Source organism: Streptomyces sp. P5F9 (genome assembly GCF_057961495.1).
Genome location: NZ_JBXVPZ010000026.1, coordinates 1 through 46,073, shown reverse-complemented (window position 1 = coordinate 46,073; position 46,073 = coordinate 1). Strand labels below are relative to the sequence as shown.

General features: G+C 71.3%; 43 protein-coding genes, 1 pseudogene and 1 riboswitch. Of the genes and pseudogenes, 30 read left to right on the top strand and 14 right to left on the bottom strand.

Annotated elements, in window-relative coordinates:
- The 10 genes from AC31A1_RS07660 to AC31A1_RS07615 all read left to right on the top strand — a co-directional run.
- A partial coding sequence (locus AC31A1_RS07660) for an ROK family protein (protein WP_489652497.1) occupies positions 1-455 on the top strand: 455 nt, incomplete at its 5' end.
- A gap of 235 nt (positions 456-690) precedes the next feature.
- A riboswitch (FMN riboswitch) is annotated at positions 691-821 on the top strand.
- 149 nt (positions 822-970) lie between these two features.
- Positions 971-1,573: a riboflavin synthase gene (locus AC31A1_RS07655; protein WP_033282331.1), complete on the top strand. Its 603-nt coding sequence runs from the start codon at positions 971-973 to the stop codon at positions 1,571-1,573.
- The gene (locus AC31A1_RS07650) at positions 1,570-2,214 is read left to right on the top strand and encodes a nicotinamide mononucleotide transporter family protein (protein WP_489652496.1); all 645 of its coding nucleotides are present in this window, start codon (positions 1,570-1,572) and stop codon (positions 2,212-2,214) included. Before AC31A1_RS07655 ends, AC31A1_RS07650 begins: the two co-directional genes overlap by 4 nt.
- On the top strand, positions 2,211-3,500 hold the full coding sequence (locus AC31A1_RS07645) for a bifunctional 3,4-dihydroxy-2-butanone-4-phosphate synthase/GTP cyclohydrolase II (RefSeq protein WP_489652495.1): 1,290 nt from the start codon (positions 2,211-2,213) through the stop codon (positions 3,498-3,500). The genes AC31A1_RS07650 and AC31A1_RS07645 overlap by 4 nt, the downstream gene beginning before the upstream one ends.
- 43 nt (positions 3,501-3,543) lie before the next feature.
- Positions 3,544-4,029, top strand: coding sequence for a 6,7-dimethyl-8-ribityllumazine synthase (ribH, locus tag AC31A1_RS07640; protein WP_019059681.1), 486 nt, complete (start codon positions 3,544-3,546; stop codon positions 4,027-4,029).
- A gap of 34 nt (positions 4,030-4,063) precedes the next feature.
- Complete coding sequence (locus AC31A1_RS07635; RefSeq protein ID WP_393763642.1) at positions 4,064-4,336, top strand: phosphoribosyl-ATP diphosphatase; 273 nt, start codon at positions 4,064-4,066, stop codon at positions 4,334-4,336.
- 59 nt (positions 4,337-4,395) lie between these two features.
- Positions 4,396-5,253, top strand: coding sequence for an ATP phosphoribosyltransferase (gene hisG, locus AC31A1_RS07630; RefSeq protein WP_489652494.1), 858 nt, complete (start codon positions 4,396-4,398; stop codon positions 5,251-5,253).
- Positions 5,254-5,279: 26 nt separating this feature from the next.
- A complete protein-coding gene (locus AC31A1_RS07625) occupies positions 5,280-5,723 on the top strand; it encodes a PH domain-containing protein (protein ID WP_489652493.1) in 444 nt (147 codons plus the stop codon).
- 176 nt (positions 5,724-5,899) lie between these two features.
- Positions 5,900-7,234 carry a hemolysin family protein gene (locus tag AC31A1_RS07620; protein ID WP_489652492.1) on the top strand — a complete coding sequence of 445 codons (1,335 nt, stop codon included), beginning with the start codon at positions 5,900-5,902 and terminating at the stop codon, positions 7,232-7,234.
- The gene (locus AC31A1_RS07615) at positions 7,231-8,301 is read left to right on the top strand and encodes a hemolysin family protein (RefSeq protein ID WP_489652491.1); all 1,071 of its coding nucleotides are present in this window, start codon (positions 7,231-7,233) and stop codon (positions 8,299-8,301) included. The genes AC31A1_RS07620 and AC31A1_RS07615 overlap by 4 nt, the downstream gene beginning before the upstream one ends.
- Before the next feature lie 130 nt (positions 8,302-8,431).
- Here the strand turns inward: AC31A1_RS07615 and AC31A1_RS07610 are convergent, their stop codons facing one another.
- Positions 8,432-10,297 (bottom strand): AAA family ATPase, encoded by a 1,866-nt coding sequence (locus AC31A1_RS07610; RefSeq protein WP_489652490.1) that lies wholly within the window; start codon positions 10,295-10,297, stop codon positions 8,432-8,434.
- 433 nt (positions 10,298-10,730) lie between these two features.
- A complete protein-coding gene (locus AC31A1_RS07605; RefSeq protein ID WP_489652489.1) occupies positions 10,731-11,351 on the bottom strand; it encodes a uridine kinase family protein in 621 nt (206 codons plus the stop codon).
- A gap of 236 nt (positions 11,352-11,587) precedes the next feature.
- Here AC31A1_RS07605 and AC31A1_RS07600 point away from each other — a divergent pair, with 236 nt between their 5' ends.
- The 6 genes from AC31A1_RS07600 (at position 11,588) to AC31A1_RS07575 (ending at position 18,471) form a co-directional block, all read left to right on the top strand.
- A complete protein-coding gene (locus AC31A1_RS07600) occupies positions 11,588-12,985 on the top strand; it encodes a C39 family peptidase (protein ID WP_489652488.1) in 1,398 nt (465 codons plus the stop codon).
- Between the two features lie 116 nt (positions 12,986-13,101).
- On the top strand, positions 13,102-13,248 hold the full coding sequence (locus AC31A1_RS07595) for an SCO1431 family membrane protein (protein ID WP_489652487.1): 147 nt from the start codon (positions 13,102-13,104) through the stop codon (positions 13,246-13,248).
- A 65-nt stretch (positions 13,249-13,313) separates the two neighbouring features.
- Positions 13,314-13,973 carry a TetR/AcrR family transcriptional regulator gene (locus AC31A1_RS07590; protein ID WP_489652486.1) on the top strand — a complete coding sequence of 220 codons (660 nt, stop codon included), beginning with the start codon at positions 13,314-13,316 and terminating at the stop codon, positions 13,971-13,973.
- Positions 13,974-14,205: 232 nt separating this feature from the next.
- Positions 14,206-15,387, top strand: a complete 1,182-nt coding sequence (locus AC31A1_RS07585) for an acyl-CoA dehydrogenase family protein (protein WP_489652485.1) — start codon at positions 14,206-14,208, stop codon at positions 15,385-15,387.
- 576 nt (positions 15,388-15,963) lie between these two features.
- Complete coding sequence (locus tag AC31A1_RS07580) at positions 15,964-17,064, top strand: Rv3169 family protein (protein WP_489652484.1); 1,101 nt, start codon at positions 15,964-15,966, stop codon at positions 17,062-17,064.
- A gap of 312 nt (positions 17,065-17,376) precedes the next feature.
- On the top strand, positions 17,377-18,471 hold the full coding sequence (locus AC31A1_RS07575; protein ID WP_489652483.1) for a phosphotransferase family protein: 1,095 nt from the start codon (positions 17,377-17,379) through the stop codon (positions 18,469-18,471).
- A 10-nt stretch (positions 18,472-18,481) separates the two neighbouring features.
- Here the strand turns inward: AC31A1_RS07575 and AC31A1_RS07570 are convergent, their stop codons facing one another.
- Complete coding sequence (locus AC31A1_RS07570) at positions 18,482-18,916, bottom strand: hypothetical protein (protein ID WP_489652482.1); 435 nt, start codon at positions 18,914-18,916, stop codon at positions 18,482-18,484.
- Between the two features lie 269 nt (positions 18,917-19,185).
- Here AC31A1_RS07570 and AC31A1_RS07565 point away from each other — a divergent pair, with 269 nt between their 5' ends.
- From AC31A1_RS07565 to fxsA, 4 genes are all read left to right on the top strand, one after another.
- Positions 19,186-19,626, top strand: coding sequence for an Lrp/AsnC family transcriptional regulator (locus AC31A1_RS07565; protein WP_026150833.1), 441 nt, complete (start codon positions 19,186-19,188; stop codon positions 19,624-19,626).
- Positions 19,627-19,673: 47 nt separating this feature from the next.
- Positions 19,674-21,275 (top strand): amidohydrolase, encoded by a 1,602-nt coding sequence (locus AC31A1_RS07560; protein ID WP_489652481.1) that lies wholly within the window; start codon positions 19,674-19,676, stop codon positions 21,273-21,275.
- Between the two features lie 532 nt (positions 21,276-21,807).
- Positions 21,808-22,620, top strand: coding sequence for a polyprenol monophosphomannose synthase (locus AC31A1_RS07555; protein ID WP_489652480.1), 813 nt, complete (start codon positions 21,808-21,810; stop codon positions 22,618-22,620).
- A 72-nt stretch (positions 22,621-22,692) separates the two neighbouring features.
- Positions 22,693-23,250 carry an FxsA family membrane protein gene (fxsA, locus tag AC31A1_RS07550; protein ID WP_489652479.1) on the top strand — a complete coding sequence of 186 codons (558 nt, stop codon included), beginning with the start codon at positions 22,693-22,695 and terminating at the stop codon, positions 23,248-23,250.
- A 105-nt stretch (positions 23,251-23,355) separates the two neighbouring features.
- Here the strand turns inward: fxsA and AC31A1_RS07545 are convergent, their stop codons facing one another.
- The 4 genes from AC31A1_RS07545 to yczE all read right to left on the bottom strand — a co-directional run bounded on the left by AC31A1_RS07545 (position 23,356) and on the right by yczE (position 26,829).
- Positions 23,356-23,730 carry an RNA polymerase-binding protein RbpA gene (locus tag AC31A1_RS07545; protein WP_003977404.1) on the bottom strand — a complete coding sequence of 125 codons (375 nt, stop codon included), beginning with the start codon at positions 23,728-23,730 and terminating at the stop codon, positions 23,356-23,358.
- Between the two features lie 255 nt (positions 23,731-23,985).
- Positions 23,986-25,335, bottom strand: coding sequence for an MFS transporter (locus AC31A1_RS07540; RefSeq protein ID WP_489652478.1), 1,350 nt, complete (start codon positions 25,333-25,335; stop codon positions 23,986-23,988).
- A gap of 40 nt (positions 25,336-25,375) precedes the next feature.
- Positions 25,376-26,143 (bottom strand): glycerophosphodiester phosphodiesterase family protein, encoded by a 768-nt coding sequence (locus AC31A1_RS07535; RefSeq protein ID WP_489652477.1) that lies wholly within the window; start codon positions 26,141-26,143, stop codon positions 25,376-25,378.
- Positions 26,140-26,829, bottom strand: a complete 690-nt coding sequence (gene yczE / locus AC31A1_RS07530) for a membrane protein YczE (RefSeq protein WP_489652476.1) — start codon at positions 26,827-26,829, stop codon at positions 26,140-26,142. The genes AC31A1_RS07535 and yczE overlap by 4 nt, the downstream gene beginning before the upstream one ends.
- Positions 26,830-26,893: 64 nt before the next feature.
- On the opposite strand from yczE, the gene AC31A1_RS07525 reads away from it, so the two are divergent.
- Positions 26,894-28,393 carry an SCO1417 family PLP biosynthesis transcription factor gene (locus tag AC31A1_RS07525; protein WP_489652475.1) on the top strand — a complete coding sequence of 500 codons (1,500 nt, stop codon included), beginning with the start codon at positions 26,894-26,896 and terminating at the stop codon, positions 28,391-28,393.
- Positions 28,394-28,465: 72 nt separating this feature from the next.
- Here the strand turns inward: AC31A1_RS07525 and AC31A1_RS07520 are convergent, their stop codons facing one another.
- Both AC31A1_RS07520 and AC31A1_RS07515 read right to left on the bottom strand, forming a co-directional pair.
- Positions 28,466-30,058 (bottom strand): hypothetical protein, encoded by a 1,593-nt coding sequence (locus tag AC31A1_RS07520; RefSeq protein ID WP_489652474.1) that lies wholly within the window; start codon positions 30,056-30,058, stop codon positions 28,466-28,468.
- Positions 30,059-30,092: 34 nt separating this feature from the next.
- On the bottom strand, positions 30,093-30,287 hold the full coding sequence (locus AC31A1_RS07515; protein WP_019066471.1) for a hypothetical protein: 195 nt from the start codon (positions 30,285-30,287) through the stop codon (positions 30,093-30,095).
- Positions 30,288-30,543: 256 nt separating this feature from the next.
- Between AC31A1_RS07515 and AC31A1_RS07510 the strand changes: the two genes are divergently transcribed.
- The 5 genes from AC31A1_RS07510 (at position 30,544) to AC31A1_RS07490 (ending at position 35,975) form a co-directional block, all read left to right on the top strand.
- Entirely contained in the window at positions 30,544-30,936 is a 393-nt protein-coding gene (locus AC31A1_RS07510; protein WP_489652473.1) for an ankyrin repeat domain-containing protein, read from the top strand.
- Positions 30,937-31,272: 336 nt separating this feature from the next.
- Positions 31,273-32,691: a HEAT repeat domain-containing protein gene (locus AC31A1_RS07505; protein ID WP_489652472.1), complete on the top strand. Its 1,419-nt coding sequence runs from the start codon at positions 31,273-31,275 to the stop codon at positions 32,689-32,691.
- Positions 32,692-32,830: 139 nt separating this feature from the next.
- Positions 32,831-33,958 (top strand): glycosyltransferase family 4 protein, encoded by a 1,128-nt coding sequence (locus tag AC31A1_RS07500; RefSeq protein ID WP_489652471.1) that lies wholly within the window; start codon positions 32,831-32,833, stop codon positions 33,956-33,958.
- Positions 33,955-35,118, top strand: coding sequence for a glycosyltransferase (locus AC31A1_RS07495; RefSeq protein WP_489652470.1), 1,164 nt, complete (start codon positions 33,955-33,957; stop codon positions 35,116-35,118). The genes AC31A1_RS07500 and AC31A1_RS07495 overlap by 4 nt, the downstream gene beginning before the upstream one ends.
- Positions 35,115-35,975, top strand: coding sequence for an SGNH/GDSL hydrolase family protein (locus tag AC31A1_RS07490; RefSeq protein ID WP_489652469.1), 861 nt, complete (start codon positions 35,115-35,117; stop codon positions 35,973-35,975). The genes AC31A1_RS07495 and AC31A1_RS07490 overlap by 4 nt, the downstream gene beginning before the upstream one ends.
- Positions 35,976-35,988: 13 nt before the next feature.
- On the opposite strand, the gene AC31A1_RS07485 is transcribed toward AC31A1_RS07490, so the two are convergent.
- Genes AC31A1_RS07485 through AC31A1_RS07465 form a run of 5 tightly spaced genes read right to left on the bottom strand, consistent with a single transcriptional unit; the run spans position 35,989 to position 40,371 of the window.
- Positions 35,989-36,858 (bottom strand): 5-oxoprolinase subunit C family protein, encoded by an 870-nt coding sequence (locus tag AC31A1_RS07485; RefSeq protein WP_489652468.1) that lies wholly within the window; start codon positions 36,856-36,858, stop codon positions 35,989-35,991.
- Positions 36,855-37,472, bottom strand: a complete 618-nt coding sequence (locus AC31A1_RS07480) for a 5-oxoprolinase subunit B family protein (protein ID WP_489652467.1) — start codon at positions 37,470-37,472, stop codon at positions 36,855-36,857. Before AC31A1_RS07480 ends, AC31A1_RS07485 begins: the two co-directional genes overlap by 4 nt.
- Complete coding sequence (locus tag AC31A1_RS07475; protein WP_489652466.1) at positions 37,469-38,221, bottom strand: LamB/YcsF family protein; 753 nt, start codon at positions 38,219-38,221, stop codon at positions 37,469-37,471. Before AC31A1_RS07475 ends, AC31A1_RS07480 begins: the two co-directional genes overlap by 4 nt.
- A 12-nt stretch (positions 38,222-38,233) precedes the next feature.
- A complete protein-coding gene (locus AC31A1_RS07470; protein WP_489652465.1) occupies positions 38,234-39,055 on the bottom strand; it encodes a putative hydro-lyase in 822 nt (273 codons plus the stop codon).
- Positions 39,052-40,371, bottom strand: a complete 1,320-nt coding sequence (locus tag AC31A1_RS07465) for an MFS transporter (RefSeq protein ID WP_489652464.1) — start codon at positions 40,369-40,371, stop codon at positions 39,052-39,054. Before AC31A1_RS07465 ends, AC31A1_RS07470 begins: the two co-directional genes overlap by 4 nt.
- A gap of 169 nt (positions 40,372-40,540) precedes the next feature.
- On the opposite strand from AC31A1_RS07465, the gene AC31A1_RS07460 reads away from it, so the two are divergent.
- The 4 genes and pseudogenes from AC31A1_RS07460 to AC31A1_RS07445 form a co-directional block, all read left to right on the top strand.
- Complete coding sequence (locus AC31A1_RS07460) at positions 40,541-41,248, top strand: GntR family transcriptional regulator (protein ID WP_489652463.1); 708 nt, start codon at positions 40,541-40,543, stop codon at positions 41,246-41,248.
- A 100-nt stretch (positions 41,249-41,348) separates the two neighbouring features.
- A complete protein-coding gene (locus AC31A1_RS07455; RefSeq protein WP_489652462.1) occupies positions 41,349-42,875 on the top strand; it encodes a hypothetical protein in 1,527 nt (508 codons plus the stop codon).
- Between the two features lie 136 nt (positions 42,876-43,011).
- On the top strand, positions 43,012-43,890 hold the full coding sequence (locus AC31A1_RS07450; RefSeq protein WP_489652461.1) for a hypothetical protein: 879 nt from the start codon (positions 43,012-43,014) through the stop codon (positions 43,888-43,890).
- Between the two features lie 66 nt (positions 43,891-43,956).
- Positions 43,957-46,073 (top strand): annotated as a pseudogene (locus tag AC31A1_RS07445) (hypothetical protein); the annotation flags it as partial.

Sequence of the window (46,073 nt, the reverse complement as noted above, 5' to 3'; positions counted from 1 at the left end):
GGGTGGTGCGGTGGGCTGTCGCGGAGATGGGCGGCATCGGTGTCGGGGGTGACGCGGGCGTCGATGCCGGGGGTGAGCCCGATGCGGGTGACTCGGGCGTCGGTGTCGACGCCGGGAACGATCCGGACGCGAGCGTCGACGCCGGTCGTCCGGAGCCCACGCGAGACACCCGCCCCCGCGACGCCTCCGCCGCGCACTTCCTGGATGCCCTCGCCGACCGCCTCGCCCTCGGGGTCGCTTCGGTCGTCGCGCTGCTGGACCCCGGGTGTGTGGTCCTCGGCGGCGAGGTCGGGCAGGCCGGCGGTGACGAACTCGCCGTACGGGTCGCCGAGCGGATCGTCCGCATGTCCCCGTTGCCCGCGGAGGTGCGCCCGAGCGTCCTCGGCGGCGCCGCCGTGCTGCGCGGCGCGCTGCTGACGGCTCAGGACGGCGCGCAGGGCGAGTTGTTCGGATAGCCGGCCGGCGCGGGGTCGCATCCGGCCTGAGTGGCCCGGCGGTGGGCAAGGGCCGTCGTCACCACCGCCGGACCGGTCCAGGTAGTCCCCTCCGGAGATCCGAAAAGGACTAGACCAGATGATCCAGCAGGTAGGGGCCGCTTGAGAAGTCCAGCGGCACTGTCTGTGAGCCAGCCCACACCCTTCGCCTGGATGGACCCATGTCGGGCGTGGCACACTTGCCGTGTACCAGAAGCAGCGCACTCCGGGGTCGGTGAAAGTCCGAACCGGCGGTTACAGTCCGCGACCCGTCCGCTTCCAGCGGCCGGTTGACCAGGTGAAATTCCTGGACCGACGGTTAAAGTCCGGATGGGAGGCAGTGCGCGGCGGGCGGGCATTCGTGCGCGCCGCCGTATCGGCTCGTCCTGTGTGGACGGGTTCTGTCCGGCGTCGTTCCCGGTGTTCTCGTCCGTTTCATTCTGTCGTCTTCGACAGGCCCCGGAGTCCGTGCCCTATGAGGCAGGAGGACCCGGGAAGTGTTCACCGGAATCGTCGAAGAGCTGGGTGAGGTCACCGCCGTCGAGAGTCTCGACGACGCCTCCCGCTTTCGTCTGCGCGGCCCCATCGTCACCGAGGGCGCGAAGCACGGCGACTCCATCGCCGTGAACGGCGTCTGTCTCACTGTCGTCGAGCACGAGGGTGACGAGTTCACCGCCGACGTCATGGCCGAGACCCTGAACCGCTCCAGCCTCGGCGTCCTCGCCGTCGGCTCCCGCGTCAACCTCGAACGCCCCATGGCCCTCGGCGCCCGCCTCGGCGGCCACATCGTGCAGGGGCACGTCGACGGCACCGGCGAGGTGATCGAGCGCAAGCCGTCCGAGAACTGGGAAATCGTCAAGATCTCGCTCCCGGCCGACCTCACGCGCTACGTCGTCGAGAAGGGCTCCATCACCGTCGACGGCATCAGCCTCACCGTCGTCGACGCCGGACCCGACTACTTCACCGTCAGCCTCATCCCCACCACCCTCGGCCTGACCACGCTCGGCCTCAAGCAGCCCGGCGACCCGGTCAACCTCGAAGTCGACGTCATCGCCAAGTACGTGGAGCGGCTGATGGGCGCGCGCGAGGTGACCCCGTGAACTGGCTCAACTCCGAGGCCTTCGTCCTGTTCGGCCAGCACATCAAGTGGTCGGACATGATCGGCAACGTCATCGGGCTGATCGGCCTCGCCTTCGGCTGGCGGCGGTCCATCTGGAGCTGGCCCACCCAGTTCGTCTCCGGCGTGATCCTCTTCGCCGCGTTCGCCACCGCCCACCTCTCCGGCAGCGCCGGCAAGCAGGTCGTCGTCATGGTCGTCGCGGTCTACGGCTGGTGGCAGTGGAACCGCGGCGGGGACGGCTCCGCCGACGGTCACATCACCCCCCGCTTCGCCACCTGGCGCGAACGCGCGATCCTGGCCGGCTCCGCCGCCGCAGGGACCGTGGCCGTAGCGGCCCTGTTCAAGGCGTACCCGTCCCTCTCCTGGGACCCGTGGCCCGACGCCTACATCTTCGTCGGCACCGTCGTCGCGATGTACGCCCAGGCCCGCGGCATGGTCGAGTTCTGGTTCGCCTGGCTCCTCGTCGACCTCGTCGGCGTCCCCCTCAACTTCGCCAACGGCTTCGCGTTCTCCGGCTTCGTCTACGTCATCTACGGCGCACTCGTCCTGTGGGGCATGCGCGACTGGTGGCTGCGCTCCCGCAAGACCCCGCAGCCCGTCCTGGAAGGAGCGCCGGCATGACGGCGGCACCGATCCTGTACAGCACCGACGGTTTCGAGGACTTCTCCCTTGACCCGGTCGAGCAGGCCATCGCGGACATCGCGGCCGGCCGCCCCGTCGTGGTCGTCGACGACGAGGACCGCGAGAACGAGGGCGACCTCGTCATCGCCGCCGAGAAGGCCACCCCCGAGATCATCGCGTTCATGATGAGCGAGTGCCGCGGCCTGATCTGCGCCCCCATGGAGGGCGACGAGCTGGACCGGCTCCGGCTCCCGCAGATGGTCGAGGACAACACCGAGTCGATGAAAACCGCGTTCACAGTCTCCGTGGACGCCTCGCCTGTTCACGGTGTGACCACGGGTATCTCGGCCTCCGACCGCGCGACCACGCTTCAGGTCCTCGCGAGCGGCAACGCCGAGCCCGACGACCTGGTCCGCCCCGGCCACATCTTCCCGCTGCGCGCCCGGTCCGGCGGCGTGCTGGTCCGCAACGGCCACACCGAGGCCGCCGTCGACCTCGCCCGCCTCGCGGGCCTGCGCCCGGCCGGCGCCATCGTCGAGATCGCGGGCGAGGACGGCCGTATGCTCCGCCTCCCCGAACTGATCCCCTTCGCCCGCAAGCACGGCCTGACGATCATCTCCATCGAGGACCTGATCACCTACCGGCAGGCCGCCGAACCCACCGTCCGCCGCGAGGCCGAGGTCCAACTCCCCACCCGTCACGGCCAGTTCACGGCCTACGGGTACCGCTCCACCGTCGACGGCGTCGAGCACGTCGCCCTCGTCCACGGCGAGATCGGCGACGGCGAGGACGTCCTCGTCCGCGTCCACTCCGAGTGCCTCACCGGCGACGTCTTCCACTCCCTGCGCTGCGACTGCGGCCCCCAGCTGGAGGCCTCCCTGGAGCGCATCCAGGAGGAGGGCAGGGGAGTGGTCGTCTACCTGCGCGGCCACGAGGGGCGCGGCATCGGCCTGCTCTCCAAGCTCCGGGCGTACGAACTCCAGGAGCGCGGCCGCGACACCCTCGACGCCAATCTCGAACTCGGCCTGCCCGCCGACGCCCGGGACTACGGCGCCGGCGCGCAGATCCTGGAGGACCTCGGCGTCCACAGCCTGCGCCTGATGACCAACAACCCCGACAAGACCGACGCGCTCGTCCGGCACGGCCTCAAGGTCACCGGCCGTGAGCCGATGCCGATACAGGCGGGCGAGCACAACCTCCGCTACCTGCGCACCAAGCGGGACCGGATGGGGCACGACCTGCCCTGGCTGGACACGTCCCCCGTGTCCACCTGCGGCAACCAGTAGTCGAGCAGTCGCACTTCATCGCACTTCTAGGAGACAAGAGAACGTGAGCGGCAAGGGTGCACCGGAACTGTCCGTACGCAACGTCGGAGACCTGCGGGTCGCCGTCATCGCGGCACAGTGGCACGAAAAGGTGATGGACGGTCTGGTGGACGGCGCCCTGCGCGCCCTGCACGACCTGGGGATCGACGAGCCCACCCTGCTCCGGGTCCCCGGCAGCTGGGAACTCCCGGTCGTGGCAAAGGTGTTGGCGGGCCGGGGCTACGACGCGATCGTCGCCCTCGGTGTCGTCATCCGGGGCGGCACCCCGCACTTCGAGTACGTGTGCCAGGGCGTGGTCCAGGGCCTCACCCAGGTCTCGGTCGAGACCGGCGTCCCCGTCGGCATGGGCGTCCTGACCTGCGACACCGAGGAGCAGGCCCTGGACCGGGCGGGCCTGGAGGGCTCGAACGAGGACAAGGGGCACGAGGCGGTGACCGCGGCCGTGGCGACGGCGGCCACGCTCCGCTCAGTATCTGAACCGTGGCGTTAAGCCCACGATTGTTTGCAATAGGGTGGGCGGCATCATGTCCAATAAGACGTTCGAGGAGCTGTTCACCGAGCTCCAGCAGAAGGCCGCCAGCGGCGACCCCGCCACTTCCCGCACCGCAGAGCTGGTCGGCAAGGGCGTCCATGCCATCGGCAAGAAGGTCGTGGAAGAGGCCGCCGAAGTGTGGATGGCCGCCGAGTACGAGGGCAAGGAAGCGGCCGCCGAGGAGATCTCGCAGCTGCTCTACCACGTCCAGGTGATGATGGTCGCCCGCGGGATCTCGCTGGACGACGTCTACGCCCACCTGTAGAACCCCTTTACAAACATTCGAGACAGTTCACCCCTTTTCTCGCGAAGGAAGCCGACCTCATGCTGCGCATCGCCGTCCCCAACAAGGGTTCCCTGTCAGGACCTGCGGCGGACATGCTGCATGAGGCCGGCTACCAGCAGCGCCGGGAGTCCAAGGAGCTGCGGATCGTCGACCCGGTCAACGAGGTCGAGTTCTTCTACCTCCGCCCCCGCGACATCGCGATCTACGTCTCCTCCGGCCGCCTCGACATCGGCATCACCGGCCGCGACCTGCTGATCGACTCCGGCGCGAGCGCCGAGCCGATCCTCCCGCTCGGCTTCGCCCGCTCCACGTTCCGCTTCGCCTCCAAGCCGGGCGCCGCGAACACCCTCGCGGACCTCAAGGGCAAGACGGTCGCCACCTCGTACGAGGGCATCGTCGCCAAGTACCTCGCGGACAACGGCGTCGACGCCTCCGTCGTCCACCTCGACGGAGCCGTCGAGACCGCCATCGAACTCGGCGTCGCCGAGGTCATCGCGGACGTCGTCGAGACCGGAACGTCCTTGCGCAACGCGGGACTTGAGGTCTTCGGCGACCCGATCATGAAGTCCGAGGCCGTCGTCATCCGCCGTACGGGCGCCGAGACCGACGACACCACCGAGCCCAAGGTCCAGCAGTTCCTGCGGCGCCTCCAGGGCGTCCTGGTCGCCCGGACGTACGTGATGATGGACTACGACTGCCGGGTCGAGCAGCTGGAGAAGGCCGTCGCGCTCACCCCCGGCCTGGAGTCCCCGACCGTCTCCCCGCTACACAACGAGGGTTGGGTCGCCGTCCGCGCGATGGTCCCCGCCAAGGAAGCGCAGCGGATCATGGATGACCTGTACGACATCGGCGCCCGGGCCATCCTGACGACGGCCATCCACGCCTGCCGTCTCTGAGGAACACCCCGAGGATCACGCCGATCATGTCCGAACTCCCCGTCCTGCCGGTCACGTTCCGGCCGGGCCGCACCCGTGCCGTGCTGCTCACCGCGGGCATCGCGATCTTCGTCGTCATCACGACCGTCGCGATGCTCCTGGAACAGCTCACCCCTGGGGAGAAGCTCAGCTTCGTCCTCACCGGTGCCCTCCTCTTCGCCGTACTGGCCCTCCTCGCGCGCGTGAAGGTCGTCGCCGACGAGTCCGGTGTCACCGTCGTGAACATCGTCAGCAGGCGCCGGCTGGCATGGGCGGAGATCCTCCAGGTGAATCTGCGCCCCGGCGACCCCTGGGTCTTCCTCAATCTCAGCGACGGCACCAGCCTGCCCGTACTCGGCATCCAGCCCGGTATCGCCAAGCAGCGGGCCATCGCCGACGCGCGCAGTCTGCGGGCGCTCGCCGAGGACCGGTCGCTGAGGGATCTGCCGTAGAGGGCCATGTCTTGATTAATCTGTTGTCGGTGGCGTTTTTCGTTCTCGCCTCCGCCACCGATGTTCCCCCCTGTCTTCAGAGGCCCCCTGCGACCCGAGGAGTGACTCCCTCCAGCGATGGACGGATCGTCCTGTAGTACCTGCGCCGCCCCCTCCCGACATATCGAGGCGGCGGCATGACCATCCCCTTGTTGCTCCTCGGAGCGGCGATGCTGCTGATTCTGGCCAACGGCTTCTTCGTCGCGGCCGAGTTCGGACTCGTCACCGTGGAGCGTCCCGAGGCCGAGAAGGCCGCCGCCGAGGGCGACCGACGGGCCGCCACGGTCGTCGAGTCGCTCAAGGAGCTGTCCTTCCAGCTCTCCGGCACCCAGCTCGGCATCACCATCACCTCCCTGGTCGTCGGCATGCTCGCCGAACCGGCCCTCGCGGAGCTGCTGCACGGCCCGTTCAGCGCGATCGGCATCCCCGAGGGCGCCGTCTCCGGCGTCGCCGTGGTCGTCGGCATGCTGCTGGCCTCCGCCGTGCAGATGGTGATCGGCGAGCTCGTGCCCAAGAACTGGGCGGTGTCGCGACCACTCCAGGTCGCACGCTTCGTCGCCGCACCACAGCATGCTTTCGCCCGCCTGTTCCGCCCGGTGATCGCCGCGCTGAACACCGTCGCCAACAAGCTCGTCCGCGCGCTGGGCGTCGAGCCCACCGAGGAGCTGGCCTCGGCCCGCACCCCCGGCGAACTCGTCTCCCTGGCCCGGCACTCGGCGCAGGCCGGCACGCTGGAGCAGGACACCGCCGATCTCTTCGTACGGACGCTGTCGCTGGGCGAGTTGACCGCGCAGCACGTCATGACCCCGCGCGTGAAGGTCAGCGCGCTGCAGTCGTCGGCGACCGCCGAGGACGTGGTCAACCTGACCCGCGCGACCGGTCTGTCCCGCTTCCCCGTCTACCGCGAGAAGATCGACGAGATCGTCGGCATGGTCCACCTCAAGGACGCGCTGGCCGTTCCCTCGCACGACCGCCTGCGCACCTCCGTCACCAGCATCGCCAAGTCCCCGGTGCTGGTCCCCGAGACCCTGCCCGTGCAACCGTTGCTGGCCCGGCTGCGCAGCGAACAGCCCATCGCCGTGGTCGTCGACGAGTACGGCGGTACGGCGGGTGTGGTCACCCTGGAGGACATCGTCGAGGAACTCGTCGGCGAGGTCCGCGACGAGCACGACGACCAGGACGTCCCCGAACTCGCCGCCGCCCCGCCCGAGGACGGCAAACCGGCCTGGGACGCCGACGGCAGCTGCCGCGTCGACATCCTCCAGCGCATAGGCCTGGACGTCCCCGAGGGCCCGTACGAGACGGTGGCCGGCCTGGTCGCCGACCTCCTCGGCCGCATTCCCGCCCCCGGCGACAAGGCCGAACTCCCAGGCTGGCGGCTGTCGGTCCGCCAGGTAGGCCACTACCGCGCCGAACGCGTCCGCCTGGTCCGCACGTCTCCCGCCGTGAACGTGATGGAGGCGGCCCGATGACCGTCCTCCAACTCCTCTTCGCGGTCCTGCTGGTGCTCGCCAACGGCTTCTTCGTCGGCGCCGAGTTCGCCCTCGTCTCCGTCCGCCGCAGCCAGATCGAACCCCTCAACACCGCCCGGGCCCGACAGGTCCTCTACGGCCTGGAGCGCCTCCCGCAGATGATGGCGGCGGCCCAATTCGGCATCACCGTCTGCTCGTTGACGTTGGGCGCTGTCGCCGAGCCGACGGTCGCACACGTTCTGGAGCCGGTCTTCGAGTGGATGCACCTGCCCGAGGGCATGATCCACCCCCTCGGCTACATCCTCGCGCTCGCCGCGGTCGTCTTCTTCCACCTCGTCATCGGCGAGATGGTCCCGAAGAACCTCGCGATGGCCGCGCCGGAGAAGGCCGCGATGTGGCTCAGCCCCGGCCTGGTCGCCTTCGCCCGCGTCTGCAGGCCGATCACCGTGGCCCTCGGCGCCGTCGCCCAGGGCATCCTGCGCCTCTTCCACGTCGAGCCCAAGGACGAGGTCGAGGCTGTCTTCACCAGCGAACAGCTCAACCGCCTGGTGGAGGACTCGGGGCAGGCCGGCCTCCTCGACCCCGAAGAACAGGAACGCCTGGAAGACGCCCTGGAGTTGGGCTCCCGCCCGGTCACCGACGTACTCCTCCGTCGCGAGGGCCTGGTGACGGTCAGCCCCTCGGTCACCCCGGGCGAGATCGTCGCCCTCACCGCCCGCACCGGCTACTCCCGCTTCCCGATCGCCGCGGAGACCGGCGCCTTCATGGGCTACCTCCACGTCAAGGATGTCCTGGACCTGGAGGAATCCGAGCGGGCGGTCCCCCAGCAGATCTGGCGCCCCATGACAACACTCCGGGCCGAACTCCCCCTGGACGACGCCCTGACGGTCATGCGCCGAGCGGCCACCCACCTGGCCCAGGTGGCAGACGCCTCCGGCAAGGTGCTCGGCCTGGTCGCCCTGGAGGACGTCCTGGAACTCCTGGTGGGCGAGGTGACGGACCCGGCCCACCGAGAGGTCCCGGCACAACCGAGGACGGCGGAACTGAAGGAAACGGTACCTAGCTGACACCGGCTCCCCGCGCTCTTTTCAGGGGCGCGGGGCTGTGTCGATTTGCGGCTCCGCCGCGTGGGCGCGACCAGCCCCCACCGGGCCGCAGCCGCGAACCAACAGATCCACCTGAGCTGTGGCGCACCGCTCACATCCCGGCAGGCCCCGGCCCCCGCCCGGACAACACCTCTCCATACGCCTGCATCAGATCCGGCAACCGCAGAGTCGACAGGTCATCCCGCGACAACATCCCGGGATACACGGACAACCGCAGATCCCGATACGCACAGCTCTTCTCGTACAGCGTCCGCAAGAACCGCCCGTTCCCGAGCTCGTCGATCCACCCCTGGTCGACAACGTGCCCGGCGATCGACCGCAGCTCGTCCAGCGCCTCCTCGTCCCACACGTCACCGTTCTCCGCCGCCAACACCTCACCGATGGACGTGAGTTCAAGCGGCCGGTACGAAGGAAAGTCGACGCGCGTCGTGAAGCGGGACGACAGCCCGGGGTTCGCGGCCAGCAGCCGGTCCATGCCCTCCGGATAGCCCGCCAGGATCACCACGAGGTGGTCGCGATTGTCCTCGGCCCGCTTCAACAGCACCTGCAAGGCCTCGTCACCGTACGCATCGCCCTTGCCGTAACCGGAGTTGGAGAGCGAGTACGCCTCATCGACGAAGAGGACGCCACCGATCGCGGAATCGATCAACTCGTTGGCTTTCACGGCCGTTTGGCCGAGATACTCACCGACCAGATCGGCCCGCTGCGCCTCGACGAGATGGTCCCCGCCCAGCAGCCCGAGGGCGTAGAAGACCCGCCCGAGGATGCGAGCCACGGTGGTCTTGCCGGTACCCGACGGCCCGGAGAAGACGAAGTGCCGTTTCGGCGGCTGAACCGGCAGCCCCTGCCCGGCCCGCAGCCGAGCCATGTTCAACTGGGCGGACAGCGCCTTGACTTGGCGCTTGACCGGCTCCAGCCCCACCATGCGCTCCAGCTCGTTGAGCGCCTCCTCCAGTAAGACGGGATCGGTGGGACCCGTGGGCAGCGGCAGCACCGGATTGGAGGTCTTCTCCCGCACCGAGTCGCCCGCCGCGGGCAACGGGCCGGTCGGCGGAAGACCGGGCTCCGACAGCTTCAGATCCCGCCCCTCCGCGCCGAACAGCGGATCGAGCCCGTCCGGCCCCTCCAGCGCGTCCTGGCCGCCGGAGAGCGTGATCGCCGCGAGGTCGGTCACGTCCTCGGAGCCGTCGTACCCGTCGGAGTCGGTGATCGCCGCGAGCCGCGCCGAGGTGTCCATGAACGCGGGGTCGACACGGTGCACCGCCCGGTACAGGGGGAGCGCGGCGGCGCTGCGGCCGGTGCCCTCGTGGGCCCGCGCCAGCCAGTACCGCAGCTCCTTGCGCTGCGGCTGCTCGCTGCGACAGCGCATCAGCGCCGAGGACAGCAACGGCTCGGCCTGGCCGTACATCTCCAGCCGCACCCGGGCCATCCCGCCGAACAACCCGGCCTCGATTCCCAGGAGTTGATCGTTGATCAGCGGGTCGGTGTGCCGGACCAGCTGCTCCCAGTCCTTGACCAGATAGGCCCGGCACGCGTGCAGGAAGCGGACCTGGTGGTCGGTGTCCACGGGCGGCAGTCCCGCCAACGCCCGGTCCAATTCCGGCACATGGCGGCCGTCCAGCCAGTGCGAGGCGTGCGCGAGCAGCAGATCACGCGGGCTCTCCAGCACGGGCTGCACCCACCAGCCCAGCCAGTACCAGGAGTTGAGCGTACGGCGGTGCCTGGTGCGCTGTTCCCCGAAGCGTTCCCGGTGCCGGTACATCCGCAGCAGCGCGGTCGTCGTGTCGACGCGCAGCGCGTGCAGTCCGAGCCAGCCGTCGGCCATCCCGGGATCCATCCGTACCGCGGTGCGGAACTCCTCCTCCGCCTGCGGATAAGCGCCCATCGTGTAGGCGTCCACGCCTCGCAGCCACGCGAGGTCGGCCGGGGCCTCGGGGCCCTGCGTGCCGAAGTCCATCACGTCCCCCCACAAACCGTGCCCCCGTTGATTCACCGCCGGGCCGGCGCCCGTCGGCAGTCTGGGTCGAACCGCTGTGCCGCGGACGGGAGTTGCCGTGGTGCGCGAAGCAGCCGTCCGTCGGTCGCACCCTGGGCATCGTACCTGCGGGGCAGTCGCCCATCGAAGGGTGCCGCACAGGCCGTTTGACGAGGTAGGAGCAGATGGGGCGCACTCAGGACGGTGACCCAGGGTGAGCAAATCACGGCTCGTAGCGGCCGGAAAACGTGCTGGAGCAGAACGAAGCCCCCGATCACGGGGGAACAACCGGGGGCTTCGCGACTCTGGGCGGCTTCGAACCGGCCGCACATTCAGAACGTAAGACCTGTACGGCCCCTGGGTCAAGCCGAGTTGAGGCACTCAAGCAAGTTCGGGCGGAAGGGTCTTCACAAGTTCAGCACACTGCGGGCGGTCCGTCACCGTGGGTGACCTCATGGTCCGGTCCAATCGTCCCTGAGGGCCCCGAGAGCACCTCGTACCCCTTTCCCAACTGCCGTACCAGGAAGTCCGCGTGGGGGCGCGAAGGGTCTTTGGCGAAGTGTTCGTGTTCCGCCTCGACCCACCCGTCCCAGAAGTCCCGCTGCTCCGCTCCGTCCCGCAGCCGGCCCCGTGCCCAGGACTCCTCCCGGGGCAGTTCCATCCACAGCAGCCCCGCGAGGAACGGGCGCACCGCCCGGCGTCCGGCGCCGACGCCCTCGACGAGGACCACGGGCGCGGGAGGCAGCGCGCGGGGCGCGGCGAAGTGGCGGGCGTGCCAGTCGTAGGGCGCGTAGTGGGCGGTCTCGCCGAGGCTGAGGGGAGTGATCACCTGGGTCAGCAGGCGGCCGGTCCAGCCGAACAGTTCGTCGTGGGTGGCGAGGTCGTCCAGGTGCAGGACGGGGGCGCCGCCCAAAGCCTCGGCCAACTGCCCGGCGAACGTGGACTTCCCGGACCCCGCGTGCCCGTCGACGCCGACGATCCGGACCGGGCCGCAGGACGGTGGCAGCCGGCTCAGACGGTGGGCGAGGTCGCGCATGGCTGGTCCCGGGAGGTCGTGGGGCGGGTGATGCCGCAGGTCACCGGGACAGTGTAGGGAGCGGTGGCTCCCGCCCCAGTTCATACCACTGGTCGATACCAATATTGGTGGGTGTGGCGAGGTTCGAAGTGCTGGCAGCGGAGTGCCCTGTGTGTTCATAGTGGGCGCACAGTCGTCCATTGGATCTGTCCCGACTGGATCTGTCCCGACTCGGAACACCCGGGGGTCTTCCGCCCATGAGCAGAGCCGAACAGCCGTCCCGCAGAACCGTCCTGGCCGCCGCGGTCGCCGCCGCGGTGGTCGCCGGCACGGGCCCCGCGGCCGCCGACACCGCGACCGCCACCGACACCGCCGACTCCGACCGGGCGCCGACGCTTCTCGACGCGCGGCCCCGCGAGGGAACCCCGACGGTCGACAACCGTGCCTGGACCACCTACGCCGACTGGCGCCGCGGCGCCGCCCAGGGCACCCGCGCCGTCGCGGGCCCCCGCCCGGGCCTCGCGATCGGCGCCGCCGTCGGCCGCGTCGACTACGCGGACCCGCACACCGGCAAGACCGCCAACTGGGAGTACGCGACCTGGACGTCCCCCGTCCACAAGCTCTCCGTCCCCGCGACGGAGACCATCGCCTCCTGGAACGCGGACACCCCGGCCGGCACCTGGATCCAGATCGAGCTGCACGGCACGTACTCCGACGGCACGGACACCCCCTGGTACGTGATGGGCCGCTGGGCGGCCGGCGACCAGGACATCAAGCGGACCTCCGTCGACGACCAGACGGACGGCAAGTCCACGATCTGGACGGACACCTTCGCGATCGACGACGCCACGACAGGCCTGCGCCTCGCGTCGTACCGACTCCGCCTGACCCTCTACCGCAAGCCCGGCACCAAGCACACCCCCACCGTGTGGCGGCTCGGCGCGATGGGCTCCGACGTCCCGGACCGTTTCACGGTCCCGGCGTCGACTCCCGGTCTGGCGCAGGAGCTGATCGTCCCGCGGTACTCGCAGGAGATCCACGTCGGCCAGTACCCGGAGTACGACAACGGCGGCGAGGCCTGGTGCAGCCCCACCTCCTCGCAGATGATCATCGAGTACTGGGGCGGCCGGCTCACCCCGGAGCAACTCGCCTGGGTCGACCCGACCTACGCCGACCCGCAGGTCGACAACGCGGCCCGCTTCACCTACGACTACCAGTACCAGGGCTGCGGCAACTGGCCGTTCAACGCCGCCTACGCGGCCACGTACAAGGACCTCCAGGGCGTGGTCACCCGGCTCGGCTCGCTCGGCGACCTGGAGACGCTGATCGCGGCGGGCATCCCGGCCATAACGTCCCAGTCGTTCCTCAGCAGCGAACTGACCGGCGCGGGCTACGGCACCTCCGGCCACCTGATGACGGTGATCGGCTTCACCGCCGACGGCGACGTGATCGCCAACGACCCCAACTCGCCCAGCGATCCGGCCGTCCGCCGCGTCTACAACCGGCGCGAGTGGGAGAACATCTGGCTGCGCACCAAGCGGTACAACGCCTCCGGCAAGCTCTCCTCCGGTACCGGCGGTGTCTGTTACCTCTACTTCCCCGCGCACCCGACCGCCCGCCAGCGCAAGGCCCTCGCGGCGGTGGGCGTGCGCTGACCCCGTGCCGGAGACCGAGGTCCCTGTGACCAAGGTCTCCGGCGCAGAACCCGACAGGGGTGGCAAGGTGGACAGAACGGGGGAGTCCACCGCACATCCGACCTCTGCGAGCCACCATGACCGCACACTCAGCCAGCGCCGCCCGCGCCCGTACCCGCACCGGCGGCCCCAAGGGCGACGGTCCGAAGATCGTCGAGCACATCGTGGGCTGGACCCTTGTCGTGGTGATCGCGATGCTTGTGACCCAAATCGGCCTGCTGTGACCTGACACATACGCGACCTGCCATACTGCGGTTGACCCAGCCCAGTTGGAGAGCCAGAGTCGAAATTGGAAATCAGTCAGCAGCGTGACGTCCCACGTCCCAGGGCGCGCGGTACCGAGCGTTCCTTGGCGCGCCGCGCCGAACTCATCACCATCGGCCGGAAGTTGTTCGCCGACACGTCCTACGACGCGCTGTCCATGGACGACATCGCGCGGCAGGCGCATGTCGCCAAGGGGCTGATCTACTACTACTTCCAGTCCAAGCGCGGCTACTACCTGGCGATCATCAACGACTCGGTCGCCGACCTGGTGACCTTCGCGGCGAGCGGTCTCGAACTGCCCCAACTGGACCGCGTACAGCGGACGATGGACAGCTATCTGCGCTGGGCCGAGCACAACCAGGCCGCGTACCGCACGATCGTGAGCGGCGGCGTCGGCTTCGACACCGAGGTGCACGCGATCCGCGACGGGGTGCGCGCGGCGATCGTCGCGACCATCGCCGACGGGGCGTACGGCCGTGCCGACATCTCCCGGATCGCGCGCATGGGCCTGTTCGGCTGGGTGTGCAGCGTCGAGGGCGCGACGCTTGAGTGGATCAGCACCTCCGACCTCTCCCGCGAGACGATGCGCGAAATCCTCGTGAAGACCCTCGGCGGCACCCTGCGCGCCATCGAGGAGCTGGACCCCGCCCATCCGGCGCCGTCGCCCGCCCGCCGGGACGCCTGAATCCCAGCGGTTCCGGCCAGTTCCGGACGACCGGGCTATTCTTGAAGTAAGCGGTCGTTAACTGGTGACGCGAGACCTCCGATCGGGCATACTCACAGCGCAGAGCCGCTGGTCAGCCGCTTCCGAGACCCGGGAGTAGGAGCAGCGGCCGCATCCGTGCGGTACCCGGCCACGTCGCCTCGACCCCAGGCGTACGCCCGCCGATGTGCCCGACAGGGAGGAGAGCGTCGCCATGCCCGACCGAGCCCCGCAGCCGGTGGACCGGCAACTGCCCACGGACGAGGCCCGGGATCTGATCTCGCTGGCCCGCGACATCGCGCAGCGGGAGATCGCCCCGAGGGCGGCCGAGGAAGAGGACGCCGGACACTTCCCGCGCGAGATCTTCACCCTGCTCTCCCGGTCGGGACTGCTCGGCCTCCCGTACGACTCGGAGTACGGCGGCGGCGACCAGCCGTACGAGGTCTACCTCCAGGTCCTCGAAGAGCTCGCGGCGGCTCGCCTCACGGTCGGCCTCGGCGTCAGCGTCCACTCCCTCTCCTGTCACGCGCTGGCCAACTACGGCACCAAGCAGCAGCAGGTCGAACACCTGCCCGCCATGCTCGGCGGCGGACTCCTCGGCGCCTACTGCCTCTCCGAACCGTCCTCCGGCTCCGACGCGGCCTCCTTGCGCACAAAAGCGGTCAGGGACGGCGACGACTGGGTGATCGACGGCACCAAGGCCTGGATCACGCACGGCGGCATCGCCGACTTCTACACGGTCATGGCCCGCACCGGCGAGGACGGCGCGCGCGGGATCAGCGCCTTCCTGGTGCCCGGCGACGCGGCCGGCCTGAGCGGCGCGGCACCGGAGAAGAAGATGGGCATGAAGGGCTCGCCCACCGCCCAGGTCCACTTCGACGGCGTCCGGGTCCCAGACGAGCGCCGCCTCGGCGAGGAAGGCCAGGGCTTCGCGATCGCCCTGTCCGCGCTGGACTCCGGCCGGCTCGGCATCGCGGCCTGCGCGATCGGCCTGGCCCAGGCGGCACTTGACGAGGCGGTGGCCTACGCGAGCGGCCGGCAGCAGTTCGGGCGCCCGATCTCCGACTTCCAGGGCCTGCGCTTCATGCTCGCCGACATGGCCACCCAGATCGAGGCGGGCCGCGCCCTCTACCTCGCGGCGGCACGGCTGCGCGACGCGGGCCGCCCGTTCGCCAAGCAGGCCGCCATGGCCAAACTGCACTGCACCGACACCGCGATGAAGGCCACCATCGACGCCGTCCAGGTGCTCGGCGGCTACGGCTACACCGCGGACTTCCCGGTCGAGCGCTACATGCGCGAGGCCAAGGTCCTACAGATCGTCGAGGGCACGAACCAGATCCAACGGATGGTCATCGCCCGCCACCTGGCGGGTCCAGAAGCCCACCGAACCGGCTGACGCCGGAGGTCTGTTCGGAGCCTCGGGCCGCGGACGCGGCGCCCGGCTCCCGCGTCTTGGCCACGCCCTCTCCGGCCTGCCCGGCCCAGCGGCCGACGACGCGGGGGAGGGGAGCACACGTCCGCGGCCCGAGCCGCCGGCTGCCGGCGTCCCCGGCGTGAACAACCTCGTGCGGGAGCGCCCCATCGCCGGTCAGGCGCCGTCGGTCCCCTCCGACCTGACCCACCGGGCAAACCCTGCGGGCGGCGCCGCCAGCCGAGCCCACTCCGGGTCGTGACGCCCCGGCAGGGTGCGGCCCCGCTCGGCCCAACTCCGCATCAGGTCACGGTAGATGGGCGGGTCCTGGGGCTGCGGCGGTGCCGGGGGAACCGATTCTGCGGGTACGGGGACGAAGATCCGGCGCTGACGCCCGGTCGGCGCATATGTGGGGGTCATACCGAGGCAACGGAAGGGCATGTCGACAAGTCACCGGCTCCGGTAATCGAGCGTGAGTTCACCGGCGTACAGGTCACGGCTATGGCGACCGCACGCCACCTGACGTACCGTCACCTCCACTGTCCCCAGGGGAGGTTAGCCGTGGCAGACGACCGTCCCGTGCCCCTCGACGAGTACCCCGTGCACCAGGTACCCCTGTCGATGAAGCACGTCGCGACCGGCGACCGGAACGCCTACGACCGCTGCATCTTCCACGTGTTCGACCACGAGGGCCGCGCCCTGCTCATCCTCGGCCTCGGCGTCTACCCCAACGTCGGGGTGACCGACGCCTACGCGACCCTGCGCACCGGAGACGAACTCCACGCGGTCCGCGCCTCGGACGCCCTCGGCGACGACCGCATGCACCTCGCCGTGGGCCCGCTGCGCATCGAAGTGGAGGAGCCCCTGCACCGTCTCCGCCTCCGCTGCGAGGACAACTCCCTCTCGTACGACCTCACTTGGACAGCGGAATTCCCCGCCCTCTGGGAGCCCCACCACGTCCAGTACCGCGGCGACCGGCTCACCCTCGAAGGGCGCCGCTTCGTCCAGGCGGGCGGTGTGGAGGGCGTGATCCGCGCCGGCGACGAGGAGTTCCGGGTCTCCGCCGGCGGCTGGACCGGTACCCGCGACCGGAGTTGGGGCGTGCGGCCCATCCCCGGCGAGGAGGGCGGCCGGCTCGCCGAGGACCACCCCACCGAGGGCTTCCACTGGATCTGGTGTCCGGTCCGCTTCGAGGACCGCTTCCTCATGGTCATCGTCCAGGAGGACGCCGACGGCTACCGCACCCTGAACGAGGCGACCGTCGTCCGCCCCGGCCACCGCGACCGCCAACTCGGCTGGCCCCGGGCCGAGATCACCTACCGCTCCGGCACCCGCCACCCCGAGCGCGCCCTTATCCACCTCGGCGACGCACGCAAACCGCAGGAACTCGACGTCGAGATCCTGACCTCCTCACCGCTGGCGATCGGCGCCGGCTACCCACCCGCCGACGACTGGCAGCACGGCACCTGGCGCGGCCGCGCCTGGACCGACCGCCGCACCTACGACCTCACCCGACCCACCCCGCTCGCCGCCTACGGCGTCACGGATCACGCGGCCCGCTTCCGCCTGGACGGTCAGATCGGCCACGGCATCTTCGAACACGGCTCCTTCGGCCGCCACGACCCGAGCGGCTTCACGGGCTTCGACTCGCTTGCACCGTAGGAGAGTTGAGACATGGCGACGGCACCCCGCCCGCGCACGACCACGCGTGCCCCGGAGGAATTCGCCTGTCATTCGACGGTGTGGTGCGATTCCCGCTCGTTCGGCGCCGCGCCTGTCGGTCTTACCGGCTTCGACTCGGCAGCATCGCAAGGGAGTTGAGACATGGTGACGGCACCCCGCCCGCGCACGACCACGCGTGCCCCGGAGAAGCTCGCCTGTCGTCCGACGGTGTGGTGCGAGTCCCGTTCATTCGGTGCCGCGCCCGTCGGCTTTACCGGCTTCGACTCGGCAGCACCGCAAGGGAGTTGAGACATGGCGACGGCACCCCGCCCGCGCACCACTACCCGCGACCCCGAGGAACTCGCCCAGCGCCTCACCGCCTGGCTCGACGCCCGTCTGCCCGGGGCCAAGGCCGTCGATGTCAGGGTCCCCGCGTCGAACGGCATGTCCAGCGAGACCCTGCTCTTCGACATTGAGCACCCCGAACCACCGTTCCGCGCCTGCGCGTTGAGGCTCGCGGCCGACCCGGCGGCGTACACCGTCTTCCCGGTCTACGACCTGCCGCGCCAGTTCCGCACGATGCGCCTGGTCGCCGACCGTACGGACCTTCCGGTACCGAAGGTGCGCTGGCTGGAGGAGGATCCCGGGCCGCTCGGCGCGCCGTTCTTCGTCATGGAGCGCGCCGAGGGACGCGTACCGCCGGACGTCATGCCCTATACGTACGAGGGCAATTGGCTGCACGCGGCGACAGACGCGGAACGCGCACACCTGGAGGCCGCCTCGGTCGGACTCATCGCCCGCCTGCATGACCAGGTCCCGCTGTCCGAGGCCGAGTTCCTCACGCTCCCGGGCGACGGTGACGCCCTCCACCGCCACGTCGCATCCCAACGCGTCTACTACGAATGGGTGGTTGACGGACTCGCCCGCTCACCGCTCATCGAGAGCGCCTTCGACCGGCTCACGGAACTCTGGCCGGCCGACCCCGGCGACCCGGTCCTCAACTGGGGAGACGCGCGCATCGGGAACGTCGTCTACGACGGGTTCGATCCCGTCGCCGTCCTCGACTGGGAGATGGCGGCCCCGGCCCCGCGCGAGGTGGACCTCGGCTGGACCGTCTATCTGCACCGCTTCTTCCAGGACCTGACGGTCGCCTTCGGCCAGCCGGGCCTGCCGGAGTTCTTCCGCCGGGACCGGGTCGAGGCGCGGTACGCCGGACTCACCGGCCACACCCCGCGCGACATGGACTTCTACACCCTGTACGCGGCCCTGCGGCACGCGATCGTGATGCTCCGTGTCGCCTACCGGCAGGTGCACTTCGGCGAGGTGGCCGTTCCGGCGGACCCGGACACACTGATCCTGCACCACGGCAGCCTGCGGGCCATGGTGCAGGGCAGCTACTGGGGTTGAGCGAGTGCGCTCAGGCGGCGGGGCGCATGACGGGCACCCGCATCGGACGCGAGCTGGGGCCGCCGACGTGCGAGAAGGGCTGCGTCCGCCAGTCGAGGCCCTGAGGGAGCGTCAACAGCAGCGCGGTGTCCTGCTCCTGGGGTTCCGCGGTCTCGTCGGCGGAACGGGCGTCGGCCGCCTCACGACCTGTGCCGGCGCAGACCGTCAGCCCGAACGGGTTCCACGGCGAGGCGCACAGCGCGTGCTCCGGCAGGACCTCCTCGTCGGCGAGGAGCGCGATGGGCTGCACGCAGTCCGGGCAGATCACCCGGTACATCTCGAAGGTGTCGTACGCGTCGAGCTCGTCGGCGTCGAAATCCTCGGATTCGACGCCCTCCGGCTCGGAGTCGACGACGAGCTGCGGCCGCTTGGGCGCGGTGCGTCCAGGGCGCTTAACACTCTGCATGGGTTTCTCCCCCTACTGGGCTGGGCCGTGAAGGCGCTGCGGCCTCGACCACAGCAAGCACTTCCCGTCCCGTCTCCGCGGTAATCACGAGACCATCACGGAGACCGTCCCGGGCCTGTGGCGTTCGTCACATGCCGCCCGCAGATGCCCGAGGCGGCGGTTTTGTCCCCGGCCGTCACACGGGTCGCTCTCCGCCACATCACGAACCGGGTATGACCTGCGCCGCTGAGGTATCGGAGGAGATCAGGCGCACTGTAGGTTCTTGCGTCATGGAGGAGCTGGACCGACAAATCGTGCAGCTGCTCGTCAAGGACGGGCGGATGAGCTACACAGACCTGGGCAAGGCCACGGGCCTGTCCACGTCGGCCGTGCACCAACGGGTGCGCCGGCTGGAGCAGCGGGGCGTCATCCGCGGGTACGCCGCGGTCGTAGACCCGGAGGCGGTGGGCCTGCCCATGACCGCCTTCATCTCGGTGAAACCGTTCGACCCCAGCGCCCCCGACGACATCGCGGACCGCCTCTCCGACGTCCCCGAGATCGAGGCCTGCCACAGCGTCGCGGGCGACGAGAACTACATCCTCAAGGTGCGGGTCTCCACCCCGCACGAACTGGAGGAGCTGCTGGCCCGGCTGCGCGGCCTGGCAGGCGTGTCGACCCGGACCACGGTGGTCCTCTCGACGCCGTACGAGGCCCGCCCGCCCCGCATCTGACGGACCTGCGTGCGGGGCGGCGCCGGTGAGGCGCGAGACTGTTCCCCATGAGTGAGCGCACCCCCGAGCCGTCGACCGTCCTGCTCCGCCGCGGCGAAGTCCACAGTCCCGCCGACCCTTTCGCGACCGCGATGGTCGTGGAGCGCGGCCAGGTCGCCTGGGTCGGCTCCGAGGGCGCCGCCGACGCCTTCGCGGACGGTGTCGACGAGTTGGTCGACCTGGACGGCGCGCTGGTCACCCCGGCGTTCACCGACGCACACGTCCACACGACGGCCACCGGCCTCGCGCTCACCGGCCTCGACCTGTCCGACGTGCCCTCCCTGGAGGCGGCCCTGTCCCTCGTCCGGGACTTCGCCGCCGCCCGCCCGGCCGACCGCGTCCTGCTCGGCCACGGCTGGGACGCCGCCCGCTGGCCGGGGGGCCGCCCGCCGACCCGCGCCGAACTCGACACGGCGACCGGCGGACGCCCGCTCTACCTCTCCCGCATCGACGTCCACTCCGCGGTCGTCACCACGGCCCTGCTCGACCTCGTCCCCGGCCTCGACGCGTTCGACGGCCCCCTCACCGCCGACGCCCACCACTCCGTCCGCGCCACCGCGCTCGCCGCCATCACGCCGGAGCAGCGCATCGAGGCCCAGCGCACCGCCCTGGCCCACGCTGCCTCCCTGGGCGTCGGTTCGGTCCACGAGTGCGCCGGGCCCGAGATCTCCTCCGAGGACGACTTCACGGGCCTGCTGCGGCTCGCCGCCGAGGAGCCGGGGCCGCGCGTCGTCGGCTACTGGGCCGAGCAGGACGTGGCGAAGGCGCGGGAGCTGGGCGCCGTAGGAGCGGCGGGTGATCTTTTCGTCGACGGGGCTCTCGGGTCGCACACGGCCTGCCTGCACGAGCCGTACACCGACGCCGGGCATGCCGGGATCGCGTACCTCGACTCGGACGCCGTCGCCGCCCATGTCGTCGCCTGCACCGAGGCGGGCCTCCAGGCGGGCTTCCACGCCATCGGAGACGCGGCCGTGACCGCGGTGGTCGACGGTGTCCGGGCAGCCGCGGAGAAGGTCGGCCTGGGCCGCGTCCGCGCCGCCCGTCACCGGGTCGAGCATGCCGAGATGCTCACCCCGGAGACCATCGCGGCCTTCGCGGAACTGGGCCTGACCGCTTCCGTGCAGCCCGCCTTCGACGCGCTGTGGGGCGGCGAGGAGGGCATGTACGCCCAGCGGCTGGGCGTGGAGCGGGCGCGTGCCCTGAATCCCTTCGCGGCCCTGCTGAGGGCCGGTGTGCCGCTCGCCTTCGGCTCCGACAGCCCGGTCACGCCGGTCGACCCGTGGGGGGCGGTCCGCGCCGCCGCGTTCCACCGGACGGCTGAACACCGGGTCTCGGTGCGGGCCGCGTTCACCGCGCATACGCGGGGCGGCTGGCGGGCCGTAGGACGGGACGACGCGGGTGTTCTGGTCCCGGGCGCGCCCGCCGACTACGCCGTCTGGCGGACCGACGCCCTGGTGGTGCAGGCGCCCGACGACCGGGTCGCGCGCTGGTCGACCGACCCGCGCTCCGGCACACCCGGACTGCCCGACCTGACGCCGGGCGGCGAGCTCCCCGTCTGTCTGCGCACCGTCGTGGGCGGACGGACGGTGTTCGTACGGCCGGGCGAGTGATCTCCCGGGGTGGCGCGCCCCCGATCCTCGGCCGCCGCTCCGTCGCGCGACCTGCGCGTCCTCTGCCCCGACCAGCCGGTTGAGAGAGAAAGGCCAGGTCAAACGACTGTTGACAGGCGGCCGCAGGGGGCCGGTAGGTTCGTCCGAGTCCACCACCGGACGCCCGACCGGGGAACCTCCGAGCAATCGCCGAAGCGCCGCTGGGTCAGGGTCGGTGTGCCGCACCGGGCACCGTCACTGGGAGCCAGGCTCAGCGCCCGCGCCACGACGAGGGAACGTTCCGGCCGGTCGGCTGGTGTGACCCGGGTGGGGCCCGGACGTCCAGTAGACAACGGCCTTGGTCGACCCGCAGCCGGCGGGTCCCAGGTCGGCCCGAAGGGCGCCGGGCCCCCATCCGCAGTACACGGGTGCCAAAAGGGGCAGTCTTACCCCGTTCTTGTCGAATCGACACCACCGTACGAACGACGTGGCACGTCATCGCAGGCCGCGGCCACTATGGTGGACGCCTGCGTACGGACATGAAGGGGCAGCAGTGAACGACGGCGACGGAGCCCTCGCGGCACAGGCCCAGGGGCGGAAGTTCGGCCCGCTCGGCACGGCCTTGGTGATCATTCCGACCTACAACGAGGCGGAGAACATCAAGTCCATCGTCCGTCGGGTGCGGAAGTCGGTCCCCGAGGCTCATGTCCTCGTGGCGGACGACAACAGCCCCGACGGCACCGGCAAGCTGGCCGACGAGCTGGCGGCCGAGGACGAACAGGTCCAGGTGCTGCACCGCAAGGGCAAGGAAGGCCTCGGCGCCGCCTACCTGGCGGGTTTCCACTGGGGCATGGACAACGGCTACGGCGTCCTCATCGAGATGGACGCCGACGGCTCCCACCAGCCCGAGGAGCTGCCCCGGCTGCTCACCGCGCTCAAGGGCGCGGACCTGGTGCTCGGCTCCCGCTGGGTGCCCGGCGGCCGGGTGGTGAACTGGCCGAAGTCCCGCGAGTTCATCTCCCGCGGCGGCAGCCTCTACTCGCGCGTGGCCCTCGACCTGCCGCTGCGCGACATCACCGGCGGCTACCGCGCCTTCCGCCGCGAGACCCTCGAAGGCCTCGGCCTGGACGACGTGGCCTCCCAGGGCTACTGCTTCCAGGTCGACCTGGCCCGCCGCGCAGTCAAGGCCGGCTACCACGTCGTCGAGGTCCCCATCACCTTCGTGGAGCGCGAACTCGGCGACTCCAAGATGAGCCGCGACATCCTCGTCGAGGCCCTGTGGCGGGTCACGACGTGGGGCGTGGGCGAGCGCGTCGGCAGACTCCGCGGCCGCGGCAACCCCGGGAGAAAGCCGTCACAGCCGTAGCCCTACGACTTCACAGGCCTCGTTGATCGTCCGCTTATCCCGCCCTGAGCCGGGCCCAGGCACACTGGACGTATGACGACTGGCGCACCCACCCCTTCCTCCGCCGCCCGGCCTCCGCGTTCCCGGCTGCGTACGTTCCTGCCGTTGGGCATCGCCGTGTGGCTGGTGCTGGAGATCTGGCTGCTGACGGTGGTCGCGGGCGCGTCGAGCGGGCTGACGGTCTTCCTGCTGCTGCTCGCCGGGTTCGTGCTCGGCGCCGTGGTGATCAAGCGGGCGGGCCGGCGGGCCTTCCAGAACCTGAGCCAGGCCGTGCAGCAGGGCACCGCCCCGGCCAGCGGCGGTGGCAGCGGCCTGATGATGCTCGGCGGCCTGCTGCTGATGATCCCCGGGCTGATCTCGGACGCCCTGGGCCTGCTCCTGCTGATCCCGCCGGTCCAGAAGGCCCTGGCGCGCTACACGGAGCGCGTGGTCGAGCGGAAGCTCCGCAAGGCCGCCCCCGGCACCCTGGGAGATGCCTTCCAGCAGGCCCGTATGCACCGCCCGGACGGCAAGGTCGTCCAGGGCGAGGTCATCCGGGACGAGCCCGCGGGCGACGCCCCGCAGGGCCCGCGCCCGCCGCTCGCCCGCTGACCCGGTCGCGGACAGGCAAAAGCGCGGGCGCCGTACAGATTCGTACGGCGCCCGCGCTTACTCGCTTTGTGCCTTGTGCGGTAGAACCGCCCCGCACCTTCAGGACTAGGCCGACTTGCGGCTGTCCCTCGGGTGAACCGCGATATTCATCGCGCCGGAACGGAGAACGGCAAGACGCTCCTCAAGGACCTCTTCGAGTTCCTCGCGGGTGCGCCGTTCCATCAGCATGTCCCAGTGGGTACGCGCGGGCTTGGCCTTCTTTTCCTCAGGGCCGTCGCCGTCGACCAGGAGTGCCTGGGCCCCGCAGACCTTGCACTCCCACTCCGGCGGAATCTCCGCCTCGACCGAGAAGGGCATCTCAAAGCGATGTCCCTTCTCGCATGCGTACTCCACGGCCTGGCGTGGTGCCAGGTCGATACCGCGGTCCGTCTCGTAGCTGGTCACCACGAGGCGCGTGCCGCGAAGAGCTCGCTCACTCATGAATCGTGCCTCCCGGGCTTGTCGCCCACAGGACAGGTGTCGCTGTCGTCGTCATCCGGTCAACGTCCGGTCGGCGGTAAAGATTCCCGTACGGGGTCATGCGTCGCCGTCGTAGCCGCCCCTTGTTGTACCCACCAGCGCCCGGTTTGTCACATCTACTAGCAGATGTCACCTAGCGATTCGTCATCTTTGACGCGCAGTAACGGTACGCCAGGCAGGCCAAACGCGTACACTACCGCCCTTTCGCCTCCAGCGCTAAATCCTCTCGGGAAGAGGATTCCCCGCGTCGCCGATCGCCCGCGCCACCGGAACCCGTGCGAGCAGCACGAATCCCACCACGAAGAAGACCACCAGGGAGATGATCGCGTCCCGGTAACTTCCGGTCAGCTGGTAGGTCACCCCGAACAGAAGCGGGCCCAGCCAGCTCATGCCCCGATCGCTCATCTCGTACGCCGAGAAGTACTCGGCCTCTTTCCCGGGCGGCACGAGATGGGAGAACAGGGACCGGGACAGCGCCTGGCTGCCGCCCAGGACGAGGCCGATCCCGGCGGCCAGCACGAAGAACCAGACGGGCGCGCCGGCGGGCAGGAAGTACCCGGCGGCCAGCGTCACCGTCCACGCGACCAGCGAGCCGAGAATCGTCCGCTTGGCCCCGTACGTCCGGGCGAGTCGCCCCATGCCGAGCGCGCCCGCCACCGCGAGCACCTGGACCATCAGGACGGCCGTGATGAGCGTGGACTGGCTCAGGCCCAGCTCCTCCGAGCCGTACACGGATGCCTGGGAGATCACCGTCTGGATGCCGTCGTTGTAGATCAGATAGGCGAAGAGGAAGGACAGCGTGAGTGGTTTGCCGCGCATGTCCCTGACGGTCGCCGCGAGCTGCCGCCAGCCCTGAGCCGTCGGAGCCTCGGACGTCGTACGGCCGCGGTCGCGCAGCCGTTTGAGCGGTACGAGGGTGAAGGCGCCCCACCAGATCCCGGCCGAGGCGAGACAGATGCGCACGGCCATCGACTCGGAGAGGCCGAATGAGTCGTGGGCCGTGAAGAGGATCAGGTTCAGGACGAGGACGAGGGAGCCCGCGGCGTAGCCGAAGGCCCAGCCGCGGGAGGAGACCGCGTCGCGCTCCTCCGGAGGGGCGATCTGCGGAAGGTAGGAGTTGTACACGACCATCGAGACGGCCACCGACGAGTTGGCGACGATCAGCAGGAAGCCGCCGAGCAGATAGCGGTCGCCGTCCAGGAAGAACAGGCCCGTGGTGGCGGTCGCGCCCACATAGGCGGCAAGCGCCAGGAGGGGTTTCTTGCGGCCCGTGCGGTCGGCCGCCGCGCCCGCGAGGGGCATCACCAGGATCGACACGATGACGGACGCTGAGACGGTGTAGGCGAAGAAGGACCCCGCCCGGACCGGTATCCCCAGGGGATGCACGAACCCGTCCGGGTCCGCCGCCGACTTGGCGACCGAGGTCAAGTAGGGGCCCAGGAACACGGTGAGCACGCTCGTCGAGTAGACGGAGCAGGCCCAGTCGTAGAAGTACCAGCCGCGCTGCTCGCGCCGCCGCTCGGCGGCCTCGTCGGCCGCCGGTGACCGCAGGGTGTCGGTACCCACCCGTGCCCTCGCTTCCCCGTGAACGCGTCGCCCCGGGGGCTCAGGCCCAGACGCCCCGCTCCACCATGACCTCGCGCAGTGTGTCGATGTGATCGGTCATGATGCCATCCACTCCCAGGTCAAGGAGCCGGTGCATGCGATCGGCCTCGTTGATGGTCCACACGTGGACCCGCACCCCGCGCGCGTGGGCGGCGCTCACGAAGCGGCGGTCGACCACGGGGACGCCGGACTGCTCCTCGGGCACCTGGGCTGCGACCGCCGAGCGGCGCACCGGGAGAGGCGCGCCCCAGGACCGCAGCCGCAGATTCAGTACCCCGCGTGTGCCGAACGACGTGGCCAGGCGCGGCCCGGCCAGGTGCTGGGCGCGGACCACGCGCTTCTCGGAGAAGGAGCCCACGAGGACGCGGTTCCAGGAGTCGGTGCGCTCCAGCAGGTCCAGGAGTGGACGGAGTGCGGGCTCCGCCTTGATGTCGACGTTCCAGCGCACCTCGGGGAAGGTCTCCAGCAACTCCTCGAAGAGGGGCACCGGTTCCCTGCCCGCCACGCGCGCGTGGCTCACGTCCGACCAGAACAGATCCGCGATCCGCCCGGCGCCGTCGGTCACCCGGTCCAGGGTCTCGTCGTGGAAGGCGACGAGTTTCCCGTCCGCCGTGGCGTGGACGTCGGTCTCGATGTACCGGTAGCCGAGCTCCACCGCGCGGCGGAACTGGAACACGGTGTTCTCCAGGCCGTCCGCCGCCCCGCCACGGTGGGCGAAGGGGATGGGGCCGGGGTGGTCGAGGTACGGATGACGTATGAGCGTGGTCACCGGGGCAGTATCGCCCGTTCCGGTGACCCGGTGACTACGACCGTGCTGCCGCCGGATGCCGACGGGACGGCGAACACGCGCAGGAACAGCTGGGCCAGCGGTCCGATCGCCACGGCGTACAGCAGGGTGCCGATGCCGACGGTGCCGCCGAGCGCGAAGCCGGCGGCCACGACCGCGACCTCGATCACCGTCCGCATCAGCCGGATCGACCGGCCCGTGAGCCGGTGCAGCCCGGTCATCAGCCCGTCGCGGGGTCCCGGTCCGAAGTTCGCGGAGATGTAGAGCCCGGTGGCGGTCCCGTTGAGCAGGATGCCCGTCAGGAGCAGTGGAATCCGTACGGCCAGACCGTGCGCGTCGGGCACCAGCGCGAGGGTGCCGTCCATGGCCAGGCCGGCCACGAACACGTTGGAGACCGTGCCGAGGCCCGGGCGCTGGCGCAGCGGGATCCACAGGAGCAGCACCGCCGCGCCCACGATGATCGAGACGACGCCGATCGTCAGGCCGGTGAGTTCGGCGAGGCCCTGGTGCAGCACGTTCCAGGGCTCCAGACCCAGGCCCGACACCACCAGGAGCGCCGAGCTGGTGCCGTACAGGGCGAGTCCGACGTACAGCTGGACCAACCGTCGTCCGAGGCGGCTCTGCGTGGACAAAGGGGGCTCCCTGGTGGTGGTAGTGGCCTGACACATGGCACTCTGTGGCTTGAGAACGAATGCCATCCATGGCCAATTCAGGGAAGGTGGACTGGTTTCCATGGCGCAGTGGACCTCGGCGATGGGCGCCGCGCAGCTCGCCCGGCTGCTCAACTCCCAGCAGGACCGGCCCGCCGGACCCGGCACCCGCCGGCCGCCCGCCTATCGCGCGCTCGCGGACGGCATCCGGCTGCTCGTGCTGGAGGGGCGCGTCCCGGTGGCCGCCCGGCTGCCCGCCGAGCGGGAGCTGGCGCTCGCGCTGTCCGTCAGCCGCACCACCGTCGCCGCCGCTTATGAGGCGCTGCGCACCGAGGGGTTCCTGGAATCGCGGCGCGGGGCGGGCAGCTGGACCGCCGTACCGGCCGGAAACCCGCTCCCCGCGCGCGGGTTGGAGCCGTTGCCCCCGGAGGCCCTCGGTTCGGTGATCGACCTCGGCTGCGCCTCGCTGCCCGCGCCCGAGCCGTGGCTCACGCGGGCCGTGCAGGGCGCCCTGGAGGAGCTGCCGCCGTACGCCCACACGCACGGCGACTATCCGGCCGGGCTGCCCGCGCTGCGCGCGATGATCGCCGAGCGGTACACCCTGCGCGGGATCCCGACGATGCCCGAGCAGATCATGGTCACCACCGGTGCGATGGGCGCCATCGACGCCATCTGCCACCTCTTCGCGGGGCGCGGCGAGCGGGTCGCCGTCGAGTCGCCCTCCTACGCCAACATCCTTCAGCTGATGCGGGAGGCGGGCGCCCGGCTGGTGCCCGTGGCGATGGCCGACGGGCTCTCCGGCTGGGACATGGACCGCTGGCGTCAGGTGCTGCGCGACGCCGCGCCCCGGCTCGCGTACGTCGTCGCCGACTTCCACAACCCGACCGGTGCCCTCGCCGACGACGACCAGCGGCGCCAACTCGTCGACGCGGCCCGTTCGGCGGGCACCGTGCTCGTCGCCGACGAGACGATGACCGAGCTGTGGCTGGACGACGACGTCGACATGCCGCGCCCCGTCTGCGGCTTCGACCCGGCGGGTTCGACGGTGATCACCGTCGGCTCCGCCAGCAAGGCCTTCTGGGCGGGCATGCGCATCGGCTGGGTCCGCGCGGCCCCCGACGTCATCCGCAGCCTGGTCGCCGCCCGCGCCTACGCCGACCTCGGCACCCCCGTGCTGGAGCAGCTCGCCGTCAACTGGCTGTTCAGCACCGGCGGTTGGGAACAGGCCGTCGACATCCGGCGCGCTCAGGCCCGCGAGAACCGGGACGCGCTGGTCGGGGCGCTGCGGCGGCAACTGCCCGACTGGGAGTTCGAGGTGCCCAAGGGCGGGCTCACGCTGTGGGTGCGCACCGGCGGACTGTCGGGCTCACGGCTCGCGGAGATGGGGGAGCGGGTGGGCCTGCGGGTCCCGTCCGGGCCGCGCTTCGGCGTCGACGGCGCCTTCGAGGGGTATGTGCGCCTGCCGTTCACCGTGGGCGGCGCGGTGGCCGAGGAGGCGGCGGTACGGCTGGCCGCCGCGGCCCGGCTGGTGGAGAACGGGGTCACCGGGGGCGGCGATTCGCCCCGCACGTTCGTGGCGTAGACGAGTCTCCAGGTGCCCGGTTCCGGCGCGGGCGGGTGACTTCCGGCCCCGCCCGCACCGACCCCCGGGCTGTTACGAAGTCTCCGCCACTGCGGCCTCGACCGCCGCTTCCGCGGGGAGCGCCTCGGTGGGCAGGGTCTCCTCCGCGTCCACCGGTGTCGTGTGCGGCGGGAGCAGGGCCAGGACCGCCTGGCGATGCGCGTCGTTCGTCGCGTCGTCGTACGGGTCCGGGGTCGCCGGGACCTGGAGGCGGTGGACGGGGCCGTTGCCGAGCCGGGCGTAGCCGCGGCCCGGGGGGACCTGGGCGATCGGCGTGGTGTGCGGGGGAACGCCCAAGACCGCCTCCAGCTGGGCGGCGGTGGCGGGGCCGAGGACGACACGCGCGCGTGTGTGCTGTCGTACGGCGTCGCTGAGGGTGTCCGCGCTGTCGAACTGGTCGGCCACCACCACCGTCACATTGGCCGCGCGGCCGTGTCGGAGGGGGACCTGGAGCAGGGACTGCGGGTCCTTGCAGCCGTCGGCCGTCGCCACGTGGGCGAAGGCGCTCGGGCGGTCCAGGATGATCCACAGGGGGCGCCTGGTGTCGTCCGGTGCCGGTTGGCCCGACTGGCGGGCGCGGTTGGCCGCGATCAGTCGGCGCTCCGTTTCGTGGGACGCCCACTCCAGGCTGGCCAGGGCGCCGGCCAGCCCGCACTCGACCGCGAGGACCCCGTCCCGGCCGGTGAGGCACGCGTACTCGCCGGTGCCGCCGCCCTCGACGATCAGGACGTCGCCGTACTGGAGGGCCTGTAGGGCGATCGAGCGCAGCAGGGTGGAGGTGCCGCTGCCGGGCTGGCCCATGACCAGCAGGTTCGGCTCGGTGGAGCGGATGCCGGTGCGCCAGACGACCGGCGGGACGTCGCGCTGTTCCTCACCGTGGGTGAGGGGGAGGGTGCGGTGGACCTGGGTCGGGTCGGTGAAGCCCAGCACGGTCTCGCCGGGGGCGGTGACGAAGCGCTGGGCGGCGATGTCGGTGGGGAGCGGGGCGAGGACGCCGATCGTGAGCTGGTTGCCCTCCTCGTCCCACGCGAAGTGGTACTCCCGGCCGCGGCCGGACTTCGCGGTGAGCAGCTGCTCGATGCGCGCGCGGGAGTCGGCCTCGCCGTCGGTGAAGTACGCCGGATAGCGGACGACCAGATGGGAGATCCGGCCCGCGCCGTCGAACTCGTAGGCGGGGAACGCCTTCTCCCAGTCTCCGCCGTGGGCGAACAGGGGCGCCGGGTCCTCGGCGGCCGAGAAGTAGGGCACCAGCGCCTCGTAGAGGGACTGGAGGCGCTGGGTCTGGGACTCGTCGGGCCCTTCGGGTGCCGGCGGGGTGTGGTCCCGGCCCTGCCATGCCGCCGCCGCCATCAGGGTGATGGCGGCGAGCAGCGGGCCGTACGGGACCAGGGCCACGACCAGGATCACCGAGGCCACCAGGAAGAGCAGCGGCCCGCGCTTGTCCTTGGGGGTCTCGGCCCATCTGCGCCGGCCGGCGGATGCCAGCCGGCGCAGACCCTTGGTGATCGTGATCAGCGGATGGAGGACATCGGTGGCGCTGTCGGCCGCCGTCCGGGCCAGCTCCCGGCTCCGGGCGATCTGGGCGGTGCCGTTGCTCAGGATGCGGGGGAGGGGGCGCCGGGCCACTGCTGTCTCCTGAAGGTCCGTACGGGTGGTTGCGTCAGAACTTGATGCCGCCGAGGAGGCTCGCCAGGCTCTCGCCGCCGGCTTTGATGCTCGGTGCGATGGCCGTGCTGGCCATGTAGAAGCCGAAGAGCGCGGCCACAATGGCGTGGGAGGCCTTGAGTCCGTCCTTCTTGAAGAAGAGGAAGACGATGATGCCGAGAAGGACGACGCCTGACATGGACAGGATCATTTGAGCTCTCCTGGTTCGTGGGGACAGTCACCATGAGTTGTTCCAGGATCACAGGATGTATCCATACGATAAAAGGTGCAAGTGGGTGAATTCCGGCGAATTTCCCTCGGATGGCGGAGCGCATTCGGGCCGTCTGAGCAGGGGTTTCACCCGTGTCGGGCCCAAGGGTGATCTTTGCCTCGGAGGGGGCCGGTCATGTGTCTGTGGAGCCAGTACGCTGGCGATTCACCCGTACTAGTGAGAGGCGGTCAGGCCGATGAGTGAAGCCCCCGACCCCGAGGTCGTGGAGCTCGCGACCAAGATCTTCGATCTGGCCCGCCAGGGCGGGACCGAGGCGCTGGTCGCCTACGTGGACGCGGGTGTCCCGGCCAACCTCACCAATGACCGCGGCGACTCCCTGGTGATGCTCGCCGCGTACCACGGGCACGCCGACGCCGTACGGGCCCTGCTGGCGCGCGGCGCCGAGGCCGACCGGATCAACGACCGGGGCCAGACGCCGCTCGCCGGAGCCGTCTTCAAGGGCGAGCAGGAGGTGATCGACGTCCTGCTGGAGGCCGGCGCCGATCCGGCCGCGGGCACCCCGTCGGCGGTCGACACGGCCCGGATGTTCGCCAAGGCCGAGCTGCTGGAGCTGTTCGGCGCTCACTGACACGCGGCTCGTCGGCAGCGAAGACGGGCCTTCTGACCAGGTACGACAAGGAAAACGGGGGAAAACGGGGGAAGGCAGCACGGCGCCGCCCGAAATTTCGGTCGCGGCATCGAGAACTGCCGGGTCATCATGACGTCGTGATTTACGGACGCGATGGCTGGGCAGGTGTTGCCGCACCGCGCGGGCCGTAGTTGCGGCCCGCATGGGCCACCTACGAGAGGCAGAGGAAAATGGTCTACAGCAAGCAGGAAACGGCGGGCGCCCCGACGTGTTGTCACGCGGCCAGGTAGTGCACGTCCCCCGGTTGCGTCGACGCTTGATGTGAGGCTGTTTCCCATGTTCGATCCGGTCATAGCGCCCAGCGGTACGCTGCTCGGCCTGCTTCAGCGGGGCCGCGGCGACGGCACACTGCACGCGCTCACCGCACCCCGTGCCGAGGCACTCGCGGCACTGAACCACTGTGTGCTGCGCGATCCCCGCCACGACTGGCAGGTGGAGAACCGCTCCCTGTACTACGCCCGTCTGTACCTCGATCTGGGCGGCGACCTGGACGCCGTGGAGGCCCACCTCTTCGACACCGAGGACGTCCTCGACACCGAGGAGTCCCGTACGGGCCTCGCGCTCGCCGTCCTCGGGCACCTCGCCTCCTACGGCAGGCGGGACGCGCTCCTGCTGCTGCGCAGGTACGCGGCCTCCGGCAGCAACTGGGCCTGGGCGCTGGACGAGCTGGCACTCAGGGACGACGACGCGGGCCTGCGCGCCCTCGCCGCCCCCGTGCTGGCGCGTTTCCCGGCCGACCCCGAGGGCGAGGCCGAACTGGCCACCGCCGTGCGCGACGCCTTCGAACCCCGGCCCTGGCGGCTGTGGGCCGAGGATCCACGCGAATCGATCGCCACGCGCGTGCGTGCCGCCCAGGAGGCCGGCTGCTTCGACCTCTGGCAACGCCAGATGCGACCTACCGGGCCCCGTCCGGGATGGAGCGTGCAAGCCGTGTTCGAATGGGCCCAGCAGGGCCTCGAACGCGGGGCCGCGCTGCACGTCCCCGCCGCCCGCTGCCTCACCGCCGTCGCGGGCCCCGAGGACCGGCCCGAGATCGTCGAGGCCGCCAAGGACGGCAGTGAAGGCGCCCGCTGCACCGCACTGCGCTATCTCGCCGACAGCAACGATCCCGAAGCCCTCCCCCTCATCGAACGCGCGGTGGCCACCGGCCCGGCACCCGTCGTGGAAGCCGCCGTGGACGCCTTCGAACGGATGCGGTCCGTCGCCGCCGTGGACCGCGCCCGCGGCTGGGCCCGCCGACCCGACCCGCTCGGCGCCGCCGCAGGACGCATGCTCGCCTGCCGGGGCGGAGCCCAGGACAGCGACCTGGTCCTCGGCGCCCTCAGGGAGGCCGTCATGGGCGAAGGACCCGACGCCCCCACCCTGTGGACCCTCGTCGACGGCGCCGGACGCCTCGGCATCGCCTGCGCCGCACCCGTCCTGCGCCATGTGTACCGCGAGACCGCCTCGTCCCATCTGCGCGGCCGGGCCGCCCGCGCCCTGGCCGCCACCGATCCCTCCTACCCCACAGGCTTCGCCGTCGAGTGCCTCTGGGACTGCGAGGAGACCACCCGCGAGATCGCCGCCCGGCACGCCGAGACCGCCGACACCCGCGTCGTGGAGCAGCTCCGCAGGCTCGCCGCCGACCCGGCCGAGGAAGCGGAAGTCCAGACAGCCGTACGGAGCCGGATCGGGCCCGACGCACCCGCAGTGTGAACGTGGGATGACCCGCGGGTCAGACGCGCATGGACGCCGTCTGACCTGCTCGGGTGTGCAGCGCAACGCTCATGGGACGTTCACCGTTCGCATAGATCCACGTTGACGCGGGCACGTCCAGCGCGGCGAGAACACGGGTATGCGTGTCGTCATCGTGACCGAATCCTTTCCCCCCGATGTGAACGGCGTGGCCCACTGCGCGCTCCAGACCGCCCGGCACCTCGTGGATCGCGGTCATCATCCGCTCGTCGTCGCGCCGGCCACCTCGGCCGGTCCCGGGCCCGACGCCGAGTCGCCGTGCCCCGTCATCCGTGTCCCCTCCCTACCGCTCCCGGGCTACCCCCAGGTCCGCGTCGCCCTCCCCAGCCGACGCGTCGCCGCGGCCATCACCGAACACCGCGCCGACATCGTGCACCTGGCCAGCCCCTTCATCCTCGGCGTCCGCGGCATGGCCGCCGCCGCGCGGCTCGGCATCCCCGCCGTCGCCGTCTACCAGACCGACCTCGCCGGATACGCCCGTACGTACGTCGGTGCGGGCGAGGCCACCGCCTGGCGGCGCATCCGCTCCGTGCACGCCGCCGCCGACCGCACCCTCGCGCCCTCCAGCGCGGCCCTGGGCGACCTGGAGGCACACGGCGTGCCCCGGGTCAGGCTCTGGCCGCGGGGCGTGGACACCGAGCGTTTCCGCCCCGAGTACCGGGACGAGGCGCTGCGCCGCGAACTCGCCCCGAACGGCGAACTGATCGTCGGCTACGTCGGCCGGCTCGCCCCCGAGAAGCAGATCGAACTCCTCGCCGGAACCTGCGGTCTCCCGGGCGTCCGTGTCGTGGTCGTCGGCGACGGGCCCAGCCGGCCGCACCTCGACGAGGCACTTCCGGGCGCGGTCTTCCTCGGCCGGCGTACCGGAGACGAGCTCGCCCGTATCTTCGCCTCGTTGGACATATTCGCGCACACCGGACCTTTTGAGACCTTCTGTCAGACCGTCCAGGAAGCCATGGCCAGCGGCGTCCCCGTCGTCGCGCCCGCCGCCGGCGGCCCGCTGGACCTGGTCGCCCACGGGCGCACCGGGTTCCTCTTCCCGCCGCGCGACGAGGCCGCCGTGACGGACGCCGTGCGGACCCTGGCCACCGATCCCGCACTGCGGGCCGAGTACGGCACCGCCGCGCGGGCCATGGTCGAGGGCCGCACCTGGGCGGCCGTCGGCGACCAGCTGATCGCGCACTATGGCGATGTCCTCGCCGCGCGCAAGGTGGTGGTGGCTGCATGAACACCGCCGCGCTGCGGATCGTCCGCCTCGCCAACTTCGTGGCCCCATCCTCCGGAGGGCTGCGCACCGCCCTGCGCGAGCTGGGCAAGGGCTTCAAGGAGGCCGGGCACGATCCGGTCCTCATCGTGCCCGGCGAGCGCCACACCGACCGCGAGACCGAACAGGGCCGGGTCATCACCCTGCCCGGGCCGCTGCTCCCCGGCACCGGCGGCTACCGCGTCCTCGCCGACAAGCGGCGCGTGGCCACCCTCCTGGAACAACTCGCCCCGGACCGCCTGGAGGTCTCCGACCGTACGACCCTGCGCTGGACCGGCAAATGGGCCAGGCGGGCCCGCGTCCCCGCCGTGATGGTGTCCCACGAGACCGCCGACGGCGTCCTGCGCACCTGGGGCCTGTCGGAGAACATGTCCCGGCGCACCGCCGACGCCCTCAACGTCCGTACGGCGCACACCTACGCGCGCGTGGTGTGCACCACGGAGTTCGCCGAGCGGGAGTTCGTCCGCATCGGCGCCCGCAATGTCGTACGGGCTCCGCTGGGCGTCGACCTGGTGGGACGCAGTCCGGCGCTGCGGGACCCGGTGGTGCGCGCGGAGTACGCGCGCATGGACCAGGTTCTGCTGGTGACCTGCACCAGGCTCTCGGTGGAGAAGAAGCCCGGCACGGCGCTCGACGCCCTGGAGGCGCTGGTGCGGCGCGGGCGGCGGGCGGTCCTCGTCGTCGCCGGGGACGGGCCGCTGCGGGCCCGGCTCGAACAGCGGGCGCGGGAGCGCGGGTTGCCGGTCGTCTTCCTCGGCCACGTCTCCGACCGGCGGCTGCTCGGCGCGCTCCAGGCCTCCGCCGACGTGTGCCTGGCACCCGGGCCCGCCGAGACCTTCGGGCTCGCCGCGCTGGAGGCCATGGCCTGCGGGACGCCCGTGGTGGCCAGCGCCTCGTCCGCACTGCCCGAGGTGATCGGCTCCGCCGGTGCCACGGCCGCGGACAACGGCAGGGCCTTCGCGGACGCAGTCGACATGCTCCTCGAACGCTCCGAGGTGGAGCGCCGCGAGATCGCACGCGCGCGTGCGGAGTGCTTCGGCTGGCACACGGCGGTCGACGCGTTCCTCGCGGCCCACGACGCGGATGTTCCGGTACGGCGGTTCGTGCCCGGAGGCGTGGCATGAGAACGGTCCGTTTCGTCGCCCTCGGTGACTCGCTCACCGAGGGCGTGGGCGATCCCGTCGGTGAGGCGTGGCGCGGTTGGGCCGCGCTGCTCGCCGACGGGCTGGCCCAACAACCCGAGGGGTCCGTGGAGTTCACGAACCTGGCGGTGAGCGGGGCGCAGACGCGGGACGTGCTGGAACGGCAGACCCCGGCCGCGCTCGCCCTGAACCCGGACGTCGTGTCCGTCGTCATAGGCGTCAACGACACCCTGCGCTGCACCTTCGACATCCAGGCCGTGGCCGCGCGCCTCGACGAGGTCTACGCGGCCTTCACGGCGCAGGGGGCGACCCTCCTCACGGCCTGTCTGCCCGACCCGGGCGCGATGCTCGGCCTCCCGGGCGCCCTGGCCCGCCCGCTGGCCCGACGGCAACGAGCCGTCAACACCGTGGTGCACGCGCTCTCGGAGCGGTACGGGGCCGTGCATCTGCACGCGGCGGAGGGCGAGTGGATCATGGGCCGCGAGATCTGGAGCGCGGACCGGCTGCACCCCAGCGAGCGAGGGCACCGCCAACTGGCGCTGCGTTTCCACGCGTTGCTCACCGACGAGGGCGTGGCCTCGGGGGTCGCGCCCTCGCCCGAGCCCGAGTTCCCGGTGCCCACCAGGTCGGCCAGCCTGCTGTGGCTGGCGACCGCGGGCACCGGGTGGGTGGCCCGCCGCTGCACCGACCTGTTGCCGCAGCTCCTGAGGCTGGCCGCCGACGAGATGCGCCACCGCGCGCGGGGCACCAGCGCGCGCCTCGACCTGAGCGCGTCCCACGCCGTGTCGATGGCACTGGCCTCGCTGTCGGTGCAGCAGGAGCAACCGGACGCCGCATAGGGCGTCCGGGGCCTCAGCGGCGCCGTACGGCCACGAAACGGACCGGAGTTCCGGGCACCGCCTGAGCGGCCGCCGGGAGGTCAGAGGGGCGGACGACCGCGATCACCGGGTACCCGCCGGTGGTCGGATGGTCGGCGAGGAACACCACCGGGCGACCGTCCGGTGGCACCTGGACGGCACCGAGGACCATGCCCTCGCTGGGGAGTTCACCGGTGAGGGCCCGCTCCAGGGCGGGCCCCTCGGTGCGCAGCCCGATGCGGTTGCTCGCCGAGGACACCCGGTACGCGCGGGACGTGAACGTGCGTACGGCCTCCGGGGTGAACCAGTCGTCGCGGGGTCCCAGGGTCACCCGCAGGACGAGTTCGACCGGGGGGCGCGGCTGCGGGGCGACGTCCACGCACGCGTGGAGGCTCATCGGGGAACCCAGCGGCAGTATGGCGCCGTTCGTGAGCGGCGGCGGACCGAGCCCGGACAACAGGTCCGTGGAGCGGCTGCCGAGCACCGGCTCCACGCCGACGCCACCGGCGAAGGCGACGTAGGACCGCACTCCGGAGACGGCCGTTCCGATGTCCAGGAGAGCCCCGGCGGGCACATGCACGGGGGCGCCCCAGGCGACGGGCCGTCCGTCCACCGTGACCGGGCAGGGGGCGCCCCCGACGGCCACGAGGATCGTTGAACGAGGCCGTACGGCACAGCCGTTGAGGGTCGTCTCCAGGACGGCCGCCTCGGGCGGATTGCCGACCAGCCGGTTGACGAGCGCCGCCGCGGGCCCGTCGAGTGCCCCGGAGCGCGGCACCCCCAGGTGCGCGTGTCCGGGCCGTCCCAGGTCCTGCACCGTCGTCAGCGCCCCGGCCCGTACGACGGCGACCGCGCGGTCCGTCATACGTCCGCCACCGGGACGAAGCGCACGCGCGTGCCCGGCGACAGCAGCGCGGCCGGCTCGCGTGCGGTGTCCCACAGGACCGCGTCCGTCGTGCCGATCAGCTGCCAGCCACCGGGCGAGGCGCGCGGGTAGACGCCGGTGTACGGGCCCGCCAGGCCCACGGCACCGGCGTGGACGGCCGTGCGCGGGGTGGCCCGGCGCGGGACGTCGTAGCGGGCCGGGAGGCCGGTGAGGTAGCCGAAACCGGGGGCGAACCCGCAGAAGGCGACGCGGAACTCGGTGGCCGCGTGGATGCGGCCCACCTCCTCCTCGGGTACGCCCCACATGGCGGCGACGTCGGCGAGGTCCGGGCCGTCGTACCGCACCGGGAGGTCGACCACCTCACCCGCGCGTGGGGGAGCGGGGGGAACGTCGGAGGCAGCGAGTTCGGAGGCCAGCCGGGCCGGGTCTTCGAGGCCGTCGAGGAGGACCGTGCGGGCGGCGGGGACGATCTCGCGGACGGTGAGCAGACCTTCCGCGCGGCGGCGCAGCAGCTCCGCGTGGACGGCCTGGGCCTCCTCCCCGGAGGCGACCTCGACGAGGAGCGCGTTGTCGCCGACGGGCAGCGCCTTCATGCGAACGCCTCCACCCGGACACCCGACTCCAGGAGCCGCGCGCGGACCCTGCGGGCCAGGTCGACCGCGCCGGGCGTGTCCCCGTGCAGGCACAGGGAGCGGGCTCGTACCTCGATGCGCGCCCCGGAGAGCGCGTCGACCGTCCCGGAGCGGGCCAGGCTCAGCGAGCGCTCCACGACGGCCTCGGGGTCGGTGACCACCGCGCCGTCCCGGCCGCGCGGCACGAGGGTGCCCTCGTCGGTGTAGGCGCGGTCCGCGAACGCCTCCGTGACGGCCGGCAGGCCCGCCTTGGCTGCCAGGTCGAGGACGACCGAACCGGGCAGCCCGAGCACGGGCAGCGAGCCGCCGGCCAGGAGCACGCCCTCGATCACCGCGGCGGCCTGCTCCGGGTCGTGCACGACCCGGTTGTAGAGCGCGCCGTGCGGCTTGACGTACGACACGCGCGTGCCCGCCGCGCGGGCGAACACCTCCAAGGCGCCGATCTGGTACGCCACTTCGGCCGCCAGCTCGGCGGACGGCACGTCCATCGCGCGCCGCCCGAACCCCGCCAGGTCCCGGTAGGACACCTGCGCGCCGACCCGTACCCCGCGCTCGGCCGCCAGCTCGCACACCCGCCGCATGGTGACCGGGTCCCCGGCGTGGAAGCCGCAGGCCACGTTGGCGCTGGTGACGACGGACAACAGCTGTTCGTCGTCGGTGAGATGCCAGCGGCCGAAGCCCTCGCCGAGGTCGGCGTTCAGATCGATCATCATCTCTCCTGGTCAGGCGACGCGGTACTGCTCGTCGCGGGCGTCGGTGACGAACATCTGGCCCGGCGCGTGCGTGATCGCGAACGGCGGGCGGGATGCCATCACCGCGGCCTGCGGGGTCACTCCGCAGGCCCAGAACACCGGGATGTCGTCCGGAGCGGCGTCCACCGGATCACCGAAGTCCGGCCGGTCGAGGTCCTCGATGCCGAGCCCCGAGGGATCGCCGCAGTGTACGGGGCTGCCGTGCACCGCCGGGAGCAGCGCCGTCTCCCGGATCGCCGTGGCCAGATGCTCCGGCGGCACCGGGCGCATCGACACCACCATCGGGCCGTGCAGTCGTCCCGCCGGGCGGCACGGGCGACTCGTCACGTACATTGGGACGTTGCGCCCCTGCTCGATGTGACGGATCGGGACACCCGCCTCGCTCAGCGACCACTCGAAGGTGAAGCTGCAGCCGATCAGGAACGACACCAGGTCGTCACGCCAGTACGCCCGCACGTCGGTCGGCTCGTCCGTCAACTCGCCGTCCCGCCACACCCGGTAGCGCGGCAGATCGGTGCGCAGGTCCGCGCCGTCCGCGAGAACCGTCTGCCAGGAGCCGGCGTCCGTGACGTCGAGCACCGGACAGGGCTTCGGGTTGCGCTGGCAGAACAGCAGCATGTCGTAGGCCCAGTCGGTGGGCACCGAGATCAGGTTGACCTGGGTGTGGCCCGCCGCGACCCCGGCCGTGGGACCCGTCAGCCCGGCCCGGAACCGGGCCCGGGCGGAACGCGGGCTCCACGCGTGCGCGTGCCCGTCGGCGAGGGTCACGGGGCGGTCCTCCGTGCGGTTCACGCCAGTTCCTTTCCACGCGTCTCCGGCAGTCCGAGGAGCGCCAGTGCCGCGATGCCGTAACCGATGGCCCCGAAGACGAGCGCTCCGCCCACACCCCAACTGTCGGCCAGGAAGCCCACCAGGGTCGGGAAGACGGCGCCCACCGCGCGGCCCGTGTTGTACGTGAAGCCCTGTCCCGTGCCGCGCACCGCCGTCGGATACAGCTCGCTCAGGTACGAGCCGAAGCCGCTGAAGATCGCCGACATGCAGAACCCGAGCGGGAAACCGAGCACCAGGAGAAGGGTGTTGGCGCCGCTGGGAATGTGCGTGTACGCCAGGATGCAGACTGCCGAGAGCAGCGCGAAGAGCCAGATGTTGCGCTTGCGGCCCAGCACGTCGGTGAGGTAGCCGCCGGTCAGATAGCCCAGGAAGGCGCCGGAGATCAGGAAGGTCAGATAGCCGCCGGTGCCGACGACCGACAGGCCGCGCTCCGTCTTGAGGTACGTCGGCACCCAGGTGGCGAGGGTGTAGTAACCGCCCTGGACGCCGGTGGAGAGCAGGCCCGCGAAGACCGTCGTGCGCAGCAGGCCCGGGGACCCGGCGGTGCCCGGCTTGAAGATCGCCGCGAACGACCCCTTCTGGGGGTTCTGCTCGCGGGCGGCCGTCGCCTCCGGGGCGTCGTGCACCCGGCGCCGCACCCAGAGCACCAGCAGCGCGGGCAGCGCGCCGGTCCAGAACATCACCCGCCAGGCCAGGTCGTCGCCGAGGAACGAGAAGACCAGCGTGTAGACGACCGCCGCCAGCGCCCAGCCCACCGCCCAGGAACTCTGGACCGCGCCGAGCGTACGGCCGCGGTGCTTCGCGCTCGCGTACTCGGCGACCAGGATCGCGCCGACCGCCCACTCGCCGCCGAAACCGAGCCCCTGGAGGGCGCGGAACACCAGCAGGGTCTCGTAGTTGGGCGCGAAGCCGCAGGCCACGGTGAAGACGGCGTAGGTGATCACCGTGATCATCAGGGCCTTGACGCGGCCGACCCGGTCGGCGAAGACGCCCGCCACGGCGCCGCCGACCGCCGAGACGACCAGCGTGACCGTGGTGAACAGGCCGGTCTGGCCGCTGTCCAGGCCGAAGTACGCGGCCAGCGCCACCATGCTCAGCGGCAGCGTGAAGTAGTCGTAGGAGTCCAGGGCGTAGCCGCCGAACGCGCCGGCGAAGGCGCGGCGGCCGTTCGGACCGAGCGCGCGCAGCCAGGCCAACGCGCCGTCGTCGGCGGTGAGTTCATCCGTGTCCGGATGTACGCCGGTCACCGGGGCCTGAGGTGGAGGGGTCGTGCTCATGGGCACCTCGCAGAGGGAGGACGGAGGGTGCTGGGCGTGAGCAGTGCCGTGCGGGAGCAGCCGGCGCCGGGGTGAGCGGTGGCGCCTTGTCGAGAAAGGTAGAGGATCGTTGAACGATCCTTCAATACCCATGTTGTTTCGTTCTTGTATCTGCGGTTGAATTCCGGGCATGGCAGAGCAGATGGCGGGACTGGCCGACGACCGCGCCCTCCTGGGCCGCACGAGCACCGCGGAACGCGTCTCGGACATCCTCAGGAGCCGTATCGCCGAGGGCTATTTCCCACCGGGCACGCGGCTCTCGGAGGACAGCATCGGAGGGGCGCTCGGTGTGTCCCGCAACACACTCCGCGAGGCGTTCCGGCTGCTCACCCACGAGCGGCTGCTCGTCCACGAGTTGAACCGGGGCGTCTTCGTCCGGGTCCTGAGCGTCGAGGACGTCGAGGACATCTACCGCACCCGCCGCCTCGTCGAGTGCGCCGTCGTCCGCGGACTGGGCGAACCGCCGTACGCCCTCGAACAGCTCGCCGCGGCCGTCACCGAGGGGCAGGTGGCTTCCGTCGAAGATGACTGGAAAGGAGTGGGTACGGCGAACATCCACTTCCACAGGGAACTCGTCGCCCTCGCCGGCACCGCCCGCACCAACGAACTCATGCGCAGCGTCTTCGCCGAACTCCGGCTCGCCTTCCACCTCGTGGACGACCCGAAGGCGCTCCACGAGCCGTACCTCCAGCGCAACCGCCTGATCCTCCAGGCCCTCCAGGCGAACGACCCCGCCGAGGCCGAGAAACTGCTCGCGGTCTACCTCGACGACTCGCTCGAACGGGTCGTCGACGCGTACCGCAACCGGGTCGGCGAGGACGGCTCGGCGGTCGACTGAGGACGGCACGGCGCTCGACCGACTCGCACACACGGCTGAGGCGGTAGTCGCTTCTGCGTCGTTTGGGTCGTTGTCAGACCGAGGACCTAGTCTGTGCACCGTGACTTCGCCTGCATCGACGGACAGCGTTCCGCCCCAGTTCAGCGCGGGGCCGCGCCCCGCCCCGGGCCCGGCCGCCGACGAGGGACTGGCGCGGCGCCTGCGCGCGCTCGCCTGCACCGCGCCGCTGCACGACCTCGACGCACGCAAGGCGAATCTCGCGGGCGAGTACTCGGTCTACGGCATGGCCGAGGTGGCCCTCGCCGCCATCGACCTGGTCACCCTCAACATGGACTTCGACACGGGTGCCGACCACGACCAGATAGTGGCCAGGCTCATCCCGCGCATCGCCGCCCAGGCCCCGCAGCGCCCCGTCGTCGAGCACGAGCGCGTGGCCCGCTGGGTCCTGGAGAACCTGATCAACGTCGGCAGCGTCGACCGCGGCTTCCGCACGGTCTACGGCACGTTCGCCCAGGACGGCACGTATGTGCGCCGCGACTACGACTTCAAGCTGATCGAAGAGGTCCCCGGCTACGGGGGCAGCGTGTACCTCCGTACGACCGACGAGGCCGTCAACGTCCTCGTGGGGGCCCTCGACACCGACGTCACCAGTGCGCAGATCGCCGCCGAGGTGAAGCTGGAGGTGCTGATCAGCCGCGGCCGGCTCGCCGACGCGCAGCTGGCCGCGGAGCAGGCCCGGTACCGGACCGTGCAGTACTCGGAGACGCTCCGGCGCGCGCTGGACGCCACACGGCGCAACGTCCGCGCGGTGGACTGGCTCAACACCGTGCCGGACATGATCGCCGAGGCCCTCGACCACGTCGCCGATCGGTATCGCCACGAGAACGCGATCCTGACCAATATCCGCAAGGCCCGTGACGAGTCCGAGGATGCCGAACAGAAGCGGCGGGCGGCCGAGTTGGTCGACATCGTCAAGGACTGCATCCGGCGGCACACGCAGCTTCAGTCGCGTCTTCTGGAGGCCGGGCCGCTGTTCCGTGCGGAGCAGGATCGGCAGGCCTTCGCCACGCCGATGACGACCTCGGGGATCGATCTCTACGGGCATCTCGTCTCGCCCGTTCTGCCGTTGCCCCTGGAGGGGGCGATCCGGGTCACTGACGCGTTCTTCGCTCGTGGGACCGGGTTGCGTACGCCGGTGTCCGTTCGGGTGGGGGATCTTGTCGACATACTGCTGACGCCGCCTGCCGAGCGGGAGCATCTCGGTGCGGAGATGCCTGAGCCGGATCTCATCGCCACGCCGGATGACAGTCGGTTCAGCGAGGAGCAGCTGGCGGCGGCCATGGAGTTGCTCGATCTGCCTGCGGATGCGCCTCGGCGGTTGTCGGGGTTGCTCGCGGATGCGCGCCGGCGGGATCCCGAACTTCCTTATCTGGTGGCTTTGTTGGCTGTGCATGCGGCCAGTCCGCCCGTCGGTACGGCTTATCGGCAGGGGGAACCGAAGCTGTTGTTCGCCGTGGACGACGGTGTGGAGCTGGATGATCCCGAGTTCGGTGGGGCCGATCTGATTGTGGGGATGGCCTTGTTGGACGCGGCGGGGATGGCCGCGGGGCGGAGTGAGGCGGCGTGATGGGTCTGTCGTTTTTTGGGTGCGCGCCCGCTGTGGCTGGTCGCGCCCACGCGGCGGAGCCGCACATGTCACAGCCCCGCGCCCCCATCGGGGCGCCTGACATCGACCTCGTTTTGAAGACCAAGGAGTCGCAGTCGTGAGTGAGCAGGGCGAATGGAGTGAGCCGGAGGCTGCCGCCCCGGCGGTGAGTGCCGCTGTCACGCCCGCCGACGCTGCCGACGCCGCTCGGCTTGTTGCCTTTGGGTTGCAGCCGAAGTTGCAGCCCGCGCGGGATCAGGAGTACGCGGAGTTGCTCCGCCGATACCGCGAGGATCCGCCGTTTGCCCGGCTTGCCGACGCCGTGGCTGCCGGGCTCGGGCTGGTCGTGCTGGAGGTGTCCCCGCGCGCGGGGATGGCCGTAACCGCCGCCGAGGACTCGGTGTTCGCCGTACGGATGGGGGACTACGCGCGTCGTACGGCCGCCGACTCCGGGGACCGGTTCCTGCATGGGCTTGCCCACTTGGCCGTCGCCGCCATGGCGTTTCCGCGGCCCGAGGATCTTGCCGACGACGGGTACATCGGGCGTGTCACGGTCAACGGGGTCGACGCCTTCGTACGGCAGGCCTGCCGGCGGCTGGAGGAGCGGGCCGACGAGCAGGGCATGAACACCGACCCGGCCACCGACGCGCCCGGTCTGGAGGCCGCCTGGCGGATCTGGGTCAGACGCAGCGCGACCGGAGCCACCAAGGACGCCCGGAGACTGGCCGGTTCGACCACCGGCATCGTCGGCAAGGCGGCCGCCTTCCTCACCGACTCCGGGTTCCTGCAGCGCACCGGCGACGACAACGGCGGGACCTATCGCACGACCGCCCGCTATCAGCTCCAGGTGCGTGACATGGCCGGGAGTGCCGCCATGGCCGAGCTGCTGGAGCTGGGCGTCGTCCCGGTCACCGACGGCACCGCCAGCCTGTTGCCCGCCGAGGACACCGAGGACCTGGAGCTGGTGGCCGACGCCGGGCTGCCGTTCCATTCCTGAGATCCCTCAGCTCCTGAGGTTCCTCAACTCCTCCCACCTGCCGAAGACTTACGACGAGAGTCCGCCATGTACGAGCTGTCCCGGGTCCGCCTCTACTCCATCGGGCCCGCCGGTGCGCGCTACGCCGACACCGTGCTTGACCTGCGAGGCGTGGGCCAGCCCGTGCCCGATCCCGCGCCCACCCAGGCGGAGTTCTTCGAGGACGAGCCCGTCGGGCCGCCGCGCCGCCCCGCGCCCGCCGGGGTGCTCTTCCTGGAGAACGGTGGCGGCAAGTCCGTCCTGCTCAAGTTGATCTTCTCCGTGATGCTGCCGGGACATCGCAACACTCTTGGCGGCGCCAGTTCCGGTGTGCTGCGCAAGTTCCTCCTCGCGGACGACTGCGGTCATGTCGCCCTGGAGTGGCAGCACACACTGACCGGCGAGTGCGTGGTGGTCGGCAAAGTCAGCGAGTGGCGGGGGCGTCAAGTCTCCAACGACCCGCGGAAGTTCGCCGAGGCCTGGTACTCGTTCCGGCCCGGGCCGGGGCTGAGCCTGGACAACCTCCCTGTCGCCGAGGCCACTTCCGTACGACCGCCCGTCGAGGGCGCGTCCGGAGCACAGGGCCGGCGGCGCACCATGAAGGGGTTCCGGGACGCCATCACCGAGGCGGGCAAGGCGTATCCGCACCTCGAAGTGCACTGGGAGGAGATCCACGACCGCTGGATCGAGCACCTCGGCGACCTGGGCCTCGACCCCGAACTCTTCCGCTACCAGCGGGAGATGAACGCCGACGAGGGCGAGGCCGCCGGTCTCTTCGCGGTCAAGAAGGACTCCGACTTCACCGACCTGTTGCTCCGCGCGGTCACCGACACCCGGGACACCGACGGCCTCGCCGACCTGGTCGGCGGCTTCGGCAACAAGCTGGGACGGCGGGCCGAGCTGATCTCCGAGCGGGACTTCACGGCCGGTTCCGTGGACCTGCTCGGCCGGATCGTCGAGGCCGCCGAGGCGCGGGCACGCGCGCGTGACATCCACGCCGGCGCCGAGCGCCGTACCCGGACCCTGGCGCGACGGCTGTCCGCGCGGGGCGCGCAGGAGCGGGTGCGGGCCGCCGACCTCGCCCAGCGGGTCACCGCCGCCGCGTACGCCGTCACGCACGCCGAGGGGGCGCGGGAGCGCAGCGCGCTGATCGCCGCCGAACTCGCCTACCGGCACGCCTCGTTGGCGCTCGCCACGATGGAGAAGTCCGCCGCCGCGCAGAAGCGCGAGCTGGCCGACGCCCGCACGCTGCACGCCGCCTGGCAGGCCGCCGAGGCGGTACTACGGCACCGGGCCGCCGCCGACCGCTCCGCGCGCGTGGCCGTCGCTATCCGCGAGGCCGAACGGGACGCCGCACCAGCGCTCGCCGCCCGCGCCAAGGCCGCCGTCGATCTCGTACGGGCCCTGCACTCGGCCGCCGAGAGCGCCGAGAACCTCGCCAACGAGGGCGAGGAGCGCTCCGCCGCGCTCCAGGAAGTCGGCGAGACCTCGCACCGGGACGCGACCTCCGCCGCCACCGAGGCGCAGCGAGCCCGCAGCGAGGTCGGGCATCTGCGCCAGCGCCTGTCCGAGGTCGAGCAGGAGACCGCCGAGGCGGTGCGCGCCGGCTGGCTCGACGACAGTGCCCCCGACGCCGACCCGGCCCGCGCGGCCCTCGCCGCGAGCGACGCCGAGAAGACCGCCGTGGCCTCCTGGGACACCGCACGCGAGGCATCCCGCCGCGCCTCCGAGCACGCCCGCGAAGCGGCTTCCGCCGAATCCCGCGCGGAGTTGACGGCGGCTCGCGCGTCCGACGCGGCCACCGCCGCCGAGCGGACCTACGACGCGGAGCGGCGCCTCGCGGAGGGGCTGGCGGGGGAGGAGCGGCTCGCGGAGTTGCTCAGCTTGCCTGGAGCCGGTGGTGCCGTAGGCGGTACCGGTGGTGTGCCGGTGCCGCGTGGTGCGGGCGGTGAGCGCGCGGGCGACGGGGCGGTGGCGGGACAGGGTGACGCCGGAGCCGTAGGCAGTGCCGGCCAGGGCGCTGACGGCGTCGCGGGCAGGCGCTCGGGTGCCGACGGTCACGGTGACGGTGCCGAGTCGGGCGCGCGTACCGGTGCTTCGGCCAACGGCCTTGCCGCAAGCGGCCGTTCCGCCGCCAGCACCTCCTCCCTCGCCCACCCGGGCCC

Bases quoted from the DNA above. Each gene is read 5' to 3' on its own strand.
- AC31A1_RS07635 (WP_393763642.1), top strand. From the start codon at position 4,064: ATGTCCAATAAGACGTTCGAGGAGCTGTTCACCGAGCTCCAGCAGAAG.
- AC31A1_RS07475 (WP_489652466.1), bottom strand. From the start codon at position 38,221: ATGATCGATCTGAACGCCGACCTCGGCGAGGGCTTCGGCCGCTGGCAT.
- AC31A1_RS07505 (WP_489652472.1), top strand. From the start codon at position 31,273: ATGTTCGATCCGGTCATAGCGCCCAGCGGTACGCTGCTCGGCCTGCTT.
- AC31A1_RS07490 (WP_489652469.1), top strand. From the start codon at position 35,115: ATGAGAACGGTCCGTTTCGTCGCCCTCGGTGACTCGCTCACCGAGGGC.
- AC31A1_RS07615 (WP_489652491.1), top strand. From the start codon at position 7,231: ATGACCGTCCTCCAACTCCTCTTCGCGGTCCTGCTGGTGCTCGCCAAC.
- AC31A1_RS07510 (WP_489652473.1), top strand. From the start codon at position 30,544: ATGAGTGAAGCCCCCGACCCCGAGGTCGTGGAGCTCGCGACCAAGATC.
- AC31A1_RS07610 (WP_489652490.1), bottom strand. From the start codon at position 10,297: ATGGACTTCGGCACGCAGGGCCCCGAGGCCCCGGCCGACCTCGCGTGG.
- AC31A1_RS07515 (WP_019066471.1), bottom strand. From the start codon at position 30,287: ATGATCCTGTCCATGTCAGGCGTCGTCCTTCTCGGCATCATCGTCTTC.
- AC31A1_RS07605 (WP_489652489.1), bottom strand. From the start codon at position 11,351: ATGCGCGACCTCGCCCACCGTCTGAGCCGGCTGCCACCGTCCTGCGGC.
- AC31A1_RS07480 (WP_489652467.1), bottom strand. From the start codon at position 37,472: ATGAAGGCGCTGCCCGTCGGCGACAACGCGCTCCTCGTCGAGGTCGCC.
- AC31A1_RS07645 (WP_489652495.1), top strand. From the start codon at position 2,211: ATGACGGCGGCACCGATCCTGTACAGCACCGACGGTTTCGAGGACTTC.
- AC31A1_RS07565 (WP_026150833.1), top strand. From the start codon at position 19,186: ATGGAGGAGCTGGACCGACAAATCGTGCAGCTGCTCGTCAAGGACGGG.
- AC31A1_RS07600 (WP_489652488.1), top strand. From the start codon at position 11,588: ATGAGCAGAGCCGAACAGCCGTCCCGCAGAACCGTCCTGGCCGCCGCG.
- AC31A1_RS07485 (WP_489652468.1), bottom strand. From the start codon at position 36,858: ATGACGGACCGCGCGGTCGCCGTCGTACGGGCCGGGGCGCTGACGACG.
- AC31A1_RS07625 (WP_489652493.1), top strand. From the start codon at position 5,280: ATGTCCGAACTCCCCGTCCTGCCGGTCACGTTCCGGCCGGGCCGCACC.
- AC31A1_RS07620 (WP_489652492.1), top strand. From the start codon at position 5,900: ATGACCATCCCCTTGTTGCTCCTCGGAGCGGCGATGCTGCTGATTCTG.
- AC31A1_RS07585 (WP_489652485.1), top strand. From the start codon at position 14,206: ATGCCCGACCGAGCCCCGCAGCCGGTGGACCGGCAACTGCCCACGGAC.
- AC31A1_RS07575 (WP_489652483.1), top strand. From the start codon at position 17,377: ATGGCGACGGCACCCCGCCCGCGCACCACTACCCGCGACCCCGAGGAA.
- AC31A1_RS07545 (WP_003977404.1), bottom strand. From the start codon at position 23,730: ATGAGTGAGCGAGCTCTTCGCGGCACGCGCCTCGTGGTGACCAGCTAC.
- fxsA (WP_489652479.1), top strand. From the start codon at position 22,693: ATGACGACTGGCGCACCCACCCCTTCCTCCGCCGCCCGGCCTCCGCGT.
- AC31A1_RS07570 (WP_489652482.1), bottom strand. From the start codon at position 18,916: ATGCAGAGTGTTAAGCGCCCTGGACGCACCGCGCCCAAGCGGCCGCAG.
- AC31A1_RS07495 (WP_489652470.1), top strand. From the start codon at position 33,955: ATGAACACCGCCGCGCTGCGGATCGTCCGCCTCGCCAACTTCGTGGCC.
- AC31A1_RS07460 (WP_489652463.1), top strand. From the start codon at position 40,541: ATGGCAGAGCAGATGGCGGGACTGGCCGACGACCGCGCCCTCCTGGGC.
- AC31A1_RS07525 (WP_489652475.1), top strand. From the start codon at position 26,894: ATGGCGCAGTGGACCTCGGCGATGGGCGCCGCGCAGCTCGCCCGGCTG.
- AC31A1_RS07560 (WP_489652481.1), top strand. From the start codon at position 19,674: ATGAGTGAGCGCACCCCCGAGCCGTCGACCGTCCTGCTCCGCCGCGGC.
- AC31A1_RS07465 (WP_489652464.1), bottom strand. From the start codon at position 40,371: ATGAGCACGACCCCTCCACCTCAGGCCCCGGTGACCGGCGTACATCCG.
- hisG (WP_489652494.1), top strand. From the start codon at position 4,396: ATGCTGCGCATCGCCGTCCCCAACAAGGGTTCCCTGTCAGGACCTGCG.
- AC31A1_RS07500 (WP_489652471.1), top strand. From the start codon at position 32,831: ATGCGTGTCGTCATCGTGACCGAATCCTTTCCCCCCGATGTGAACGGC.
- AC31A1_RS07595 (WP_489652487.1), top strand. From the start codon at position 13,102: ATGACCGCACACTCAGCCAGCGCCGCCCGCGCCCGTACCCGCACCGGC.
- yczE (WP_489652476.1), bottom strand. From the start codon at position 26,829: ATGTGTCAGGCCACTACCACCACCAGGGAGCCCCCTTTGTCCACGCAG.